Source organism: Brevibacillus ruminantium (genome assembly GCF_023746555.1).
Taxonomy (GTDB): domain Bacteria; phylum Bacillota; class Bacilli; order Brevibacillales; family Brevibacillaceae; genus Brevibacillus; species Brevibacillus ruminantium.
The window spans coordinates 1567124-1624794 of sequence record NZ_CP098755.1 but is presented as its reverse complement, the minus strand read 5'-3'; the positions used below and the strand labels follow the sequence as shown (position 1 = coordinate 1624794).

The 57671-nt window shown below is 52.5% G+C and carries 51 protein-coding genes, 3 pseudogenes and 1 riboswitch (1 of these 55 cut by a window edge); of the genes and pseudogenes, 15 read left to right on the top strand and 39 right to left on the bottom strand.

Going from position 1 to position 57671, the window contains the following annotated elements; all coding sequences use genetic code 11:
• Window positions 1-157: 157 nt before the first annotated feature.
• Window positions 158-394 carry a hypothetical protein gene (locus NDK47_RS07825; RefSeq protein WP_251874287.1) on the bottom strand — a complete coding sequence of 79 codons (237 nt, stop codon included), beginning with the start codon at window positions 392-394 and terminating at the stop codon, window positions 158-160.
• 172 nt (window positions 395-566) lie between these two features.
• Here NDK47_RS07825 and NDK47_RS07820 point away from each other — a divergent pair, with 172 nt between their 5' ends.
• On the top strand, window positions 567-662 hold the full coding sequence (locus tag NDK47_RS07820; RefSeq protein WP_251874286.1) for a YjcZ family sporulation protein: 96 nt from the start codon (window positions 567-569) through the stop codon (window positions 660-662).
• Between the two features lie 105 nt (window positions 663-767).
• On the opposite strand, the gene NDK47_RS07815 is transcribed toward NDK47_RS07820, so the two are convergent.
• The gene (locus tag NDK47_RS07815; protein ID WP_251874285.1) at window positions 768-1067 is read right to left on the bottom strand and encodes a hypothetical protein; all 300 of its coding nucleotides are present in this window, start codon (window positions 1065-1067) and stop codon (window positions 768-770) included.
• A gap of 212 nt (window positions 1068-1279) precedes the next feature.
• Between NDK47_RS07815 and NDK47_RS07810 the strand changes: the two genes are divergently transcribed.
• Entirely contained in the window at window positions 1280-2392 is a 1113-nt protein-coding gene (locus NDK47_RS07810; RefSeq protein WP_251874284.1) for an aminopeptidase, read from the top strand.
• Between the two features lie 74 nt (window positions 2393-2466).
• Here the strand turns inward: NDK47_RS07810 and ltrA are convergent, their stop codons facing one another.
• A complete protein-coding gene (gene ltrA, locus NDK47_RS07805; RefSeq protein WP_251871428.1) occupies window positions 2467-3732 on the bottom strand; it encodes a group II intron reverse transcriptase/maturase in 1266 nt (421 codons plus the stop codon).
• A 641-nt stretch (window positions 3733-4373) separates the two neighbouring features.
• On the bottom strand, window positions 4374-4910 hold the full coding sequence (locus NDK47_RS07800) for a PadR family transcriptional regulator (protein ID WP_251874283.1): 537 nt from the start codon (window positions 4908-4910) through the stop codon (window positions 4374-4376).
• 264 nt (window positions 4911-5174) lie between these two features.
• Between NDK47_RS07800 and NDK47_RS07795 the strand changes: the two genes are divergently transcribed.
• Window positions 5175-5690 (top strand): S1C family serine protease, encoded by a 516-nt coding sequence (locus NDK47_RS07795; protein ID WP_251874282.1) that lies wholly within the window; start codon window positions 5175-5177, stop codon window positions 5688-5690.
• Window positions 5691-5707: 17 nt separating this feature from the next.
• On the opposite strand, the gene NDK47_RS07790 is transcribed toward NDK47_RS07795, so the two are convergent.
• Window positions 5708-6823, bottom strand: a complete 1116-nt coding sequence (locus tag NDK47_RS07790) for a YheC/YheD family endospore coat-associated protein (RefSeq protein WP_251874281.1) — start codon at window positions 6821-6823, stop codon at window positions 5708-5710.
• Window positions 6824-7059: 236 nt separating this feature from the next.
• Between NDK47_RS07790 and NDK47_RS07785 the strand changes: the two genes are divergently transcribed.
• The 3 genes from NDK47_RS07785 to NDK47_RS07775 all read left to right on the top strand — a co-directional run bounded on the left by NDK47_RS07785 (window position 7060) and on the right by NDK47_RS07775 (window position 9340).
• Window positions 7060-7380: a winged helix-turn-helix transcriptional regulator gene (locus tag NDK47_RS07785; protein WP_251874280.1), complete on the top strand. Its 321-nt coding sequence runs from the start codon at window positions 7060-7062 to the stop codon at window positions 7378-7380.
• 148 nt (window positions 7381-7528) lie between these two features.
• Window positions 7529-9040, top strand: coding sequence for a recombinase family protein (locus tag NDK47_RS07780; protein WP_251874279.1), 1512 nt, complete (start codon window positions 7529-7531; stop codon window positions 9038-9040).
• 51 nt (window positions 9041-9091) lie between these two features.
• Window positions 9092-9340, top strand: a complete 249-nt coding sequence (locus tag NDK47_RS07775) for a S1C family serine protease (RefSeq protein WP_322112084.1) — start codon at window positions 9092-9094, stop codon at window positions 9338-9340.
• A 13-nt stretch (window positions 9341-9353) separates the two neighbouring features.
• Here the strand turns inward: NDK47_RS07775 and NDK47_RS07770 are convergent, their stop codons facing one another.
• The 4 genes from NDK47_RS07770 to NDK47_RS07755 all read right to left on the bottom strand — a co-directional run bounded on the left by NDK47_RS07770 (window position 9354) and on the right by NDK47_RS07755 (window position 12569).
• Window positions 9354-9500 (bottom strand): hypothetical protein, encoded by a 147-nt coding sequence (locus NDK47_RS07770; protein WP_251874278.1) that lies wholly within the window; start codon window positions 9498-9500, stop codon window positions 9354-9356.
• A gap of 62 nt (window positions 9501-9562) precedes the next feature.
• Window positions 9563-10159 carry a DUF2325 domain-containing protein gene (locus NDK47_RS27800; protein ID WP_407653393.1) on the bottom strand — a complete coding sequence of 199 codons (597 nt, stop codon included), beginning with the start codon at window positions 10157-10159 and terminating at the stop codon, window positions 9563-9565.
• 16 nt (window positions 10160-10175) lie between these two features.
• Window positions 10176-11378, bottom strand: a complete 1203-nt coding sequence (locus NDK47_RS07760; RefSeq protein WP_251874277.1) for an aminotransferase-like domain-containing protein — start codon at window positions 11376-11378, stop codon at window positions 10176-10178.
• Window positions 11379-11606: 228 nt separating this feature from the next.
• Window positions 11607-12569: a DUF4367 domain-containing protein gene (locus tag NDK47_RS07755; RefSeq protein WP_251874276.1), complete on the bottom strand. Its 963-nt coding sequence runs from the start codon at window positions 12567-12569 to the stop codon at window positions 11607-11609.
• Window positions 12570-12747: 178 nt separating this feature from the next.
• On the opposite strand from NDK47_RS07755, the gene NDK47_RS07750 reads away from it, so the two are divergent.
• Both NDK47_RS07750 and NDK47_RS07745 read left to right on the top strand, forming a co-directional pair.
• Window positions 12748-13314 (top strand): RNA polymerase sigma factor, encoded by a 567-nt coding sequence (locus NDK47_RS07750; protein ID WP_251874275.1) that lies wholly within the window; start codon window positions 12748-12750, stop codon window positions 13312-13314.
• On the top strand, window positions 13301-14956 hold the full coding sequence (locus tag NDK47_RS07745; RefSeq protein ID WP_251874274.1) for a DUF4179 domain-containing protein: 1656 nt from the start codon (window positions 13301-13303) through the stop codon (window positions 14954-14956). Before NDK47_RS07750 ends, NDK47_RS07745 begins: the two co-directional genes overlap by 14 nt.
• A 243-nt stretch (window positions 14957-15199) precedes the next feature.
• Here the strand turns inward: NDK47_RS07745 and NDK47_RS07740 are convergent, their stop codons facing one another.
• The 3 genes from NDK47_RS07740 to moaC form a co-directional block, all read right to left on the bottom strand.
• Window positions 15200-16375, bottom strand: coding sequence for a pyridoxal phosphate-dependent aminotransferase (locus tag NDK47_RS07740; protein WP_251874273.1), 1176 nt, complete (start codon window positions 16373-16375; stop codon window positions 15200-15202).
• 155 nt (window positions 16376-16530) lie between these two features.
• Window positions 16531-16646: riboswitch (SAM riboswitch) on the bottom strand.
• A gap of 124 nt (window positions 16647-16770) precedes the next feature.
• Window positions 16771-18048, bottom strand: a complete 1278-nt coding sequence (locus NDK47_RS07735) for an MFS transporter (RefSeq protein WP_251874272.1) — start codon at window positions 18046-18048, stop codon at window positions 16771-16773.
• Between the two features lie 6 nt (window positions 18049-18054).
• Window positions 18055-18537: a cyclic pyranopterin monophosphate synthase MoaC gene (gene moaC / locus NDK47_RS07730; RefSeq protein WP_251876049.1), complete on the bottom strand. Its 483-nt coding sequence runs from the start codon at window positions 18535-18537 to the stop codon at window positions 18055-18057.
• A 234-nt stretch (window positions 18538-18771) separates the two neighbouring features.
• Between moaC and moaD the strand changes: the two genes are divergently transcribed.
• On the top strand, window positions 18772-19479 hold the full coding sequence (gene moaD, locus NDK47_RS07725; RefSeq protein WP_251874271.1) for a molybdopterin converting factor subunit 1: 708 nt from the start codon (window positions 18772-18774) through the stop codon (window positions 19477-19479).
• 5 nt (window positions 19480-19484) lie between these two features.
• On the top strand, window positions 19485-20510 hold the full coding sequence (locus tag NDK47_RS07720; RefSeq protein ID WP_251874270.1) for a ThiF family adenylyltransferase: 1026 nt from the start codon (window positions 19485-19487) through the stop codon (window positions 20508-20510).
• Between the two features lie 154 nt (window positions 20511-20664).
• Here NDK47_RS07720 and NDK47_RS07715 read toward each other — a convergent pair whose 3' ends face one another.
• Genes NDK47_RS07715 through NDK47_RS07705 form a run of 3 tightly spaced genes read right to left on the bottom strand, consistent with a single transcriptional unit; the run spans window position 20665 to window position 24174 of the window.
• Window positions 20665-21741, bottom strand: a complete 1077-nt coding sequence (locus NDK47_RS07715; protein ID WP_251874269.1) for a sensor histidine kinase — start codon at window positions 21739-21741, stop codon at window positions 20665-20667.
• On the bottom strand, window positions 21738-22412 hold the full coding sequence (locus NDK47_RS07710; RefSeq protein WP_251874268.1) for a response regulator transcription factor: 675 nt from the start codon (window positions 22410-22412) through the stop codon (window positions 21738-21740). Before NDK47_RS07710 ends, NDK47_RS07715 begins: the two co-directional genes overlap by 4 nt.
• 4 nt (window positions 22413-22416) lie before the next feature.
• Complete coding sequence (locus NDK47_RS07705; RefSeq protein WP_251874267.1) at window positions 22417-24174, bottom strand: ABC transporter ATP-binding protein; 1758 nt, start codon at window positions 24172-24174, stop codon at window positions 22417-22419.
• 372 nt (window positions 24175-24546) lie between these two features.
• On the opposite strand from NDK47_RS07705, the gene acnA reads away from it, so the two are divergent.
• A complete protein-coding gene (gene acnA / locus NDK47_RS07700) occupies window positions 24547-27276 on the top strand; it encodes an aconitate hydratase AcnA (RefSeq protein ID WP_251874266.1) in 2730 nt (909 codons plus the stop codon).
• A 372-nt stretch (window positions 27277-27648) separates the two neighbouring features.
• Here the strand turns inward: acnA and NDK47_RS07695 are convergent, their stop codons facing one another.
• Complete coding sequence (locus NDK47_RS07695) at window positions 27649-28161, bottom strand: hypothetical protein (RefSeq protein WP_251874265.1); 513 nt, start codon at window positions 28159-28161, stop codon at window positions 27649-27651.
• A 462-nt stretch (window positions 28162-28623) separates the two neighbouring features.
• Between NDK47_RS07695 and NDK47_RS07690 the strand changes: the two are divergent.
• Together NDK47_RS07690 and NDK47_RS07685 are read left to right on the top strand one after the other, a co-directional pair.
• Window positions 28624-28857: pseudogene (locus NDK47_RS07690) on the top strand (DUF3892 domain-containing protein); the annotation flags it as partial.
• Window positions 28858-28928: 71 nt separating this feature from the next.
• Window positions 28929-32237, top strand: coding sequence for a DEAD/DEAH box helicase (locus tag NDK47_RS07685; protein ID WP_251874264.1), 3309 nt, complete (start codon window positions 28929-28931; stop codon window positions 32235-32237).
• 185 nt (window positions 32238-32422) lie between these two features.
• On the opposite strand, the gene NDK47_RS07680 is transcribed toward NDK47_RS07685, so the two are convergent.
• The 6 genes from NDK47_RS07680 to NDK47_RS07655 form a co-directional block, all read right to left on the bottom strand.
• Window positions 32423-32929 carry a DUF4188 domain-containing protein gene (locus NDK47_RS07680; RefSeq protein ID WP_251874263.1) on the bottom strand — a complete coding sequence of 169 codons (507 nt, stop codon included), beginning with the start codon at window positions 32927-32929 and terminating at the stop codon, window positions 32423-32425.
• A gap of 9 nt (window positions 32930-32938) precedes the next feature.
• Entirely contained in the window at window positions 32939-33571 is a 633-nt protein-coding gene (locus tag NDK47_RS07675; RefSeq protein ID WP_251874262.1) for a TetR/AcrR family transcriptional regulator, read from the bottom strand.
• A gap of 227 nt (window positions 33572-33798) precedes the next feature.
• The gene (locus tag NDK47_RS07670) at window positions 33799-34542 is read right to left on the bottom strand and encodes an IclR family transcriptional regulator (RefSeq protein ID WP_251874261.1); all 744 of its coding nucleotides are present in this window, start codon (window positions 34540-34542) and stop codon (window positions 33799-33801) included.
• Window positions 34543-34734: 192 nt separating this feature from the next.
• Window positions 34735-35562: an aldo/keto reductase gene (locus NDK47_RS07665; RefSeq protein ID WP_251874260.1), complete on the bottom strand. Its 828-nt coding sequence runs from the start codon at window positions 35560-35562 to the stop codon at window positions 34735-34737.
• A 176-nt stretch (window positions 35563-35738) separates the two neighbouring features.
• Entirely contained in the window at window positions 35739-36383 is a 645-nt protein-coding gene (locus tag NDK47_RS07660) for a pyridoxamine 5'-phosphate oxidase family protein (protein ID WP_251874259.1), read from the bottom strand.
• 117 nt (window positions 36384-36500) lie between these two features.
• Window positions 36501-37382: a LysR family transcriptional regulator gene (locus NDK47_RS07655; RefSeq protein ID WP_251874258.1), complete on the bottom strand. Its 882-nt coding sequence runs from the start codon at window positions 37380-37382 to the stop codon at window positions 36501-36503.
• 161 nt (window positions 37383-37543) lie between these two features.
• Here NDK47_RS07655 and NDK47_RS07650 point away from each other — a divergent pair, with 161 nt between their 5' ends.
• On the top strand, window positions 37544-38497 hold the full coding sequence (locus NDK47_RS07650) for a DMT family transporter (RefSeq protein ID WP_251874257.1): 954 nt from the start codon (window positions 37544-37546) through the stop codon (window positions 38495-38497).
• Between the two features lie 203 nt (window positions 38498-38700).
• Entirely contained in the window at window positions 38701-39939 is a 1239-nt protein-coding gene (locus NDK47_RS07645) for a stalk domain-containing protein (protein ID WP_251874256.1), read from the top strand.
• A gap of 55 nt (window positions 39940-39994) precedes the next feature.
• Here the strand turns inward: NDK47_RS07645 and NDK47_RS07640 are convergent, their stop codons facing one another.
• The 17 genes and pseudogenes from NDK47_RS07640 to NDK47_RS07560 all read right to left on the bottom strand — a co-directional run.
• A complete protein-coding gene (locus tag NDK47_RS07640) occupies window positions 39995-40978 on the bottom strand; it encodes a glycerophosphodiester phosphodiesterase family protein (RefSeq protein ID WP_251874255.1) in 984 nt (327 codons plus the stop codon).
• Between the two features lie 213 nt (window positions 40979-41191).
• Window positions 41192-41473: pseudogene (locus tag NDK47_RS07635) on the bottom strand (transposase); the annotation flags it as partial.
• A 45-nt stretch (window positions 41474-41518) separates the two neighbouring features.
• Window positions 41519-41587: pseudogene (locus tag NDK47_RS07630) on the bottom strand (hypothetical protein); the annotation flags it as partial.
• 134 nt (window positions 41588-41721) lie between these two features.
• Window positions 41722-43068: a YjiH family protein gene (locus NDK47_RS07625; protein WP_251874254.1), complete on the bottom strand. Its 1347-nt coding sequence runs from the start codon at window positions 43066-43068 to the stop codon at window positions 41722-41724.
• Window positions 43069-43209: 141 nt separating this feature from the next.
• Window positions 43210-44505 carry an imidazolonepropionase gene (hutI, locus tag NDK47_RS07620; protein WP_251874253.1) on the bottom strand — a complete coding sequence of 432 codons (1296 nt, stop codon included), beginning with the start codon at window positions 44503-44505 and terminating at the stop codon, window positions 43210-43212.
• 14 nt (window positions 44506-44519) lie between these two features.
• Window positions 44520-46184: a urocanate hydratase gene (hutU, locus tag NDK47_RS07615; protein ID WP_251874252.1), complete on the bottom strand. Its 1665-nt coding sequence runs from the start codon at window positions 46182-46184 to the stop codon at window positions 44520-44522.
• A 151-nt stretch (window positions 46185-46335) separates the two neighbouring features.
• Window positions 46336-47835, bottom strand: coding sequence for a helix-turn-helix domain-containing protein (locus NDK47_RS07610; protein WP_251874251.1), 1500 nt, complete (start codon window positions 47833-47835; stop codon window positions 46336-46338).
• A 63-nt stretch (window positions 47836-47898) separates the two neighbouring features.
• The gene (gene lepB, locus NDK47_RS07605) at window positions 47899-48462 is read right to left on the bottom strand and encodes a signal peptidase I (RefSeq protein WP_251874250.1); all 564 of its coding nucleotides are present in this window, start codon (window positions 48460-48462) and stop codon (window positions 47899-47901) included.
• Between the two features lie 99 nt (window positions 48463-48561).
• Window positions 48562-49557: an LCP family protein gene (locus NDK47_RS07600; RefSeq protein ID WP_251874249.1), complete on the bottom strand. Its 996-nt coding sequence runs from the start codon at window positions 49555-49557 to the stop codon at window positions 48562-48564.
• Between the two features lie 35 nt (window positions 49558-49592).
• Window positions 49593-51494, bottom strand: a complete 1902-nt coding sequence (locus NDK47_RS07595; protein WP_251874248.1) for a polysaccharide biosynthesis protein — start codon at window positions 51492-51494, stop codon at window positions 49593-49595.
• A gap of 37 nt (window positions 51495-51531) precedes the next feature.
• Window positions 51532-52644 (bottom strand): DegT/DnrJ/EryC1/StrS family aminotransferase, encoded by a 1113-nt coding sequence (locus NDK47_RS07590; RefSeq protein WP_251874247.1) that lies wholly within the window; start codon window positions 52642-52644, stop codon window positions 51532-51534.
• Between the two features lie 17 nt (window positions 52645-52661).
• A complete protein-coding gene (locus NDK47_RS07585) occupies window positions 52662-53678 on the bottom strand; it encodes a GNAT family N-acetyltransferase (RefSeq protein WP_251874246.1) in 1017 nt (338 codons plus the stop codon).
• Window positions 53679-53700: 22 nt separating this feature from the next.
• A complete protein-coding gene (locus NDK47_RS07580) occupies window positions 53701-54330 on the bottom strand; it encodes a sugar transferase (RefSeq protein ID WP_251874245.1) in 630 nt (209 codons plus the stop codon).
• A gap of 13 nt (window positions 54331-54343) precedes the next feature.
• Window positions 54344-55621 carry a glycosyltransferase family 4 protein gene (locus NDK47_RS07575; RefSeq protein ID WP_251876047.1) on the bottom strand — a complete coding sequence of 426 codons (1278 nt, stop codon included), beginning with the start codon at window positions 55619-55621 and terminating at the stop codon, window positions 54344-54346.
• Between the two features lie 5 nt (window positions 55622-55626).
• A complete protein-coding gene (locus tag NDK47_RS07570; RefSeq protein WP_251874244.1) occupies window positions 55627-56352 on the bottom strand; it encodes a WbqC family protein in 726 nt (241 codons plus the stop codon).
• Window positions 56349-56984, bottom strand: coding sequence for a PIG-L deacetylase family protein (locus NDK47_RS07565; protein ID WP_251874243.1), 636 nt, complete (start codon window positions 56982-56984; stop codon window positions 56349-56351). Before NDK47_RS07565 ends, NDK47_RS07570 begins: the two co-directional genes overlap by 4 nt.
• A protein-coding gene (locus NDK47_RS07560) for a glycosyltransferase family 4 protein (protein ID WP_251874242.1) crosses the window boundary here: on the bottom strand, window positions 56981-57671 show its 3' portion. 455 nt of this gene lie beyond the right edge of the window; 691 of the gene's 1146 nt are visible here — the last part of the coding sequence; its start codon lies off the right edge, out of view; its stop codon occupies window positions 56981-56983. Before NDK47_RS07560 ends, NDK47_RS07565 begins: the two co-directional genes overlap by 4 nt.

The window sequence follows — 57671 nt, the reverse complement described above, 5'->3', positions numbered from 1 at the left end:
TTCCGTCTGTTGAAAGCTCGGGAAAATTGGGCAAACAGGCACCAGCCCTGTAGAATCGACAGGTAGCGCTAAACGCTGGAAGCGACACTCTCTGTTATCACATTTGCGAACGCAACATTCGCAGCCTGATGCAAGGAAGAAATTACCTGAATGAGCCTCAAGCGTAAATCGCGTTTACTTTTTCACAATGCGGGCAGACAGCGACCTTTCCAGAGCGGCCTGCTTCGTCCTCCACGCGGTATCCCGTGATACTTTCCGAAAAGCAGAACAGACACTCCGTATTAAAATCCATATCGTACTGGGCCTTCCATACGATTGACTTGAAGTCTTCCCCAACGTTGATCATAACAGGTTCCAAAAAATAGTGGTCCATGCCGGACAAGGCTTTGCGCATGACAAATGCCATCCTTTCGTTTCGCGTAGTACTTTCGTATCCTCTAGCTTTTCCATGTTTTCAGAATAATATACTTCGCAAAAATAGGCGTTTGCCCGTTACGGCTCTGTGCGAAAACCCATATGTTATGGGTGTAAGCCACTAATGCTAAAAAAACAAAGGAGGATGTTTTATGAGCAGTATCTTTAATGGAACCTTCGAGGCATTTACTCTCGTTTTGATTTTATTCATCCTGTTGGTGATTGTAGGTTGCTCTTGCGATAATTAAACACTAATAAGCGCACATTTGCGCGGATGACTGCATATACATTAGGACCGGATCCTGATAAGCGCGTTTCATACGCATGCTACCCTGCCCGCGGGTAGCTTTTTTCTATTGGCGTGGACTGGTAATCCACTGGACAATGCCTCCCAAAAGCATGCGGCATCCCCAGATCGTGATGACCACCAGCAGAATACGCACAATCATGAGGAGCATGTCGCTTGAGAAAAAAGGGGCAATCCAGCGCCCGCCAAAATAAATGACGACAAACGCCAGCGCGATGGTGATCGCGTAGAAAAAGACACAGCCTGCCAGTTGCAAGGCTGTTAATTTCGCCATCGCTTTTCGATGCTGCAAGAGGAAAGAAACCAAGGCGCCGGCAAACATCATGATAGCCAACAGATCGCTCATTTCTTTGAACTCCTTTTTCCTGTTTTCTCCTACATACGTTTGCAACTAGGGAATCGTTTCGTCCTTTTAAGATACTTTTATCGATCCATTTTTATTCAGACTATTCCCATCATTCTTACTTAGAGCGTTTGCGCGAACCCTTCCTAGCGAAGCCGGTTTTTCTCATGTACAATACAGAATGAGACGCAATGGAAAGCGAGGTCAACATGCCCATGAAAGATCCACGTATTGAACAGCTCGCGGAAGTGCTGGTCAACTACTCTACACGCATTCAAGCTGGTGAAAACGTTCTCATCTATGCGGTAGGCTCCGTCTCCGAGCTGACGCGCGCTGTGATCAAAGAAGTGTATAAAGCAGGTGGCAATCCCTACGTGCAACTGATCGACCCGGCCATCCAGCGGGAGCTGCTTTTGGGAACCAATGAAAAGCAACTGGAGATTATGCGGGAAGCGGATGTATCGTTCATGAAACAGATGGATGCCTATGTCGGGATTCGCGGAGGCGACAACATTAATGAATACGCAGACGTCCCTGGTGACAAGATGCAGCAATACCAACGCCTGCTGACTCGCCCGGTTCTCGATGTACGCGTACCGGAAACCAAGTGGGTTATACTGCGCTATCCCAATGCTTCTATGGCCCAGCTTGCCAATATGAGCACCGCCGCTTTTGAAGATTTTTATTTCAAGGTGTGCACGCTTGACTACAGCAAGATGGACAAAGCGATGGTCAATCTGGTCACGCTGATGGAAAAAACAGACAAGGTGCGCATCACCGGTCCAGGAACAGATTTGACTTTCTCCATCAAAGGAATCCCGGCAATCAAATGTTCCGGCCAAAACAACATTCCGGACGGTGAAGTATTTACCGCTCCAGTACGCGATTCGGTGAACGGCGTCATCACCTACAACACACCATCACCTTATCAGGGCTTTACATATGACAACATCAAGCTGACGTTTAAAGATGGAAAAATCGTTGAGGCGACTGCAAACGATACGGAAAAGATCAACGAAGTATTTGACACGGACGAAGGGGCTCGCTACGTCGGCGAATTTGCCATCGGGGTAAATCCATATATCCAAAATCCGATGAAGGATATCCTGTTTGACGAAAAAATTGACGGAAGCTTCCACTTCACGCCGGGCCAAGCCTATGACGAAGCATTTAACGGCAACAAGTCCTCCATTCACTGGGATCTGGTCTGCATTCAACGCCCGGAATGGGGCGGCGGCGAGATCTGGTTTGATGATCGCCTGATCCGCAAAGACGGCCGCTTTGTCGTTCCTGAGCTGGAATGCCTCAATCCGGAAAATCTGAAGTAAGAGAATCGAGTAGGAGGGGGTGGCTAACCCCCGTCCTCTCACACCACCGTACGTACCGTTCGGTATACGGCGGTTCACCAAGCTTGACGAATGTCAAAATATCGCTGTGTTAAGCTTTTGAGCCCTTGTTGTTGCCAGTAGGCAATGCCGAGGGCTTTGTGTATATGCGGAGTCTTTGTAGTACGCCATGCCCCCTTGCGGGTGTTTGCAATTTCAATTGCTTTTGTGTGAGATATACCAAGAGAACGGAGTTCTCGATATCTGGTTCTCACTCGTTTCCACTGCGTCCACAAGCAAAGACGGAGCCTACGCCTTGTCCATTCCTCAATGGATTGTAAGATTCCCTTTGCGTCTGCAAGGGCAAAATATCCAATCCAACCCATGAGATACTGGTTTAACCTTTCAACCCGTTCCTCAAGCGAGATACTCCACACTGGATTCGTGATCGTGCGGATTTTCTCTTTTAACTTGAGAAGGGATTTTGGGTGGATACGAACCGTTGTCTGTTTTACGAAAGTAAAACTAAAGCCAAGGAATTTACGTTTCCACGGCCGGTCCACCGCACTTTTCTCCTCATTTACTTTTAGCCTAAGCACCTTTTCCAAGTAATCTTTCATGCTCTTCTTAACCCGTTCTCCTGCTCGTCTTGTTTTCACGTAGACGTTGCAATCGTCCGCATAGCGGCAAAAGCGATGTCCCCTCTTTTCTAATTCCTTATCCAGATCATCAAGCAAGATATTTGCTAATAGTGGGCTTAGCGGTCCACCTTGCGGTGTCCCCTCACTTGAGGTAGTACAGATTCCTTTTATCATGACACCTGCGTTTAGATAGGATCGAATCAGCTTTAGAAGGCGCTTGTCTTGGATTTTACGAGCCACGCGGCTCATCAGGATATCATGGTTGACACGATCAAAGAATTTCTCTAGATCGATGTCCACCACGAATCTGTATCCTTCCCTGATATACGCTTGCGCTTTCCTTACTGCCATGTGGGCGCTACGTTTCGGGCGAAATCCGTAACTGGACTCCGAGAAGGTGGGATCGAAGATCGGTGTTAATACTTGGAGGATGGCTTGCTGGATGAAGCGGTCCACCACGGTGGGAATGCCTAATAACCTTACGCCTCCGTCAGGTTTCGGGATTTCGACTCTGCGGACAGGTGAAGGTCGATAGGTTCCTCTTTCCAATTCCTCACGGATAGTTTGCCAGTGTTCGTGTAGATAGTCGCGTAGTTGTTCGGTTGAAACACCATCGACTCCACCAACACCTTTGTTTGCTTCTACTCGTTGAAGTGCCATCCGTAAGTTTTCCCGTGATAAAACTTTCTCCAGCAAGTCCATAACGATATTCCTTCCTTCGCACATGCGGGTTCCGTGTTTGCTGAACGATACTCAGCCCTCTTTTTGTACCCTCGGGGCTTCACCCCTGCTCTTCAAAAGTAGTTCCTTTCTGGAATTCTGCTTCGACGTATCGTAACAAAAGACATGGATCGCGTGCTGACTTGATGTTCAGCCCTTCCCCATTCAAGCGTCCTCTACTCGGGTACTATGGCCTCTGCTGACTTCTGCATGTTCAGCGCCTCCTTACGGAGGCGGTTACCAACAGTTGAAGGCGTTCCATGCAGACCTCCCCAGGTAAGAACGATAACTTTCATCCCATGTACCTGCCCAAGTTTACTGCTGTATCCCTTGGCTGTATGGGGCTTTGTCTTGTTTAGCAGACTCGCCCGAATACAACAGCCTCAAATTGGGTTCGTGTACCTCAGGTCGGGATTTTGCCGCTGGCTTCCTTCAGATTCGACCTCACGGTCGACACCCTTGCCTTGAGCTAACGGTTGGGACAGCCACCCCCCGTTCGGGACTTCCACCCTATAGCTATCGCCCATGCTGGGCGCACTAAAAAAAGCGAAAGGTCCGCATGGAAACCTTTCGCTTTTTCTTTTTTCCACCGTACCTGTCCGCTTTTCAAGCGCACCTGTCCACTACATGGAATAGGCGGGCTCTTTCTTCTGAAGGGCAGGCATTTTCTCTTCCAGGAACGAGATCGTCGACTCCAGATGATGAATCGTGTACTCCCAACAAAACTTTTGATAATCGTCAAAGGTATCGATCAATTTTGAATATGATTCGCGACTTTGTTTCAGCATGTTGCGCTGGAGCTCCATACAGTTTTCCAGGAGCTCTTGCTTTTCAGCTCCCGTACGGTTGTTGCTGAAGAAGATTTTCACCAGCATGTCAGAACGAAGTACAGGCGGCAGGATCGGCGTTTGCAGCTCCTGTTTGAATCCGGCTTTGCCCGCTTCCGTAATCCGGTACAAAATTTTGTTCGGCTTTCCAGACTGGATGATCTCCTGTTTGGTCACATATCCTTCTTCCTCCAGCTTGCGGAGGGCTGGATAAATCGCACCAAAACTGGCGTCATAGAAAAAGCCAATACTATTGGTAAAAGCCTGTTTAATATCGTACCCGCTCATTTCCCCGTAATTAAGAAAACCAAGAATAATTGTTTTTACATCCATTTCTCTACTCCTCCACCCTGGCATTACCTGTTTTTGCGCAGGATCATCAAAAGCGGTACGCTCCGTTTCTGTGAAACTGCTTATATGTTCGAAATATTCTTTATTAATGTCATTATAAACTTTTCATTATAAATATACCAATGCTAATTCTTTATTATATCAATTAAAAATATTGATATATCCAAGCCTCATATTTTGGGCGTTCCATCCCCCCCTTCTTGCCATAAGATGATACATACCTATCTGCTGTAGGGGGAGAGAAACGTGAAAAGTAAAAAATGGAACGGCTACGCCCGAGTCAAGTACCCTGTGAGCAGCAGTTTGCATCCCTTCAACTTCTTCGTACCCATTGTTGAGCGCGTCAGGGACGGCGTCGTGTCCATCGTTACGGAAGATACACATCAAACAGATAACGTAGAAGATCTCATACGCAGCCTCGTCTCCGATCAACAGCCCTTTGCTTCCGAGCGGAGTTACGGTTCCGGTTTTCTCTTTCATCCCAAAGGATATATCCTGACCAGTGAACACGTCATCGGAAAATCGCGCACCATTCTCGTCAAACTATTCAATGGGCGTGTATTTGAAGCGCAACGGGTACTGGCTGATCGCGTTCGTGATTACGCCGTGATCAAGATTGACGCAGATTGCAAACTGTTCCCCTTGCCTCTTGGCACCTCTTCAGACACCAAGGTAGGCGAGTGGGTCATCAGCATTGGTTCACCGCCTGTTGCTATAGCGGCAAACCGTCTGATGAGGAGCTGCCAAAAACACCCTAAATAAACCATGCGCCTTCGTGTTTACTCACGTCCTTGTTTTGGGTCACTGTTTTCCTCGCTCCCGCTTGCCGAAACGAGGTGCAGCGCAAAGGAAACGGGCCGAGCAATCGCTTCGGCATAGGTTTGGCTATCGCCCATCTGGCTAAAGATCTCCCGACCAGGCTTGGGATTAACCTCAATGAGCCAAACTGCCCCCAGAACATCCACTCCCACATCTAATCCAAACTCCATCATCCGGCCGAATTTCTGCTCAAGAACGACGGCTACCTCATGCGCCAGATGCTGGCATTCCTGATGTATCTCCAGCGCTCTCTCCTCTCCAAAGCATTTATTCATGAAGGCCGAAAACGAAATCGGTTTGCCGCCCCCGTGCAAATTGGAGATGGAGCTTCCGGCCGGACCGAGGCGAACGCCGCTTCCAGTCACATCCCACTCGCCGTCGCCCTTTTTCTGTATCAGAAGGCGCACATCTGCTACTCGATCAGGGACCAATTCCAGATCGAGCCCTTGCTGGACAAGGAAGTTGCCATCGCCGATCCGCTGCTCCCGGACCCAGCGGCGTATCCATTTTTCTACTGACTCCACGCTGCCAAGCTTTGTCTCTACTTGCGACAGCCGTCGATTACGGCCACGAATCAGAAAATGATCTCCCTGCGCCATAATTTTGACGATGCTTCGTCCCCCTGTCCCATTGCCCGGCTTCACGTAGACGATTTTATGGTGTTTGAGCATCGCTTTTACCTTGCCTGCTGCATAGACCACTGTTTTCGGAATCCAGTGTTTGACGCGTTCTTCTTTTGCCAACATCTCCGTCACCCGCCACTTTTTCCCAAAGGGACTGTTGGCAAATTGAAACAGCCCGCTATGGCGCAGCCGCAAGTACGTGTCCACTCGTTTTCGGTATCGGTCAATCACAACATCTGGCCAGGGAAAGAGACGGCTTTCCCAACCACCTCCCTTTACAGGAACAAATCCCCTGATTTTCTTTTCAGCGGAATTTACATCTTGATGGGAAAAGAGAAACGTTTCCGCTCCCAAACGCTGTCCGGCAAGCACCAGCCGTCGCAGGTATTTCGGCTCTGAAAACCGCTTGCCCTCTCGCCAAGTCAGGATCCCAAGTACGGGTTTTGTTCTCATCCAGTTACCCTCTTCCTTCTAATTTCAGTGATAGCTTATGCCATCAACGAAAAGAATGGAGATAGACAGGGAAAAATCGGGCCCTTGCCTGGCCTTCGCTCTCAGCCGAAACACGCATAATCAAGCACAATCTGGACAAAACAATAGGTACAAAGTCAATGCGTGTTACTTACCTTTTTCAAGTGGATATGCTACAATGAAACTAATAAGAGAAGTTCCTCAGAGGTGACAACAACATGGCTCATGAATTTGGGAATGAACAAACCTGCCCGAAATATGAAGGGGCCATCAATATTCTCGGGAAGAGATGGACAGGTCTGATTGTCAATGTGCTGCTGCGCGGCGCTGTGCGATTCAAGGATATCCGGGAAATGGTTCCGCAGATGAGCGATAAAATGCTTTCAGAGCGATTGAAGGAATTGGAAGAGCAGGGGATCCTGGAGCGGAAAGTGTATCCGGAAATCCCTGTTCGGATCGAGTACGAGCTGACGGTAAAGGGAAAAGAGCTGCGCCCTGTGATCGATTCCATTCATGAATGGGGCCAAAAATGGATGTAGCCTCTCTGCTGCATCCCGTAAAGCCTGCCGCGTCTTCTGTTTGAAGCGCTGCAGGCTTTTGTTTTGTCAAAAGTTTTGTGCGTGATGGCATAGGAAAAGCCCCTTCCGGTGTACACTCTAGCAATTCGCATTTCGGGAGGGGGACGCCTTGAGGACAGCGATTTACATTCGTGTGAGTACAGAGGAACAGGCTGCCGAAGGTTTTTCCATCGCCGCACAAAAAGAACGGCTGCTGGCGTATACACGATCACAGGATTGGTCACTTGCTGGCATCTACACCGACGAGGGCATCAGCGCTAAAAGCATCAGCCGGCCCGCTCTGCAGCGCTTGCTGACTGATGTAAAAAGCAGGAAGCTGGATGTCGTTCTGGTGTATCGGCTGGATCGACTGACACGATCTGTCCTTGATTTATATCAATTGCTGCAGGAGTTTGAAAAATACGACGTCCGCTTTAAAAGCTGCACGGAGGTTTATGATACGACTACCGCGATTGGCAGATTATTTATCACCCTGGTAGCGGCCTTGGCCCAATGGGAACGAGAAAATCTGGGAGAGAGGGTCAAACTGGGGATGGAACAGATGGCACGGGAGCGAAAACGTCCAGGGGGGCCTCCCCCTTATGGCTACCACCTGCTGCACGGGGAGCTTGCCCCACATCCCGTGGAAGCCAAGGTCGTCAAGCTGATGTTTCAGCATTACGTATCCGGCTTTACACCTGGTCAAATCGCCGAAAGCTTCAACCAGAAGGGATATCTGGGGAAGCACGGCGGCAAATGGAGCGGCAGTACCGTCACGCGTCTGCTGCGCAACCCGGTCTATTACGGCGCTCTCCGCTGGAATTACGCTGCGTCCGGTGGGAAGCAAAAGCGCGCTGATGATTGGATTCTGGCCGAAGATTCTCACCCCGCGATTATCGATCAGGATACGTTCGATCAGGTACAGGCAAGATTGAAGATGCGCCGGAAGGTACACCCCCGCGTCCTCTCCTCTCCTTTTGTGTTCTCCGGTATTCTGTACTGCGCCCGCTGTCAAAGCGAAATGCGGGGAAAGACGGCCTCCGTCCGAAAAAGCGGCAAGCATTATCGACATTACTACTACCTGTGTAAAAATCGGCGGCTGGGCTTGTGCCGCGCGCCGGCCATTCGCGAGGATCGATTGGAAGCTGCGCTGCTGGAGCAGCTCGCAGCCTTTCAGCCAGTGCTGCAGTCTGCTTTGGATCGAAAGCTGCAACGTCTCCATGCCTCTACGGCACAAGAGATGGATGATCACGCGCAATGGAAGAAGCGGCGGCAACGCTGGATGGAAGCGTACGAGGCAGGGATCATCACCCTGGAGGAGTTAGCCGCCAAACAACAGCAACTAAACGTCATGGCAGAACGGCAGACTGCCAAACAACATCAGCTGCGTATCATGGCAGAGCAAGACGCCGCCAAACAGCAAATGGACAGCATCTCTGTCTCTCCTTTCGAGCTTGGACCCATGCGGGATCGGTCATATCCGGTAACGATGGAGTGGAGCTGGCTTTGGGAGCAGGCATCTCGAGAGGAACGCAGGCAGTTGGCCGCCCTGCTCCTGGAGCGCCTGGAAGCAGAGACTTGTCCATCCATCGAGAATTGTAAAAACCAGACAGTTGCTTTGAGGATAATCGCGTACCGCTAGCAGGTTGCCCCATCTTTTGCCTCTACAGGAGCAGACGGTTCCCCTCTTGGTTTGGAAAACTCTGTGACGGCCGGAATCATCAGTGCCAAAAATCGTCGGTTGCAGGTAGCAAAACGTGTCTACGACGAGATTTTTCAAACCGATGCGGCCATCAATCCGGGCAATAGCGGCGGCCCATTAATCAATCTTAACGGAGAAGTAGTCGGGCTCAACGCCTTCATTATTCAGTCCAGTCAATGCCTGGGGTTTGCCATTGGAATCGATGCGCTGAAGCAGCATTTGGGGAAATTCATTTTTTAACAAATCAGCCCCGTCACTTGGACGGGGCCCGCTTTTCAAAGGCAATCAGATAGATATCTGTTCCATCTTTGGTCATTTCTTTTTCTGCTTCGCGCAGCTGCTGCAACTGTTGCTCCGTCAGATTGGCAATCGGCAGTTCATCCAAATGGTTCCATTTCACTGGTCATTCCTCCGTTTGGTGTGCTGACAGTTGGTAGTCTGTCCACAGCGGAGAGTATGTATTTACGCCCCCTGAACCAAAGCTTTGGCAATCGCCGAACAAGAACGCTTGCAAAACAGGATCGGCACTTCCTTATCCTTCGCCTGGCTTTTCACCGTCTTGGCCAGATTGTGATTGACGAAATCGGTCAAAACCAAAATCATATGGGTTCCTGTGGGAATTTTTACGCCGGCTTGGGAGTTTTTTCTCCCCGTTACATGATGGATATCCGTAAACCCCTGGCCTTGTAATAAGTCAACGATATTTCCCAGGCGGTCTCCGCCGATGACAAGTATAGAAGACATGCTCTTTCCTCCTTTGCTGGTATGAAAAAATGAGTGTGGAACTGTATAGGTACGGCTGATTTTTTCTAATTGATAATGAATATCACTCTTATTGATAAATATTATCATTCCCATTTGCCTTTGACAATACTCTGCCAGCAAGTTTTTTGGGCGGGGACAAGCAGGTTTGAATTTGTTTGAAAGGCGTTTAAAATCAGGAATGCGGATTTCAAATTTTTCATCGCTCATCAAAAAAAGTGCCCGCTCCGTCTGCATGAGACGTGCGGGCACTTTTTGCTCGTAAACATATTGTTCTTGTACGGTTTTCGATTGCAACTGTCTGTCGCCCGAACTACCGGGCAACAACCTGGCTGTACTCGGACAGTGCTTTGCCAAGTCGCTGGATAGCAAGCTCGGTATGTTCCCGATCCAGCAGTGTGTAGTTAAGCCGCATGGTATTGGTCTTCGGCTCCTCTGCATAAAACGGAATGCCGGGTACAAAGGCGACGCCTTCCTTTACGGCCTGGGCCAGCAGCTTTTCCGAGTGAACATGCTCGGGCAGCTCCACCCACAGGAACATGCCGCCTCTTGGTTTGTTCCACTTCATGCCGCTCCATTCCAGACGCGAAAGCAGCTCATGCATCCACTCCATCCGCTCCCGATAGGAACTGCGGATTTTCTCGATGTGCGCTTCCAAATCAAAGTTGGCCAGCAGCTGATGCAAGGCAATCTGGTCGATCGTACTGGACTGCAGGTCGATGGCCTGTTTTGCCTTGACCATCATCTGAATCACCTGACTGTCCCCGATTGCCCAGCCTGTGCGCAGTCCAGGAGCAACAATTTTGGAGAAGGTGCTGGTGTACACCACGGCAGACCCCTGCGGGTGTTGGTCAAGCGAGAAAATGCTGCGATACTGCGCTTCACCGTCAAACTGGATTTCGCCGTAGGGATCGTCTTCCAAAATCAAAATATTGTTTTCCCGGCATTGGCGCAAAAGGCCGAGACGTCTTTCCAGACTCCATACCTTGCCCGTCGGGTTGGCAAACGTTGGGATCACGTAAACCATCTTCGGACAGAATTGTGCGATTTTTCTGGCAAGATCGTCCATATCCATTCCCTCAGCGTCTCCATCCACCGGAATTGCACGGATGCCGCGGAACTGGAAGAGCTGTACAGCCGCGAGATAGGTCGGATTTTCTACCAGCACGACGTCGCCTTCGTCCAGGTAGACGCGACAGAGCAAGTCGACGGCCTGCTGGGAGCCGGTAGTGATCAGCATGTTTTCTACGCCAACGTTCATATGCTTTTGTTTCATGCGTGACGCGACCCATTCCCGGAGCGGAATATAGCCATCGGTCAAGCCGTATTGCAGGGATTTGGGTCCCAGATCAAGCGCCCGGTTAAATGCTTCCCGCATCTCTTGGATCGGAAAAGAATCCTCGGCAGGCAAGCCTCCGGCCAGTGACAGCACTTGATTTCCCTGCGTTAATTTCAAAATTTCACGCACAGCCGATGAGGTCAGTGCATTGGTCGATTGTGAGAATGAATACTCCATCCTATGTTCCCCCTTGATTGAGCTTATTCCTGTTTTATCACTGCGTCGAGGATAAGTCCAATCTCACAAAGCTATGGGTGGAATAGGTTTTGACTATGTCGAGCGAGGGTTCGGTCGAAATCGCCCGTAAGGGATCAGTTCCACAGGGATGTACAACAACTACAGAATGGCATATAACGAAGCCGCAAGCTTTTCATCGCTTGCGGCCCCTGCTTTACTCGGTTTTCTTTACCTAAACCATTCGGCTACGGTGATCATCTGTTCCACCGTCATGTCAGAAGTCATCATATAAGTGATTCCTTTGTCTTCCCAGAGAAGACCGTTAAAATGGGTTAAATCCGGATTGCGGTAGCTCGACCCGGGGGTGTGGAAGCTGATGCCCTCGCTGGTGCCTATTTTGACCGGTTTGATTGTTTTAGGCTGCATCACGGATTTCTTTCTCTCCTCCAGGCTTTCTTTGCTGATGACGATGCTCAAGAATGCGGCCGCGTTCCCTGGCGTTTCATTGAATATATCAACAGACGACGATTCTTTGCCCTTGGTATATCCGTAGCTCAGCGTGGCGCCCAGAGGCAAAAGCGTAGGGACTTTGAAGGAGGAGCCGAATTTTTGCTCAGCTTCTTCCCGAGTCAGCTCTTGGGTAGTCTCAGCCTGCCCCTTCACTTCCGGCCATTCGATCACAGCCGGGTCCCACACATCGACGGACTCGGCGATTTTTTTTAGTTCATCGGCAGAAAGTCCGCTGGCAAGCTCGTAAACAAGCCCTTTTTCTTCTTCCCATATGAATACGTTCATTTTGTCATATTTATCGGGCTGTTTTCCCATGTACGCTTTGCCTTTGGCAAAAGACACCTCCTTCAACTCTCCCCGTTCCTTTGCGGCTTCTCCCGGATGGATTCGCAGGAAGAACGGATTGCCCGCATTCCCGTGGTAAGAGATGACTACCTGGCTGGCTGAGCGCTTATAGGACAGTGTCGGATAATAGTTGCCCTCCGGCAGGTACTTTGGCACTTTGACAGAAAATCCTGCCTGTTTGGTTGCTTCGGCCGGGGTCAAGTCCATGATGAGATCGCCGGATTCCGGCGTAGATTGAGTGGCTGCAGCTTGGGCCAAAGCCAGGGCATCTCCTGTAAAAGTATTTCCCGCCAACAGAGTCGCTGTCGCCAGCAGAACCGTTTGAATTTGTTTCATCGCGATTCACTTCCCTTTCTCAATTTGTCGTTTCACCCCTTTACTACCGAAGCACTATCCATTCCCTTACACCTGCAAAAAAAAAAATTAAAAAAAGGAAATTATTATGTAACATAGATCGATAACCGACAGTAGTAGCAAATGAGTGACTACTTTCAGACTCATGGGAGGATCGGGAATGGAGGAAGACAAAGAGTGGGTCAGACAAGTCTTGTCCGGCGAGAAGCAGGCGTACGCCCACCTGATCAATAAATACAGGAACAAGGTCTTTTCCCTGCTGTATCGGATGACCGGCAATCCGCACGATGCCCAGGATCTGGCGCAGGAATGCTTCATCCGCGCTTACCGGTATTTGCACAGCTATGATGAGAACCGGAAATTTTCCTCCTGGCTGTACCGGATTGCCGTCAATGTCTATGTCGACACGCAGCGTTCGCTGCAAAAGAAGCAAGTCTCTCTCGTAGAAATCGAGGAGAATACGCTCTCGGACGGGAATAGTCCGGAAACGATGTATCTGCAGGAAGAACACGCCTCGGAATTGCATGAACTGATTGGCCAACTGCCGGAAAAGTACCGGGTTGTCCTACTGCTGCGCTACGTAGACGAGCTTAGCTATCAGGAGATCAGCGACATCCTGGAGATCCCCCTGCACCAAGTGCAAATCAGGCTGCACAGAGCCAAGCAGCGGTTGCGAAATTACTTCCAATCGGCAGAGAAAGGAGGCGGCTTGCATGAGGTGCTATGAGATCCGTCAAAAGCTGGAACGCTATGTGGAGAAAGAAACGAGCGTAAGTGAAAACATTGAGATTGAAACACACCTGCTGGACTGCGCCGCTTGCAGAGTCATGCGGGATAAGCTTGCGGCGGAAGCGATCGTCCTGAAACAGGCTGTGCCCTATTCTCCTTTAACAGATGATTTTACCGCCGGCATCATGAATCAATTGGAGCCTTACCCAGCCACAGAAAGCCCGGTCGAAATGGAAACCAATTCAGCGCCTTCGCGACACGCTTGCAGCAGGACTCCTGTACAAAGATCAAAGCGATGGGCTCGTATGACAGCAGCATCGATTGCCGCGCTGTTCGTGGCATTTTCGCTCGGCATGTTTGTCTCCCCTACCTTTGCCGCGTACATTTCAACGTTTGTCAGTAGAATCGGCGGAGAGCTGGGATTGAAAAAGGCAGCAGAGCAAGGCTTCAACACCCCGGTAAATATGGCAGCAACTGATCAGGGGGTGACTTTGCGCGTCAAGGAGATCATCGCAGATCCCACGCGGCTCGTCGCCACGTATGTCCTGGAGGATGAAACCGGACAGATTCTGCCTGACCTGTTTATCCCTCATTACAACGGTAACAATATTTACCTCACCGACAAGCAAGGGAACATCCTAAATAGCGGGCCACAAATCTTCAGACGCGGCGATCAATATGCGGATTTTCTGTTTTCATTGAACAACCCGCCAAATGAGCTAGTCCTGCATTTTGACATCAGTCATTTCGGAAGCAATGAACCGCGAAAAGCAGTATGGAAGCTGGATATACCCGTTAATATCCAAAAAAGCATGGCGGCGACGAAAAGTGTCCCGGTCAACGCGATCTATGAGTCTCCACAGGGTATTGTCTTTACCTTCGACAAGGTAGTCTACGCTCCCAGTGCCACCCGGATTGACCTGACGACCAGCTTTACGCCGGAGAAGAAGAAGCAACTGAGAGAAATGGCTGCGGCGCCGACTGGAAGAACGGACGCTGACAGCATACGGGAGTTCGGCACTCACCGCTTCTTTTACCATATCGTCGATCAAAGCGGAAACGTCGTCGCCAAGTCCGAATATGAGCCAAACGAAAAACAAGGCCGACGGATCTCCTTTACCCAGTCCCGCGATGTCCGGGGAATCGATCCTGACATAATAAATTGGCATGGCTCGTATGTGCCTGCTGATCAGCCGGAAGAACTGACATTCGTTCTGGATGGAGTGGAATTGCTCGAGCCAGCAGATTTTTCCATCTCCTACTCTCCTGATAGCCTCAAGCAGCAGCCTGTCTCAAAAACATACGGAGAGCTGGAAGAGACTTTCACGATCACCGACATGGCCAAAGGCATGGACCCAGAAACGCAGGAGCCCGTCTGGACGATCGAGCTGAAGGGCTTGGGTAAACTGGACAGCTTCCCCTACTGGAATCTGTATGACAAGAGCGGCAAGCGCTTCGACGTCCAGACCGATTTTGGCAAAACGCACATGAAGAATTCACCCGATGGGGTCGTGTTGGTCCAAACCCTCATTGTCAAAGGAATGCAGCAGCCTCCGCAAAAGCTTACGCTCGCTTTGCAAACCGTCAAAACGAGGTACATGGATTTGAACTGGCAAGTGCCGATCCCGCCTAATCCGTGAAGCTGGTCGTGGGCAGCACCTGCATTCCATCACGCCATCATAAAGGCCCGGAGCCATGAGCGCTCCGGGCCTTTTGCTGAGAAGCTATGCTGCGCGAGTTTTGCGATTTCCTCGGGATCATTGGGGAGCGGACAGTCTATGCTCCCGTGCAGGACGAAGACCGGAGCGGAGCCTGGAAACGGGCTTCTTGCCACCGCGGCCCCTCGGCAACGTGACCAAGTAACCTAGAGACCACTAGCACGCCTAGCGAACAAACAGCCCCAGCTTCTCAATCCGCCGCACTGCCTCTGCCAGCCGTTCTTCATTAGACAGAAGTGCTGCCCGCACATACCCCTCGCCCGTCGGTCCAAAGCCGACGCCGGGCGCGACGACCACGTGAGCTTTTTCCAGGAGCAAATCGGAGAACTCTACCGATGTAAACCCTTTTGGGACGGGCAGCCAGCTAAAAAACGACCCCTCTGAAGGCTTGGCCTGCCAGCCGATCCGGTGTAACTGGGAAAACAGGACGTCGCGGCGGCTTTGGTAAACGTTGACCAGATCGCGTACGCACTGCTGGGAGTCCGTCATCGCCTTGGCCGCTGCCATCTGGACCGCACCGAACATACTGACGAAGTAATGGTCCTGAATCAAATTAATCAGACGCACCAGCTCTTTGTTTCCGACCATCGCCCCGACGCGCCAGCCTGCCATGTTGTAAGTCTTGGACAAGGTGTAAAACTCAACCCCCACCTCTTTGGCACCCGGTACTTGCATGAAGCTGACCGGCTTTTTGCCGTCAAAGCTGATCGCACCGTACGCAAAGTCATGGCAGACGACGATCTCATGCTTGCGCGCGAAACGGATTGTCTCTTCGAAAAATTCCACAGGCGCATTCACCGCTGTGGGGTTGTTCGGGTAGTTCAGAAACATCAGCTTGGCTTTTTCCAGGTCTTCGGCTGGGAGCTTGCCGTAATCGGGGAGAAACGCGTTCTCTGCCCGAAGCGGCATCATCACCATGCGGCCGTCTGCTACGGCAACGCCAGACCAGTAATCCGGGTAGCCCGGATCGGGGACCAGGGCGACATCTCCCGGGTTGAGCAGCACCTGGCAAATCTCCACCAAACCGGTCTTGCTGCCGAACAGGATCGCTACCTCTTCCTCCGGGTCCAGCTCCACGCCGAATTCTTCGCGGTACCAGTGAGCGACAGCCTGCTTCAATTCAAGCCTGCCGCTAAATGGCGGGTATTTATGATGGACGGGACGAGCTGCCTGCACGCCCAGCTCTTCCACAATATGCGCAGGTGTCGGCAGATCGGGATTTCCTTGCCCGAGATTGATGATGTCATGTCCAGCCGCAATGGCCTTGTTTGTTTTGGCTACGAGCGTCGCAAAAAACTGCGTCGGCAGCCGGTCAATCATAGCAGAGGGTTGAATGCGCATTCGTTTTTTCTTTCCTTTCCTTTTTCGTATCGCAAACGCGAGTTAACGGAATGATTTTCTTGCTGTATCAGAAAGAAGCCCCGGAAGTTTATCCGTACCGATTCAGTGAAAAAGCCCCTTTTCCTGTACAGAAAAAGGGGCGGTAAAAGTCCGCGTTCTTATCTGTCAGGTAGGCTCCTGCTGGAATTGGCACAGCACCCGCGTTGGTATTCCATCGCGAATCCGCTGCCGGGCTTCATCGGGCCAGTCCCTCCGCCTCTCTGGATAAGGTTACAGAATTCGTATTCATTTGAATTGCTTTCATACTACTTGAGTGAATACTGAGGTGTCAAGAACCATACAAACCATCCTGCTCCCCATACTAAGGAGCGTGCAGGCTACCTTTCAATCATGTGTCAATGCTTTTGGACGGTAAGTGCCGCCGACAGCTCCGACCGCTTAATAAAGGAGGTGTACACCCCAAAACAGACCACTGCGAGCAAAGCAAAGGCCGCCATCGCATAAAACAATCCCTGTGCCTTCAGCACTTCAAAGGCCACGGCTCCCATAAGCGGTCCCACCATGCGTCCTGCCGAACCAACGCCGCCAACCAGCCCCTGAATCATGCCCTCTCTGCCGGGAGGCGACAACTCCGCAGCGATTGTCGGAACAGCCGGCCATACCAGCATTTCTCCCAGCGTTAGGACAAACATGGCTGCAAAAAAGCCAGCGTAAACAGTCGTCTGCGACAGGATCAGCATGGACAGCGAAAAGAGACAGCCGCCCAGCAGCATCTGCGCTTTCAAGGATTGGGCGACATGCTTGATCACCCAGGCGATTAACGGCTGTCCCAAAAGAATCAGGGCGCCGTTCAATGTCCACAGCAGGCTGTATTGTTTCAGCGAGATGCCCAGCGTCTGCATGTACGCAGACAGCACCGTTGTCCACTGCACGTAAATGATCCAGCAGACCAACAAGCCCATGGATAAAAAGCCGAGAGCCATCCAGGCTACAGACCGGGTGGCGTGGATGGCCGAATGGCTGTCCATGGTTGCCGGGCGATCCAGACTATCCAAGCCTTCCGCTGATTCTGGTGTTGGTCTCCGGTCTTTTACGGGACCATGCTCGATATCCGCGGCACGGCTCAACATGAGAAACAGACCAAGCACAGCCACCTGAAGCGCGGCATTGCCAAAAAACGTCCAGGCAAATGAGATGCTTGCCAAGATTCCGGCAGCTCCTGCACCAATCGCGCCTCCGATATTGAGGGCGACATAGACCATGTTTAAACCCTTGCGGCCGCCCTCCGGCCACAACAGGCCAATCAGGGCGTTCAGCACAGGAAACATGATGCCGGAGAAAAATCCGTTCAAAGGAAGCAAGACGGTATAAACCGAGAAGTCTGTGGTGAACCCAAGTCCGATCGCCACTGCTACGGCTCCCACCGTGGCAGCGCATAAGGTCAGGAGTTTTCCCCAGCGGTCAAAAAGAAAGCCGCCAACCACACTGCCCACAAGATATGCCCCCTGGTTCAGCATAAGCACGCCGCCCGCCACTGCAAGCGACTTTCCCAGGACATCGTGGATGTAGATGGTGACCAACGGCCAGATACAGGCCATGCCTGTAGAATGGATAACGGCAGCAATGGCCAACAGCCGAATGCTGCGCGGATAGGAATTCCATAATCGGTTCATCTCGGGTTAGGCCTCGCTCCGATAGAAATCTCCGCTTTTCCCGCCGGTCTTTCGCTCCAGATAAGTAGGCCCGATGACCATGCCTTTATCCATCGCTTTGCACATATCATAGACGGTGAGTGCGGCAGCAGAGGCTGCGGTCAATGCTTCCATCTCTACGCCGGTTTTCCCGGTCGTTTTGACGGTCGCCTCAATTCCCAGCGTCATCTCGTCTTCATAGGAAAAACGGATATCGATTCCGGTGAGCGGAAGCGGATGACACATCGGGATGATCTCCCAGGTTTTTTTGGCGGCCATCACTCCAGCCACCTGCGCGACTGCCAGTACATCTCCCTTGGCGATCTGTCCCTCGCGAATGCGCTCCAGGGTTTCCGGCTTCATCGTAATTTTGCTGACAGCCAGCGCCTCGCGTTTGGTATTATCCTTGTCGGACACATCCACCATTTGGGCGCGCTGCTGTTCGTTGAAATGGGTCAATTGGTCGCTCATCTCTTTTGATTTTCCTTTCTGTTTGCGGGGTATCCGCTCAAGCTGCGATGCCCTGCTGTCTTTTCTGCGGGCTGCTACTTTAACCTTACCTGCGACACTGGCAGAAATCAATCGCCAATCTGCTGAAAAGAACACACCGGCATTTGGCAGTTCCCTGCAATTATGATATCTTCACAGGTAGAGAGATTCACTTTTTTCTTCATTTATTATCGTTTGGGAAACGAGGAGTGTCAGATGCAAATTTCCGTACTGTTATTTGCGGGTTTGGCCGAGCGGGCAGGCACGCGGAGCATTTCGCTTACCCTGCCAGAGGGAGCCACCGTCCAGGACCTCCTGCTGGCTGTATCCACGCAGTATCCCGCCTTGTCTTCGCTTCTGGGAAGCTGTTTCATCTCTGTAAATCAGGAGTACGCAACACCCGATAAACCGATCCAGGCTGGTGACGAAATCGCGATTCTTCCCCCAGTCAGCGGCGGCCAAGATCCTCGCTTCGCCATCACGACTGAGCCCCTGCGGGTGGACGCATTGATGAAGCTGGTTTCCAATCCTCGGGCCGGTGCCATTCTCTCCTTTGTCGGAACCGTCCGGGAATTTACGCAAGGGCAGCGGACCGTCTCTCTCGCTTATGAAGCGTATGAGCCGATGGCCGTGGAAAAAATGAAACAGATTGCCGCTGAAATCGAGGAGCGTTGGCCCGAAGCGCAGGTGGCGATGCATCATCGCATCGGTCAGCTTGACATCGAAGAAATCGCGGTGATTGCCGTAGTGGCCACCCCTCATCGAAAAGCGGCTTTTGAAGCGGGCGAGTATGCTATCGAAAGACTGAAGCAGATCGTCCCTATCTGGAAAAAGGAAATCTGGGAAGACGGCAGCGAGTGGAAGGGCCACCAGCAAGGGCCGTGGAATCCAACTGCGTTCCCGGATGACGGAGAAAGGAGCTAACCTCTTTGCAAACCCGCTATTCCCGTCAAATCCTGTTTGCCCCGATCGGCCGCGCGGGACAGGAGAAGCTCGCGCAAAGCCGCGTCGCTATCGTCGGCATGGGAGCGCTGGGCACCGTTTCGGCCAACCATATGGTTCGTGCCGGTGTCGGTTTCGTGCGGATCATTGACCGTGACTTCGTCGAGCCGAGCAACCTGCAGCGTCAGATGCTCTACGATGAAGAAGACGCCCGCCAGCATTTGCCCAAGGCCATCGCGGCCCATGCCAAGCTGACGCGGATCAATTCCGAGGTCCAGATCGAGCCTGTCGTAGCCGATCTGACCGCCCGCAACGCCGAGTCCCTGCTCGCTGATGTCGATCTCGTGCTGGATGCGACTGACAACTTTCAAGTCCGCTATCTGGTCAATGATGTTTGCGTCAAGCACGGGATTCCCTGGGTCTACGGCGGCGCCGTCAGCGCGACCGGAACCTTTACGGCGATCCGGCCCGGCGTCACCCCTTGTCTGCGCTGCCTGTTCCCGGAAGCGCCCAATCCCGGTGAAATGGCCACGTGTGACACGGCTGGCGTGATCGGACCAATCATTCACATCATTGCTTCCTATCAGGCGACGGAGGCGTTTAAGCTGCTCGTCGGGGCCGAGGACGCGCTCAATCCTCATCTGGAGCATTTTGATCTCTGGAACAATCAGCATCAACAAATCAAGGTTGCAGGAGGCAAACGCCCGGATTGTCTGACCTGCGGACAGCGCCAGTTTTCCTTTTTGCAGCCGGATTCTCAGGACGGCCAAGCCGCCTCCCTGTGTGGCCGCGATACAGTGCAGATCTCACCTGTGGAGGGTGCGGCACTGGATCTGGACGTGCTCGCCGGCCGGCTCGCTCCGCTCGGCGTGGTGGAGAAAAACAAGTTCCTGCTTCGTTTCCACGCCGATTCGCATACGCTCGTCATCTTTCCCGATGGACGCGTGCTGGTGCAGGGAACGGATGATGTCAGCCTGGCACGGACGCTTCATGCCAGGTATATCGGCGCCTGAGTGTGGTGCCGTTGTGAATAAACTGCAGTCGAGATGCGGATGAGCTGCGGTCGAGCTTTGACCGAGTCACGATCAACTGTACGCAAATAAGTCCTCTTTCCTTTGAAAGAGGACTTCCTTTTGTGAATCGCAAATTTTTTTGTGAATCGCAAAATTATGGGTTACTCTCCACTTTTGGGGTAGTGTCAACCGGCAGAATGATGGTAAAGGTTGTCCCTTCGCCAATACGGCTTTGGACAGAAATCTTTCCGTGATGCATACTGACGATTTTCTTTACGATGGACAGCCCCAGTCCGCTGCCGCCCCCGGTTCGGTTACGCGATTTGTCCGCCTTGAAAAACCGTTCAAAAATCCGCTCCAGATCTTCCTCGGAAATCCCGATGCCGGTGTCGGAAATCTTTACGATCAATTCTTCTCCTTGCTGTTCTGCCCGCATGCTGATACTTCCGCCGTTCGGGGTGAATTTGATGCTGTTGGCAAAGAGATTGTTCCAAACCTGACTCATCAAGTCTTCATCCGCAATGATCTCCAGCTTCTCCAAGGCCACATCCAGTTCAATCTCCTTTTCCAGCCACTGCGGTTCATAGGCCAGGATGATGTTGCGAAGCTGTTTATCGAGGCGGTACCGTTTCCGCTCCATGGGATGATGTTTGGCCTCGAGCGATGTAAGCTTCAGCAGGTTGTCGCTTAACTTTGACAGCCGTTTGCTTTCCGTTTCGATGATATCCAGGTAATGCAGCCGCTCCTCCCGGGTAAGATGCTCGCTGCGCAAAGCACGGGCAAAACCGCTGATCGACGTCAAAGGGGACTGGATTTCATGGGACACATTGGAGATAAACTCCTGGCGCAGCTGCTCCATTTGGTTTAATTGCTCTGCCATATGGTTAATGTTGTCAACCAGCAGTCCCCACTGATGCTCCATTTTGATATCCAGCTTGACGCTGAAATCTCCTTTGGCAATCCGCCGCAGAGCATCAATCAGCAACTGGAACAGTTCCAAGTGCCGCGGTCTGATGAAGCGGGAAATGAGAAACATGGTGATAAAGAAAAGAAGAAAGCCGGACAGGGAGTTGACCAATCCCCTGACAAACTCGGATGGCTCGACACCCGCCTGGCGGTACAGGTAAGACGTCAACCAGTACGCTGCCGACCAGCAAAGATTGATGTAGAGAAGAAAGCCGATGACGCCAAGCACGCGGAGCCATATTTTCCGGTTCGGGTGTGCTCTCATGGACATATCTCCAATCGATACCCCAGCCCTCGGACAGTGCGAATCTGAAAACCGTATGCAGCTTCGGGAAATCGTTCGCGCAGGCGGTTGATATGCACATCGACCGTCCGCTCGTTCCCCTCGAAATCATATCCCCATATCTGCTCGATCAATTGTTCGCGGGAGATCGTCTGCCCCGGATAGCTGGCCAGTTTAAACAAGAGTTCAAATTCCTTCAGCGGAATCGTCAACATCTTGTCGCCGCTGGTAATTTCAAAGGTTTTTCTGTTCATCTGCAGACATCCGACCTGTACGGTATGGGAGGCGGCGATCCGATACCGTTTCAGGAGCGCTTTTACACGGACTACCAGCTCGGCTGGCTCAAACGGCTTGACGAGGTAATCATCGGTCCCCAGCTCAAAGCCTTTGATTTTCTGGGCAGTCTCCCCCTTTGCGGTCAGCATGAGCAACGGAATGTCGTAATGCTTCCTGAGCTCGCGGCACAGCTCCCAGCCGTCCATCTGGGGCATCATGATATCGAGGATGACCAGCTCCGCCGGGTCAGACTCCATGATAGACAATGCTTCCTTTCCATCAGCCGCCTCCAGGATGTCGAACCCCTCCCGCTGCAAAAAGACGCGGACCAGCTCGCGAATATGCGGATCATCATCGACAATCAGCAGTTTGGTCATCGGCTCACACCTCCTCGTACATCCGCAGTTGCTGGATGGCAAATTCGCGGTACATCGCATGGGTTGCAAACAGCTCTTCATGCGTTCCTCTGCCCGTGATTTTTCCTTTTTCCATAAAGATAATCTGATCCGCATCCACGACCGTCGACAAGCGATGGGCAATGACGAGCGTGGTGCGTCCCTTCATTAGATTGTTCAGGGCCTGCTGCACGATGATTTCCGATTTGCTGTCGAGACTGGAGGTCGCTTCATCGAGCATCAGGATTTGCGGGTTCCGCAAAAGGGCACGGGCGATGCCGATTCGCTGCCGTTGTCCGCCTGAGAGCTTGACGCCTCTTTCCCCCACCTGTGTCTCATAGCCATTCGGCAGTTCGTCGATGAATTGGTCGGCGTATGCCATCGCAGCAGCCTGCCTCAGTTCCTCGTCAGTGACGTCACGGGAAACACCGTAGCAGATATTTTCCCGAATGGTACCGCCGATCAACGGGCTTTCCTGGGATACGTACCCGATTTTATTCCGCCAGGATGACAACGTAAAGTTACTGATCGGATCGCTGCCGAGCCGGATGGTGCCGTTTATCGGCTGATAAAAGCGTTCGATCAGGGAGAACATCGTCGTTTTCCCGCTGCCGCTCGGCCCGACGATCGCGGTTACTTTGCCCGGCTCGATCTGGAAGCTCACATCCTCCAGAATCGTCTCCCCGTTTTCATAGGCAAACGTCACCTGCTCCACGCGGATCGGCAATCTCGCATCTTCCAGCTCACGGCCGGACAGTTGATCCTCTTCGTCCGCTTCCAGCGTGTAAATAATTCGTTCCGTGGCCCCCATGGCTTTTTGCAGTTGGGTGAAAAACTGGGTGAACTGTCCCAGCGGCATCACAATCTGGACGAGATAAAGAATGAAGGCGACCAGTTCTCCCGCCGTCAATGTGCCGGAGGAAACCCGCATCCCCCCGTACCCCATGATGACCACCAGCATCACCATCAGGACAAACGAGATGAGCGGTCCAATCAACGCCCGCACCCGGCCTTCTTTCAGCCCGAAGAGCAGCAGGTTATCGATCCCTTGCTTCCCGCTTGCGTACTCGTGGGGCTCGGCATTAGATGCCTTGACCAGGCGGATTTCCGACAAGACCTGGCTCATCACCGTGGTAAAGCTGGCCGTCTCATCTTGCAGGCCTTTGGAAATCTTGTACATCTGCCGCCCCAGCGGGATCAGAACTAATAGCGTCAACGGGACCGTGATCAGCATGGTGAGCGTCATCTGCCAGTCCAGATACAACAGGACCGCGACTGAACCGATGATGGAAATGATCCCGGTAAAGAAGCTGGTCAAATGATCGGTGATCAGCCCTTTTACCACTCCGGTATCATTCGTCATCCGGCTGATAGTTTCTCCTGTCCGCTGATTGTCGTAGTACGCGACCGGCAGCACCAGCAGCTTTTTCCACAGCCGGTCCCGGAGAGCGGCCACGATGCTTTGCCCCACATCATTTAACAGGTAGATCGACAATCCTCCGGCGACGGCTTGCGCGACGAAGGCCAAGACCAAAAGGATGATTTGTCCGCTGCTGATTGAATCGAGGGTGAAGCTGTCCACAAATTTTCCCGTGAACAGCGGGATAACCAGACTGACAAGCGTCGTCGCAATACTCATGAACAGCGCAATGCTGATTTTCAGCTTGGACGGCTTCGTCTGTTTGATCAACTGATAAAACGCACGCCAGTTGCCCGATTTAGATTCTGTATAAGTCTGTTTCATACCACTATATCTCCTATCCCGAAAATTTTCGCCGGATCTACATAACACTTTACACCTTTTTTGTGCGGGAACGTTGCATTTACACTCCATCCCAGATCCTGCTTGGTTTTTCTGCCCTTGTTTTTACCTTTCACCAGAAAAGATACGGCATGAATGTAAACAGAATATAAACGGGATAATACTTGGAGTCTGGTTATTCTTCCTTCCTCTGCCATGAATAAAGTGACTCGGATTAATCTAAGATTTTTTGCATACAGAATGACGAATTTAGGGTAGAAGACAAGAAACAAATCGTTTATAATAGGGTCGTAACGAAGAAACGAAACTAAGTTTCATCTGATGAAACTCCGAAGAATAGGGAGGTTGTGCACATTGGCTAAACACGATGCTTACAACGTGAAGTCTTCCCTCCAAGTCGGCGATAAAGCGTACGCTTACTACCGCCTGCAAGGCCTGGAAGAGCAAGGAATCGGCGAAATTTCCAAGCTGCCGTTCTCCATTAAAGTGCTGCTGGAAGCGGCTGTTCGTCAATTTGACGGCCGTGCCATCACCAAAGAACATGTACAACAACTGGCAAACTGGACAAAAGGCCGCGACAGCAACCAGGAAGTACCGCTGGCTCCAGCCCGTATCGTCCTGCAAGACTTTACCGGTGTACCAGCAGTCGTAGACCTGGCTGCCATGCGTATCGCGATGAAACGCGCCGGTGGCGATCCGAAGCGTATCAACCCGCTCGTACCTGTTGATCTAGTTATTGACCACTCCGTCATGGTTGACGATTTCGGTAACGATAAAGCGCTCGACAACAACATGAAGCTGGAATTCGAACGCAACCAAGAGCGCTACCGCTTCCTGCGCTGGGCGCAAACTGCTTTTGACAATTTCCGTGCGGTTCCTCCGGCTACCGGTATCGTTCACCAGGTAAACCTGGAGTACCTCGCATCTGTGATCGCTACTCGCGAAGTAGATGGCGAACTAGTTGCTTTCCCTGACTCTCTCGTAGGTACTGACTCCCACACCACCATGATCAACGGTCTGGGTGTTCTCGGCTGGGGTGTCGGCGGTATCGAGGCGGAAGCAGGAATGCTCGGCCAACCGCTTTATTTCGTAACACCAGAGGTTGTCGGTTTCAAACTGACTGGCACCCTGAAAGAAGGCTCCACGGCTACTGACCTGGCGCTGACTGTTACACAAATGCTGCGTAAAAAAGGCGTTGTCGGCAAATTCGTAGAGTTCTACGGCCCTGGCCTGTCCAACATCTCGCTGGCTGACCGTGCAACTGTAGCCAACATGGCTCCTGAGTACGGTGCAACTATGGGCTTCTTCCCAGTTGACGCGGAAACACTGAACTACATGCGTCAAACAGGCCGTGAAGAATCCCTGATCAACCTGGTTGAAAGCTACACCAAAGCACAAGGTCTCTTCCGTACCGACGATACTCCAGATCCTGTATTCTCCGAAACACTGGAACTGGATCTGTCCACAGTCGTACCGAGCCTGGCTGGTCCGAAACGCCCGCAAGACCGCGTAGAGCTGACTTCCATGAAGGAAGCGTTCAACGAAAGCCTGCGTGCTCCAATCGAAAAAGGCGGCTTTGGTCTATCCGAAGAGAAAATTGCTGCGGAAGCACAAGTAAACTATCCGACCGGTGAATCGGCAACCCTGAAAACAGGCTCTGTTGTCATCGCGGCGATCACTTCTTGTACCAATACCTCCAACCCAAGCGTTATGCTGGGCGCAGGTATTCTGGCCAAGAAAGCGGTTGAAAAAGGCCTGAAAAAGCCTCCGTTCGTGAAGAGCTCTCTGGCTCCTGGTTCCCGTGTCGTTACCCAATATCTGATCGACGCTGGTCTGATCGATTCCCTGAACACCCTCGGCTTCAACGTCGTCGGCTATGGTTGCACCACTTGTATCGGTAACTCCGGTCCACTGCCGGAAGAAACCAGCAAGGCGATTGCGGACAACGATCTGACTGTAGCGGCTGTACTCTCTGGTAACCGCAACTTTGAAGGCCGTATTCACGCCCTGGTGAAAGCGAACTACCTCGCTTCTCCTCCGCTGGTTATCGCTTATGCGCTGGCTGGTAACGTGAACGTCGACCTGACAACCGAACCACTCGGTATCGGCAACGATGGTCAACCGGTTTACCTGAAAGATATCTGGCCAACACCGCAAGAGCTGAACGAAGCAATGGGCAAAGCGATGAATCCAGAGCTGTTCCGTGCTCAATACGCAAAAGTATTCACCCAAAACGAAGAGTGGAACAAGATCGATGCTCCAACTGGCGATCTGTACGAGTGGGATGAAAAATCCACCTACATCCAAGAGCCTCCATTCTTCCAAAACCTGACTGGCGACGTAGGTCATATCGACGAAGTCCTGAAAGCACGCACCATCGCGCTGTTCGGTGATTCCGTCACAACAGACCACATCTCCCCGGCAGGAAACATCTCGCCGACCAGCCCTGCAGGAAAATACCTCCAGGAAAACGGCGTAGAACGCAAAGACTTCAACTCCTACGGCGCTCGTCGCGGTAGCCATGACGTCATGATGCGCGGTACGTTTGCCAACATCCGCATCCGCAACCAAGTGGCTCCTGGCACCGAGGGCGGCGTAACCAAATACCTGCCGACTGATGAAATCATGTCCATCTACGATGCGTGCATGAAGTATCAAGCTGACGGTACTCCGCTGGTCGTTCTGGCTGGTAAAGAGTACGGTACCGGTTCTTCCCGTGACTGGGCAGCCAAAGGTACCTTCCTGCTCGGCATCAAAGCGGTCATTGCAGAGAGCTTCGAGCGTATTCACCGTTCCAACCTGGTTGGTATGGGCGTACTGCCGCTGCAATTTGCAGATGATCAAGGCTGGAAGTCCCTGGGCATCGACGGCAGCGAAACCTTCGACATCCTCGGCCTGTCTGACGAAGTTCAGCCTGGTCAACGCGTCAAGGTAAAAGCGACTCGCCAAGACGGCAGCAGCTTTGAATTCGACGTGATCGTTCGTCTCGACAGCCTCGTAGACGTTGACTACTACCGCAACGGTGGTATTCTGCAAACCGTTCTGCGTCAACTGCTCGACGAAGGCAAACCAGTTACGGCGTAAGCCAGTAGCTGAGTCAAACCAAGATTTCCTTACAGCACCCACCCATACAGGCAGCCATCGTCTTTTTGACGGTGTGCTGCCTGTTTTTTTGGAGGCATAACCAGGAGTTCTGGAGTACCGCCCTCTTGCACTAGATTGCATATTGCCCTCTCCCGCCGCGACAGCTTTTCCGGATCGCGGGTAACGATTCCCGGCTGAATTCGTCCTTTGTATGAAGGAAAGTTCACTTTGGAGGTATGGGGCCACATGAAATCCAGGATCGGCATATGGATATTGCATATACGCTTATCTGGGTGATCTCAGCTGATTTGAAAAAGCTCAGTAAACCCTTTTGTCAAAGGAAAAAGGCACGCCTTTTTTTGGCTGTGCCCCCTACTCACTGGACCGCTGCTGCATTTCTCTCGCCAATCTTGAACGCCGAAAGCCTCGTTGACCGATAAACTCTTTTATCTCCTCCCAGCTTAGATACGAAATGCGAATATGGTAGTAGTTGACGTGTTCAATGATGGCAAAGAGGAACAGAAAGACAAACCAATACAAGTCAACTGCGGACGTTGTGATTTGATAAAAAAAGAAAAGGAATCCAATCCCGATCAGCAAGAAATTCACCCGTTTGCACCATACAAAAATGCAGAGTTGCCGATTGGGCAACCTATAGAAGTTTCCTTGTTTGGCTTGCTTCCATTTCAAGAACCAATACAAGCTGCCTTGCAGCAAAATGAATTCGAGCAAAACGAAAGCGTAGATGGACGGAATGGAAGTGAGGTAGGGTTCTGTCCACTCGATTATTTGCAGATACATGATCCACAGGACGGGGAACATCACCGCAGCAAAAAACTCACCTGCACATAATCGAAATAACTTCCCTTGAATTTTTTTATCCATGAGACTCCTCCTTTATCTTCCTAGATGATGTCCGCTTGAAAGATTGAAGATACCATTCTTTCCGAAAAAAGAAAAGACGCTCTGAGTTGCCCGCATGCTCAAGCTGTTCAAACATCTCAAACATCTCAACCATCTCAAACATCTCAAATGAAGACGATCCCTCGAGCCATGATCATCGAATGTATGTTCTGATTCGAATGAGGCACTCTATAAGTTGAGGAGGGATTTGACATGGATCAAAAGAACTTTGAAGAAATTTACGCAGCCTACAAGGCGGCTGGCGAGCAGCAGGCAATGCAAGACGCACAGAGCAGAGGATCAAGTGGAGCGGCCCCTCAGGCACAGATGACGGGTCTAGGTGGTGAATCTGCAACGGGACAGGGCATAGGCGCTGCAGCCGCTGAATTGAGTACCTCTCCTGTCACCAGGCTGATGGCAGCTCCGTCTACAAGCCTGGGCAGAGAGATGACGGCGGGCAAGGAACAGATTGTGGCCGTGCGGAAAAACGAGGACGGCGATCTGATTGCCTTTAAAACGAATACAGGCCGAGAGCTGGACTATGTAACGGCTCTGGAAGACGCAAAAGCCGGACGTCTCGCCCATGTCGATGTGTTTCACAAATATGGCCGCGATATTCTACGCAGCGAGCCCGACGGCATCAAGGAAAATAATTTGGACAATCTGCCCCCGTTTTGATTGCCCCCTTCCCCTTTCTGATATGATAGAGACAGACGATTTTCTTCGCTGTTCGCAGAAAGGATACGATGATGAGCGTTTCACTCACCCTCGAGAAGATCAGAGCGCTGTGCGGGCGCATCTCATATGAAAAAGGAAAAGCCTTTTACCAGGCGGGAAAAGTCATGCTGACGACTGTCGATCCCGCCTCTGCTTCTTACCATGGCACGGTTAAAGGCAGCGGCGACCGCTTCCAGGTAGCCGTGCATTTTCACTACAACGGCGATGTGGAGGCTTCATGCACCTGTCCCTCGCTTGATTCTTTCGCCGCATATTGCCAGCATACGGCAGCCGTGCTGTTCACTCTGTACGAGCTCCAGCAGGACGGCAGAATCCATGATTCGAAAGATTCTCTCCCGTCCCAAACCGGGAAGGGGTCAGCCTTATTTTCGGATTCATCCGACCAACCATCCGGGATGACACGGAAAGATGTTCAACTGACCGATCAACTGCTTACTCTGTTTCAGGGTGGCGAGCAGTCCCCTGAAAGCCGTATCCGCCCCTTGTTCGATACCAGAGAAGCGCTCGCTGTGCAGTTTGTCCTCAAGCCCTTTTCATACGGGTACCGCAAGCAGATGTTTGGCCTGGAAATGAAGGTTGGCCCCAAACGGCTTTATATCGTCCAAAGGGTCCGGGAGTTTCTGGAGCGGTACCAGCAGAGGGCCGCTTTTGTTTTCTCCAGGTATTTCACATACGATCCCGGACTGCATCGCTTTTGTCCGGAAGATCACGCAGTCCTCACACAACTCCTGCATATTTACCAGAATGAAAAGCTGTTTCGGGAGAGCCTCTACGCCGCTCCTGCCAAAAATATCGGGGGAGAGCGAATGCTGCTCATCCCTCCTGATTCCTGGGAGGTTCTGCTTCCTCTGCTCATGGCGGCCCCTTCGGTACAGCTCCTGCAGGATGACCACAGCCATGACGGTCTCCAGCTCTCCGAAGAACCGCTCCCCCTCCGCTTTTCTTTCGACGAAGCAGCGGGAGACGACTATCAGTTGGAAGTCGACGGATTGGAACAACTGATCGTCATGGAGGCGTACGGCCTCGTTCTCTACGATGGCAAGCTGCTGCGCCTCGGAGCGGAAGCCTGCCAGCGTCTCGCTGCCATAAAATCGATGCTGGACGCTTCCGGCAAACACTCGATCCAGATTGCGTCCAGACAAATGGAGCCTTTCCTGGTACAGGTCATCCCCGGACTGAAGAAGCTAGGGAGTGTCCAGATCGCAAAATCCGTGTCAGAACGTATTTTGCATACCCCTTTGCAGGCCCGCCTGTATCTGGATCGCGTCCGTGACCGATTACTGGCCGGACTTGAGTTTCAATATGGAGATATCGTCATCAATCCGCTTGAGGGGACCGGACAAAGCCGCGGCAGCGACCGTATCCTGATGAGGGACGGAGAGCAGGAGCGCAAAATCCTGGAACTGATGGAGCAAGGTCGATTCACCCGGACGGAGAGCGGGTATTTTCTGGATGACGAAGAGGCCGAATACGAATTTCTCTACCATCACGTTCCGCTGTTGGAGCGACTGGTGAAAGTATACGCGACCTCCGCTGTGAAAACGAGATTGTACCGTGGCCCTGTCATTCCCAAAATCAATGTAGATGTTGACGGGCGGACGGATTGGCTGGAGTTTCGTTTTGATGTTGACGGAATCCCGGAAAAAGAGATTCGGAGCCTGCTCCAATCGCTAGAGGAAAAGCGCAGATACCATCGCCTGGCAAACGGCGCTTTGCTCCCGCTGGAAAATCAGGCCTTTGATGAAATAACCGAGATTTTAAACGGAATCGCCATTCACAAAAGTGATGCGCGGGACGCAGTATTTCGCCTGCCGCTCATGCATGCCCTTCATGTAGTGGATACCGAGCGACGGAGCCATACCCTGACCTTGGGCAAAAGCCTGCGCCGGCTGCTGGAAAACCTGCGGAACCCTGACCATCTTGATTTTCCTGTTCCCGAGAGTCTGGCTCCTGTGCTGCGCGAATACCAGGTATATGGCTTTCAATGGATGAAGACGATGGCCCATTACCGCTTTGGCGGCATCCTGGCTGACGATATGGGGCTGGGGAAAACGTTGCAAAGCATTGCCTTTCTGGTTTCAATGTTGGCGGATATCCGGGAACAGGGACGGCCGGCACTCGTGGTCTCACCTGCTTCGCTGATGTACAACTGGCGAAATGAATTGAAAAAATTCGCTCCCGCGATCCGCGCTGTCATCGCTGACGGAGAGAAAGCGGAACGCCGAAAAGCCTTGCAGCAGGCAGGAGAAGCAGATGTCGTGATCACCTCCTATCCGCTTCTGCGCCGGGACCTGGACCTGTACACAGAACACCGCTTTCAGACACTGATTCTGGACGAGGCTCAAGCATTTAAAAACTATACGACACAGACCGCCCAAGCCGTAAAATCGCTGGAGGCGGATTACCGTTTCGCCCTCACCGGCACGCCTGTTGAAAACAATCTGGAAGAGCTTTGGTCGATCTTTGACGCCGTCTTTCCGGCTTTGTTTACAGACAGGAAGTCATTTCAGGAGTTGTCCCGGGAGCATGTAGCCAAACGGATTCGTCCATTCCTTCTCCGCCGCGTAAAATCGGATGTGCTGAAGGAGCTGCCCGATAAAATTGAGATGCTCCAAGCCTCCGAGCTGCTCCCTGAGCAGAAAAAGCTGTATCTGGCTTATCTGTCCAAACTGCAGCAGGAGACACTCAAGCATCTCGACGATGACACTTTTGAGCAAAACCGGATCAAAATTTTGGCCGGACTTACCCGCCTTCGCCAGCTTTGCTGTCATCCCGCCTTGTTCGTGGAGGACTACAGCGGCAGCTCAGCCAAGTTCGAGCAATTGCTGGAAATTGTGGCAGAGTGTCGGCGTGCGGGAAAGCGGCCGCTGATTTTCTCCCAATTTACCGAAATGCTCGGTCTGATTGCAAGAGAACTGGGCTACCAGGGCGTGCCTTTTTTCTACCTCGACGGCAACACGCCAGCAGCCGAACGCGTCGAGCTGTGCAGCCGATTCAACGACGGCGAGCGTGATTTATTTTTGCTCTCTCTGAAAGCGGGCGGCACGGGACTCAATCTGACCGGCGCCGATACCGTCATCTTGTATGATCTCTGGTGGAATCCAGCCGTGGAGGAGCAAGCGATGGATCGCGCCCACCGCATCGGCCAGAAAAATGTCGTACAAGTCATCCGTCTTGTGTCACAAGGTACGGTCGAAGAGAAAATGTTTGAGCTACAGCAAAAAAAGAAGAATTTGATCGAGGAAGTCATCCGTCCCGGTCAGGAGGCTTTTTCTTCTTTAACCGAGCAGGATATCCGAGAGATTTTGATGATTGGGTAACTGTATTTTTCTTGGGAACAAGTAAACCTTTGGGGAACAACCCTTCCAAGATAAGCCGAGGCCTTTTGCGGTTTGTCTAAAAGGGTTGTTCCTCGTTCCCAGCGTACGGTAATGAACCGCGTTTGGAGTCGACAGCCAACGAGTCTCTAGCTACAGTTCTGAAATCCCGACAGCCGTTGCATCGCTCACCCCACTTCTGGCGTCGGTACCGCCGGTTCGTTCTCCCCGCCCAGTCGGCGTCTGGCCGTTTCCTTTTTTCCCACAGCCGCTACATGCGCTCCTGCTTTTGCCAAGCCGTAGACCGGCATATTCACGTACATGCACTCGTATTTTCCGGCATCGACCAGATAGGTCTCATGGAAAAAGCCTACGTTTCCTGTTTTGGCGATGGTTTGGTTAAACTTTCTCCAGGCTGTCAGATGCGCATCGCTGCCCCTGGCGTACTGCTCCAGATGTTCAAAGGATCGCCAGTATTGGATGAGCACCGGACCGCGTGATCCCCAAAACTGGGTGGTATCGAGGAATCCCAGCTCCTTGTTTTGATAAAGCTCACGCAGCATTCCATTCATTGCTCGGGCAACAGGCAGCCATTGATGAACCGCCCACCAGCTGTTTACATGCAAACCAATCACAAATACGACAAACGGTCCTTCGATTTCTGCGGTATACCGCCCCTGCAAAAATTTCCCCATGAGAAACACCTACCTCAGCAGTAATTTAAGATGAAGCTCATAAAAGCTGATAAAATCCTGCGATTGATACAGATGTGTGGTCAAGTAAGCGCCGTAGAAAATCGTGAACAGTCCGATCACCAATTCATTCACATCCCGATCAGCGGCGATTTCCCTGTCCTCCATGGCTTCCTCCACGCATCGCTGAAACAGCTCATACAGACTGGGCGCAAGGGAAGCCGCCCGTTCCTCTTTTCCCGGGTAGTAGAGATGGTATTCTGCTTCTGTCAGCTCCGGCATGCAGGGATGCATTTTTTCCTCCGTCAAAAAGCCGATCAGGCTGAGCATGATTCCCGGATTTTCTTTTGCATCCTCGTCCAGTTTTTGAAACAGATGACGCAATGCCTGCAGTCCGCGCTTCGGCGATTCGGCCAACTCCAGCAACCGATCTGTCAGCCATAGACGCATGAAATACAGAAGCAGGTCTTCCTTTTTGGGAAAAAATCGAAAAAACGTGACCTTGGAGATTTCCACCTTGCGACAGAGCTCATCCACATAGACCTCGCGAAACGATTTTTCACCCACCAGCTCTAAACAAGCCTGCAACAGGGCCTGTTTGGTTTTGGCCTTTTTCCATTCACGCAATGGAACCTTTTGCACCATGGTGTCGGCTCCTTTCAATAACGTAACTTTAGTTATAAAGTTAACTTGAGTTAAGTTTTTTGTCAATAAGTATCTCCAGTTTTTGGGGCTACCTTTTGGAAGCGGATGCCCATTCGCTGCGTGGGGCATCCCCCGTTATCCGGGAAAAAGTGAATGTAGAGTGGAATTGGATGAAATAGAAAAAAGCAAAACTGCCAGTGCAGCTTTGCTTTGATTTCTTGCTGAATTTACTTCAGCATTTTGCCCATCCGATAGGCTGCTTCTTTAATCGGTTCGGATATCTCTATCATTCTCTCCAGCGTCAGCCGGTTGGACGGTCCTGAAACAGCCAGCGCAGCCACCAATTTGCCATTGCGGTTAAATATCGGGGCCGCCGCCGCCGCCGCTCCCAGCTCCCTCTCTTCGACACTGGTTGCATAGCCCAGCATCCGGATCTGCTCAAGCTGTTCGATGTACGCTGCCTGATCGATGGAAACAGGCCAGAGCGGGTCACTGAGCACCTCATTTTTGACATCCGGTTCCGCATACGCAACCAGCACCTTGCTGGATGCCCCTACAGACAGCGGCATCCGTGCTCCGATCGGGGCCACCCGGCGAATCGCTTGATTGCTCTGGATCGCCTGGATGCGGATACGCTCCAGTCCGTCACGCACATACAGGCTGATCGTTTCTCCGACGACATCCTGCAGACGCTCCATCTCGGGAAGCCAAATCGTGGCCGGATCGTCAGAGTGACTCATGTTGGCAGAGAGCTCCCACAAGCGAAAGCCCAGCCGATATTTTTCCGTTTGTGTGTTCCGAATCAAAAATCCCTTGTTTTCCAGCGTGGCAAGCAAACGATGCACTGTACTCTTATGAAGGGACAGACGCCCGGCAATTTCACTTAAGCTCAAATCTGTCGAATCGGTAAAGCAGAGCAAAATATCCAACGCTCGCTCAACGGCTCGGACGTTTGCTTTTTGTTCTTCCATTTACTCCACCTGCTCACTGTAAAGTCAGTTCACCAGAGTTTCACTAGACGAAATTAGGTTCTATTTTTAAGTATACGAAAAAAGACAGGTAAGAGTAAAGTAGGGATTAGTCAGATAGAAAGCCCCGCCTGATTTTCGCCAGTCGGGGCTTTCTGCACGTTTTCCGTGCTCTCTATCGTTTTTTCTTCGTTTCTAGAAATCAATGTGATCCGGGTCCGGGCCAAACCGCTTATCCTGGTTCAATGCGCTGATTCGCTCCATCTCTTCACTGGTCAGTGTAAAATCAAACACGTCGGCATTTTGGCGAATGCGCTCCGGAGTGACGGACTTAGGGATCGTGACAACGCCGTTTTGCAGGTCCCAGCGGAGGACGACTTGCGCAGCAGACTTTCCGTACTTCTGCCCGATTTCCGCCAGCACCGGCTGATCGAGATTGCCTTGCATCAGCGGGCTCCACGCTTCCATCTGAATCCCGTTTTCTTTGCAGTAAGCCAATAATTCATTTTGTGTCAACAGAGGATGGTATTCCACCTGATCGACAGCGGGCACGATCTCGCTGTGCTGTTTCAAGTCCTGCAGATGGTGGACCTTGAAATTACTGACCCCAATTGAGCGAACATAGCCGTCACGATACAGCTTTTCCAGCGCCTTCCACGTGTCTACATACTTGCCCTTCACTGGCCAGTGTACGAGATACAGGTCGAGGTAATCCAGTCGAAGCTTTTTCATGCTTTCGTCAAACGCCTTGAGTGTCGTCTCGTAGCCTTGATCGGAATTCCATACCTTTGTCGTGATGAACAGCTGGTCGCGGGCAATCCCACTGTCTCGAATCGCATCCCCTACACCTGCTTCATTTCCATAGACGGCAGCAGTGTCGATGGCACGGTATCCCGTCTCGAGCGCCGACAAGATGGCACGCTGTACCTCATCTCCCTCTTTTACCTTCCATACCCCCAGCCCCAGCCAGGGCATTTTGACTCCATTGTTTAAAACGGTGGTATCTGCCAGATGAGTTGCCATTCGATTTCCTCCCGTTCAGATGGTTTATGTATCACGATGGTTAGTGTAGCACAACTGCTCCCCCAAAAAAAGGGAACGCCCCTTGCAAACGGCTTCCCAATTGAAAAGCCCGGGGAAAGCCAGTAAAATCGTAGACTTTACTCGGGTAACGAACATGGTCCGATGTAGGAAAGGGATTAATAGAGACGCTTCGTGTAGGACTCTTCCAAAAAGCTGGCCATCTCTTTCTCCGTTGTGCCGGGAAGCTTCGCATGGTCGGCTAGCACTCTGGCCATCGAAGGCAGTTCTTCTTTCGCCAGCCATTTGTCCGGCATCCACAGACTGGAGCGTTTAAAGGCCTTCGCACAATGAACGTAGCACTCCTCTACCCGGACGCCGATGCCGATCACCGGTACCTTGCCGTTTACCTGCATTTTTTCGAGGTAGTCCGCATCGCGAATCACGTAGGCTCGTCCGTTGATCCGCAGGGTTTCCTCCAGTCCCGGAATAATGAAGATCAGCCCCACCTGCGGGTTTTCCAGGATATTGCGCATGGAGTCCATGCGACGGTTGCCAGGACGCTCGGGAATAACCAGATGATGCTCATCGATCACATGGACAAAACCCGGCGCATCACCTCTTGGCGAGGCATCACAATTGCCGTTCTTGTCAGCAGTCGCTACAACCAAAAAAGGCGTCTTGGCAATATAATTCAGACAGTGCTCGTCCAGATGCCCAATGACCTTCCTCTTGACAACTTCACTGGATTCCCCCATAAACTCGCGCAATTCGGCCTCGCTGGAAACGATATCCCGAAAAACCTCTTGTCTCTCCTGTGTCATCTGATCTCCCCGCTTTACATAATTTTCCCTCTTTTCTTTTATGGTAGCACAGTATGACCCGGTACTACATCGCCTTTTCCGAAGTCATCGACCTGCTTGCTCCCAGGACAAACCCTCTCAAGCAGTAGAGGCACCCCGTTCCTGCCGAAACAGATGAAGGGTCTCCAGGAACCTTTTCATCGCTCCTGTCGTATGCGAATCCCTGCGATAGATAAAAACCGTAGATACCGTTGCGTAGTCGGCTGGTATGGAAAATAAACGGATGCTCCCCTCATGCTCCAGGCGGGAAATCGTCGCTCTCGGGACCAGTGTAACGCCCAATCCGGATGCGACCATGGCAAGGATCGTCTCCAGCGTACCCAATTCCATTATCTTCGTGGGTTCCACCCCCCGACTCTTTAACCATTGCACCAGTCTGGCCCGATAGCCGCATCCGGAGCGAAACACCAGCAGCGGTCTGCTGCTGCATTCTTCCAGCGTCTGAGGCCCGCCCTCCGCTTTGGCGATCAGAACCAATTCTTCTTCAATCAGCAGCTCCTGCACAATCTCCGGATGTTGAACAGGCCCGCTGACGAAGGCCCCATCCAGTTCATATTGCAAAACATCCTGGATGAGATGCTCCGTCACACCGCTCATCAGGGAGAGATCCACCCGCGGGTATTTCTTGTGATAAAGAGAGAGAATCGAAGGCAGACAACTGACAGTCTCGACCGAACCGACCAGCAGCGGACCGGATGGATCTTCGTCATTCTGAAAGGCGCACTCCACCTCTTCCATCATGGCGAGAATTTTTTGTGAATACGCAAGCAGCTTTTTCCCGTCGGCAGTTAACGTCATGCCTTTTCGATGGCGATAAAACAGCTCTGTATCCAGCTTCAGCTCCAGCTGCTGGATGCGTGCCGTTACATTGGATTGCACATAACTTAGCGTTTTTGCCGCTTTGCTCACACTCCCGCATTCGGCAACTGCTTGAAAAATCCGCAAATCGCTGATCTCCATCTGATTTCTTCCTCTCTCCCTGCGCTTAATACCCTCATTGTATCAGTGAAAACGATATGTTTCATCATTTTCAATCATTTTACATGATGACAAATCCGCAATATGATTATCTTCGTGAATTTTGTTAGTATTTGTGAAATCGAAAGGTAGGCAGCATCGTTATGAACAAGCAACATCTTATCAAAGGAGCCTTTCTCTGCCTGTTTGCCAGCGTAGCCTGGGGAGCTATGTTTCCGGTTGCAGAAAACGCGTTTGTCCATCTTGACCCGTTTTATTTTTCCGTCATCCGTTACACCGTCGTCTCCTTGATCTTGCTCGCACTCCTCTGGATCAAAGAAGGCAAAGCGGCACTGCGGCTGGAAGGCCGGGGCGTGTCTCTCTGGTTTTTCGGTACGATGGCCTTTACGATATATAATCTGCTTGTATTCTGGGGGCAAAATCAGCTCGGCAGCTCCGGGGTAATTCTCGCCTCTGTCATGGAAGCGCTCATGCCGATGCTTTCCGTACTCGTCCTATGGCTTTATCGAGGACAGAAGCCTCAGCCCTTTACCATCGGCTGCATCGCGCTTGCTCTCGTGGGCTGCTTTATGGTGATCACCAAGGGTGATTTCCGCTCGTTTCTTCTCGGCGGAGACAGGCTTTTTCCTGTACTCCTGATCCTCCTGGGAGTGCTCGGCTGGGTCATCTATACGATCGGCGGCAATCAGTTTGGTTCCTGGTCGGTTCTGCGCTACTCAGCCTTGAGCTGTGTACTGGGGACAGCTACCTCCCTGACCATCGTCCTGCTGCTGACAGCCCTGGGGGTTTTGCGGGTCCCCACGCTGGAGACGATCAGCTCTGTCGGGTTGGAACTCAGCTTTATGATCATCTTCGCCGGCATCCTTGCTCTGCTTTGCTGGAATGCCGGGATCAAGCTGCTCTCGCCGATCAACGGTATCCTGTTTATCAATTTTGTACCGGTTACGACTTTTCTCATCTCCCTTGCCCAAGGACATTCGATCACCGTCTACGACGCAGGCGGCACGTTTTTCATCATTATGGCCCTGATCAGCAACAACCTTTTTCAGCGCCGCCGGATCAAGCTGCCTGTGTCAAACAGAGCTGCTTCGCATTGATGGTGACTGATCGAGAGAACGGTCATTGTTTGCACCATGCAGGTCCCCTCCAACCAGTTGGAAGGGACCTTTCATGTTGGGATCGTTTATTGGGATATTATGTAAATTAAATATTGTTGGAAGTTTTTCATTGCATCCCGGCAGGAGAACTGATATACCTATTCGTGTAAATACGAGCCAGAAGCGAAAGGATTTGTTTGATCGTGAAAAACTTTCGAAAGCTGCTACTCTCTCTCGCACTTTGCTGCGTATCGCTGATCGGCATTCATCAGCCCGCGTCAGCCGCAACACCTCAGACAACGATCCTTCTGGATGAATACCCGCTCGCCTTCCCGACTCCGCCGACGATTATCAATGGAACGACCATGGTTCCGTTTCGCGTGATTTCGGAAGCGATGGGCATCCAGGTACAATGGGAACCGAATTCCCGTTCGATTACGGCGATTCAGGCAACAGCTCAAGGGGACAAAACCGTATGGATGCAGCTTAACAATCCGCTGGTAACGGTAAATGGACAAACGATCACACTGCCGGTCGCCCCGTATGAAACCAACGGAAGCACCTTGATCCCGCTTCGTTTCTTCAGTGAACAGTTTGGCGCACAGGTCGGCTGGGATCCTGCCGCCCGGGCCGTCTCCATTACCTCACCGGTTCGGGATATGTATGGTCTCGCTTTTTATGCCATCTCGTCTTTCTCTCAAAGGGAGCTGATCTCGTCCTTTGACTCCGTGGCATTTGGCTGGAGCCGGATTGACCAGGACGGCAACCTCACTACGACGGGCAAGGATTTTTACTGGCCGAAGCCAGCCGGGGACACGACGCCGGAAGCGATTATTGATGAAGCCAAAATGAAAGCTTCCACGCCCTACCTGATGGTGTTTGCCGGGGATGGCAGCGGAGAGTTGACTGCGCTGCTCGAAAACGAAAGCTTGCGACAAAAGGCAATTGCCCAAATGATCGCCCTCGCACAGGAAAAAGGAATGTCCGGCATTGCCCTGGATTTCGAAGGTCTGGGCATGAACGGAGATACGACGGGAGTCAAAAATAAATACAATGATTTCGTACGCTTGCTCTCTGCCGAAACCAGACAGCGCGGCATGCAGCTTACCTTGATCCTCCACCCGCTGAACGGAGCATTCCAAGGCTATGATTACGCCACGCTGGGCCAACTGGCAGACGATATCGTGGTGATGGCCTATGCTTACGAAAATGAGAAAAGTCCGGAGCCAATGAACCGAGTGGACGAAGCAATCCGCTTGGCCCTGGCCCACGTCCCCAAAGAAAAGCTGATTCTCGGCATCTCGATGGGCAGTGAGAACGAACACTCCGTCAAACAGAAGCTCGGCCTCGCCAAGCGCTACAATCTCAAAGGCTACGCCTTGTGGAGACTCGGTCTGATCAGTCAGGCCGCGATGGAACAGATCAAGCAGAGTGTACGGTAAAAGCCGCTTGCTAAAAACAGCAGAACCCTTCCCCAGCCTGGGAAGGGTTCTTTATCTATCGAAAGAGCGGTGCAATCCGGTCAATCCGGTTGGTCCAGATTCCTCCCGAATACCCGGCAGGCAATCGCTTGATATCCTCAGGAGAATCAAAGCCGCTGGAAAAATCGCTCCCGTCTCCCCCTACGACAATTACTCGGGTATCTGCCGCCTCCATCCGTTCCTGGAAGCGATGCGGCCATCCCCAAAGCCAAGGGCCAATTTTTTCAGGGATTTGCAGCTGGGTGTGGCTGCACGCCGACGGAACATAACCTGTCCAGCCTACTGCTATGTACGGGATCAGACAGCTCTTTAACGTTGCTTTTGACATCACCCGCAGCTCCGGCATCCTCTCTTGAAGAGCGCGGATCGGTTCATCTCCGCCGTACACTGTCAATTGTGACAATCTGCTCGAAGGCAATTTCGCCAGGAACCCGGCCAACTGCTCCCCTTCATGCGGATCATTGCTTTTTACGTGGATGAGAAATTCCTTGTCCGGAAAGTGGGTTAGAACCTCATCCAGCGAGGGCATCATCCCGACCCCTTTCCCCCGAAAGGGATAGCTTTTCCCCTGATCCGCCGTATAGCCGTACCCGATATCCAGCTGCTTCAGCTCTTCCAGCGTATACTCTCTCGTGACGCCCTTCCCGTTGGTTCTGCAGTCCAGTGTCCAGTCATGAAATACAGCAAATGTACCGTCTTTGGTGGGCTGAATGTCCAACTCAACCACATCCGCTCCAGCTTGAAAGGCAGCGTCCATCGAAGGTATGGTATTTTCCAGAAACGGATGCTCTGGTTCATATATTCGCTCTGCGGTACACATCTCGCCGGTAATGCCTTCCATATGAAAGGTTTGTGCCAGCCCCCGATGCGCGAGCAACCACGGCGCTTTCTCTTGTCCTTTCGCAAAAAAGGAGGTGTTATTTAGATAGACGAAGCTGATCAGGAGCAGAAACAACAGCCCGAAGAGCTTTTTGCGTCCTATTTTCCTCTTCTTGTTCATCGTATCCTCCTGTTGTGTAGAAAATCGCACCTCGGTTTTTGCAGGATAGCACACTTCACTCTCTCTGGCGACCCCATGTCTGAAATGAGCTTTCCCTTCCTTCACGATCCTATCGTTGCAAGAATCGGATTCCAAAGGGAAAAATAAGACTGGCTCCCTCTTCGTGGGGTGAACTGCACCCCGTCAAGTAGACAGTACAATAATAAAAATTGGTTAAGCGGCCTTAGTCCTGAATTCCATGGGGCTAAGGCCGTCTAATTTTGCCTGTAATCGCTCGTTATTGTAAAAATGGATGTAGTCAGTAATGTCTTTTTCTAGCTCCTCAAAGGTACTGTATGTATGCAAATAATACCTCTCTCATTTCAATATTCCCCAGAACGCTTCCATTGGACCATTATCGATGCATCTTCCAACATAAGAGACAATCGTGTTATCGTGAAGGTCAAGGATAGCGCTTAAATAAGCCTTCTGCCCATTGCCGTATCTAAATTCCGTCTCATAACGACGTCGCCATTTCGCCAGGGTTGTTTTGGTAATACCGTATTTTTTAGCTGCAGCCATAACACCAATTTGGCCGCTTTCAATTTCCTGCAGGATGGCAAGTTTCATTGACGCACTATATTGTACTTTGGACATGAAAAAACTCCCCTTAAGTAGAAGGTTTTATGGTTTCACCTGTCTACTTAATGGGGAGCATATCAGGGCAGCCAGTCTGTAATAATTTTCTAATATTCACAACAATCCTAGGACAAAAACAGATAAGCAATCGGTGTTACAAAAATAAGCGTCAACACCGTGCGTTCAAACCAGATCACGATCAGTTTGGGAATACTGATCGGAATCTCTGTGGACAAAATGCACGGGATCGTTGCAGAGAAAAACAAAATGGACGAAACGGATACGACTGCGATGACAAACTTGGTCACCAGCGGCGCGCCTGTCACGATCAACGCGGGCAGGAACATTTCGGCAATCTCAATCGCAGAAGCCTTCGCCGCCAAAAACGGCTCCGGTATCTGCAGCAGCCAGGTAAAGGGATAAAACAAGACAGCGAGCCAATCGAAGACCGGCGTGAACTGAGCCAGCACCATACCGATCAATCCCACGGACATGATCGAAGGCAAAATACCCATCGTCATGATAAAGCCGTCACGCAGGTTTTCCCAGATGTTCCGGCCCAGCGACAGAGAATGATCGGCAGCGTTCATCGCATCGCTCCAGGCGTGCTGAAGGCGGCGGCCGGTGATCACCTTCTCCGGGTCACCCTTTCCGTTATAATACTCATCGCTCATCTTGCTCAGCGGCCAGATGCGGACCGTGACGGCCGTCACCAAGAACGTCACCACCAGCGTCACCCAGAAATAGAGATTCCAATAGGCCATCAGATCGAGCGTCTTGGCGACGACGATCATAAATGTAGCGGAAACGGTGGAAAAACCAGTGGCGATGATTGCCGCTTCCTTGATTGTATACTTTCCTTCCTTGAACACGCGGTTGGTAATCAGCAGACCAATCGAATAACTGCCTACAAAAGAGGCGACTGCGTCAACGGCGGAGCGGCCCGGCGTTTTCCAAACGGGACGCATGACCGGCTGCACCAGCACGCCAATAAACTCCAGCAGGCCATAGCCGACCAGCATCGCCAGAAAGATCGAACCAATCGGCACGACGAGTCCGACCGGGATCACCAATTTCTCAAACAGGTACGGCCCCATGTCCTTGTCCATCAGCCATGCCGGTCCTATTTGAAAGTAGATCAAAGCAGCTACAACGGCGCCAACTACTTTTAACAGCGAAAAGACGAGATTGACCCGATTCTTTCTCCAGGTCCTCGTGGCAAAGGGATAGATGGCTCCCAGCAAAATCACGATAAAAGCGTACAGCGGAACGGCTCCGGGGACAACAGCGCGCAGCCAGGTCACGATGTGATCAAGCGGGATGGAGGATTTATCATTGACGGTAATAGGAATAAAAAACATGAAAATGCCGATCAAACTGAAAATGATAAATTTCCACACATTGGCAGGTGTTGCCGGGACTGTCGGCGGCTGAGATTCGATCGCAAGCCCTTTTTGCGGATTGTATTCCATAAGGCTCCTCCTCTGTTGATTGTTTAGGACTGATTATTCTGACTTCTCCACTGCCTGATCCCAGATCCCTTGTCGAGGACCTTTCTCTATTCTGCTTGTCCGGTCTGTGTTCTTTCCGCGGGGCGCGGAGAGAGTGTGGTACTACACTCTCTCCACAAAGTCCGTCAACCGCCCATTCTGGACCAGGGTCACACTCTTTTTCAGGACCGTGTGCACATGGTTGACGCCATAGCGGTATTGCAGGGTCATATAGTCGGGCACGTCGAAAATCGTGACATCTGCCTGTTTCCCCGGCTCCAGACTGCCGATTTGATCACCGCGACCAATCGCGTGGGCCGCGTTGATCGTCGCGGCGGTCAGCACCTCTGCAGGGGTCATGCCCATTTTCAGGCAGCCGAGATTCATGATCAGCGGCATGGAGACCGTTGGTGATGAGCCGGGATTGCAGTCGGTGGAGATGGCCACCGCCATACCGGCGTCAATCATCTTGCGTCCGTTGGCCGACTCTGCCATCAGGAAAAAGGCGGTACCCGGCAGGAGAACGCCGATCACTCCTGCCTCAGCCATCATCTGAATGCCCTGATCGGATGCGCGCAGGAGATGGTCGGCGGAAACCGCTCCGATGGAGGCAGCCAGCTCGGCGCCTTCATAGGGCTCAATCTCGTCGGCGTGAATCTTGGCCTTCAGTCCGTACTCGACTCCTGCTTCCAGGATGCGGCGAGACTGCTGCGGCGTGAAGACACCCCGCTCACAGAAGACGTCATTAAACTCAGCCAGCCCGCGACGTGCCACCTCCGGGAGCATCTCGCGAATCACCAGCTCGACAAACGCATCCGGGTCGTGCTTGTATTCGCGCGGGATGGCATGTGCGCCCATAAAGGTGCTGACGATGTCTACCGGATGCTGTTCGTTCAGCTCCCGGGCGACCTCCAGCTGTTTGATCTCGTCTTCGAGAGTCAGACCGTAGCCGCTTTTTGCTTCGACTGTGGTCACCCCATGCAGCAGGAATGCATCCAGCCGCTTCTTGCTTTCCGCATACAGCGTCGCATGATCAGCCGCGCGGGTGGCAGTTGTTGTGGCGTGAATGCCTCCCCCGTTGTTCATGATCTCCATGTAGGTGGCGCCGTTCAGCCGCATGTTGAATTCATTCGGACGGCTTCCGGCATAGACCAGATGCGTATGCGGGTCGACCAGACCAGGCGTGACCAGCTTGCCGGAAGCGTCGACCATCTCCGCTTCCGCAGCCCGCTCGCCGTAGATGGCCTGCAGTTCCTCGTCTGTGCCCACCTTTTCAATTCGTCCATTTTCCAACCAGAGACTACCGTTTTCGATGAGTCCCAGCTCGTTCATGCGCTTGCCGGTGACAGGTGCCGAAGAACCGCCGGCCAGCGTTACTAGCTGGCTGGCGCGGCGAATCCATACGGGTTTGTTCGTCATGGCGAACTACCTCCTTATAGCATCGGGATGTTGACGCCTTTTTCCTTGGCGGTTTTCACAGCCAGCTCATAACCGGCGTCCACATGGCGCACGACCCCCATCCCCGGGTCCGTGGTCAGGACGCGCTCCAGACGCTTCTCAGCTTCCGGCGTCCCGTCCGCGACGATAACCATGCCGGCGTGGAGGGAATAACCCATACCGACACCGCCGCCGTGGTGAACGGATACCCAGCTTGCTCCGCCAACCGCGTTGACCAACGCGTTGAGAATCGGCCAGTCGGCAACCGCGTCGCTGCCGTCCTTCATCGCTTCTGTCTCCCGGTTCGGGGAAGCCACGGAGCCGGAGTCGAGGTGATCACGTCCAATCACGATCGGTGCGCTCAATTCACCGCGGGCTACCATGTCGTTGATGATTTTGCCGAAGCGTGCCCGCTCGCCGTAGCCCAACCAGCAGATACGCGCCGGAAGTCCCTGGAACGACACTCTTTCCCTCGCCATGCGAATCCAGTTGCACAGATGGGTGTTGTAGGCAAACTCCCGCAAAATCACTTCATCTGTCTTGTAGATGTCCTCCGGGTCGCCGGAGAGCGCCGCCCAGCGGAACGGCCCTTTGCCTTCGCAAAACTGCGGACGGATATAGGCGGGAACAAAACCCGGGAAGCGGAAAGCATCCTCTACCCCTTCATTTTTTGCCACCTGGCGGATGTTGTTTCCATAGTCAAAGGTGACCGCTCCCCGCTCTTGCAGCTTCAGCATGGCGCGGACATGTTCCGCGATGCTCGCCTTCGCTTTGGCTACATAGGCTTGCGGATCTGCCTTGCGGAGGGCTGCTGCCTCTTCCAGTGTCATCCCGACAGGAATATAGCCGTTCAGCGGGTCGTGGGAAGAGGTCTGGTCGGTCAACACGTCCGGGATGAAGCCGCGCTCCAGCATCTCATTCAGCACATCCACGGCATTGCCGAGCAGGCCGATGGATAGGTCTTTTTTCGCTTCCTTCGCCTCGGCAGCCAGCTTCAGGGCTTCATCCAGACTCTCTGTCATCACGTCGACATAGCGCGTATCCAAACGGCGCTGAATCCGCGTGCGATCGATCTCGATGTTGATGCTGACACCGCCATTGAGCGACACTGCCAGCGGCTGCGCGCCACCCATGCCGCCAAGACCTGCCGTCACGGTGATGGTGCCGGCCAGTGTACCGCCGAAGTGCTGGCGTGCGCACTCTGCAAACGTCTCGTAAGTCCCCTGCACAATGCCCTGACTGCCGATGTAAATCCAGCTGCCCGCCGTCATCTGCCCGTACATCATCAGGCCCTTTTGATCCAGCTCGTGAAAATGCTCCCATGTCGCCCAGTTTGGCACCAGATTGGAGTTGGCCAAAAGTACGCGCGGCGCGTCAGTATGCGTCTTGAAAACGGCTACCGGTTTGCCGGATTGCACGAGCAGGGTTTCGTCAGATTCCAGGGTTGCCAATGTTTTGACAATGGCATCGAAACACTCCCAGTTCCGCGCAGCCTTTCCGATGCCACCGTAGACGACCAGGTCTTCCGGGCGTTCCGCTACTTCCTCGCTTAGGTTGTTGAGCAGCATCCGCAGCGCCGCCTCCTGCACCCATCCTTTTGTATGCAGCGCTGTTCCGGAATATTGCTTGATCAGGTCCTGAATTTTTTGTGTATTTGTCATCCTGCCACCTGTCCTCTCCCAAATTGTCTTTGTAACTCTAGTATAGAAGAGGCAAATTGGGGCAAAACAGGCGTGCAAATTTCGATTTTCTTTCTGTTTTTTCGCACAATTCCACGAAAACGTAAGCGCTTCCAACAAAAAGGGTAAAAATTTACGATTTCTCTCTTTTCTTTTGATTTCGAAATGAACGTGGGGTTGTCCCACTCTTTTCCTTAAAAATTTTGCTAAAGTAATTGGCATTGACAAAGCCTGTCCGCTCTGCAATCTCCTGTACAGACAATCTGCTTTCAAGCAGCAGCCGTTCCGCTTCCCGCAAGCGGATGGTGGTGAGCAGCTGGCGAAAGGAAACGCCCTGCCGTTTGGTCAACAGCGAGCTGAAGTAAGCCGGACTGCGGTCGACATGACGAGCCACCTCTTCCAGCCGCAGGTCGGCGCGCGCGTAGTTTTCCTCCAGATAGCGGATCGCTTGCTCGATCAGATCGCGGCGCGATTCCTCCCGGTGGACTGTAGCCGAGTCCAGCAGTTCATAGATAAATAAAAGCAGCTCCTGGACGATGCGATAGAGGACGGGAGTGTACAAAATCGTTTCAAAAACTCGGTGATACTTCTCCTCCAGCACCCCCTCGTCCAGACCATGCGATTTCATGAATCTGCGCACCTGTGCGAGGATGCTGGTCAAGCGGATTCTCAGCAGACCAGGCTCGGGATATGGCTCCGTTTTATGCAGGAACTCCCGGTACATCCACTGCTTGAGCTGTTCACGGTCACCGTCATGGAGCATGTCAATCCACGCTCTTTGCTCTGCCGGCGTTAAAAATGGGTCGAATATGGCCCAGTTCACTTTATTTTCCACAATGGAAATTTGCCGGTAGCCTTTGAAGAAACGGATATCCAGCGCCTCGACCGCATATCTGTACTTCTGGTGCAGGCTAAGCGCTTGGTCGGCGGAATGAAACAAAACGAGCGAGAGAGATTCTGTATGCTGCTCCTCCCAGTCGGACAGCAGCCGTTTTCCCGTTTCCAGTACAGACGTCCAGGCCGCTTCCTTTTCCACGGCAAACAGACAGACGATGGTATCGCTGAGCGGCAGCAATACAGGCTTGTCCCGAAACGGATAGGTCTCCAAAAAGCCTAGCAGCTTGCTGTGCTTGTTCGTCTCCTCCAATTGCAGCAGCATGAGTTGGAATCCCTTTCCGGGCGTTTCCTGCGGTAAAAAAAGACTGCGATAGGTAAGGGTTGAACCGTAGGGGTCCGCCTGCTCCACACGATCTGTTCCCATCACCTGCCTGCTTTGACAGCAGCGGGTCAGGGTACGCCGGATATGCTCGGGTGATTGCGGCTTCAGCCACAGATCGGCCGCGTGCAGCTCGATCCCCTGCAAGGCTCGTTCAAAGGTAGCCTCCGCTGTGGTGACGATCACGGTTGGCCGATACAGCGAAGCGAGCAGCTTCACCCGTTCCCATGACTTTTTCGGGATCATGTCCAGCTCTAGGCAAATCACATCGGGCCGCTCTGCCTCGATGGCGCGAAGCAGCTCGTCGACGGTTCCCGCCGTGATCACCTGGTCGTAGGGAATGGCGCATGTAGAGACAAGCCAGCTGATGCCTGTACGCTCATTGGCATCGCGGTCAGCGATTAAGAGTGTGGTCATGATATTCCCTCCTGGCGTGAGTGAACATGGAAAAAGCAAGGGCTGCCATGACGGCAACCCCTTTTACTGATTTGAGCTCCATTCTATTTTGCTGCCCAGGACGTGATCGAGTGGGATAAAGCCAATATCACGGCTGTCCATGCTGTTGTTGCGGTTATCGCCCATCACGAAGATATGATTGGCCGGCACGAGCCACTTCCGGTCTCGTTGCTCATCCATCATTTCCTTGATGTAGGGTTCATCGAGCTTGGTGCCATTCCGGTAGAGCTGATGGTCTTTTATCTCCAGGAGGTCTCCTGGTCTGCCAACCACACGTTTTACAAACCGAAAATTTTCGTCTTCTGTTCCCAGGAGAAGCTGGACGAGAGGATGCCCGACCAAATCATCCTGAAAGCTTCGTTTGCGATCAACTCGGCTGTCAATTACGACAATATCACCGTAGTCTGGCAGAAGGGAAAGTGTATGGGAGAGCTTCCAAACATAGATTCGCTGCTGATCCTGCAAGGTCGGGTCCATCGAATGACCCTCTACTTTAAAGGGCTGGAACACAAAGATGCCCAGCACAAGCGCAAGACCCAGAGCAAATGCCAATGAACGGACCCAGTCCCAAAGTTCTTTCAGCTTCATCGGCCACTCCGCCTTTCATTGCAAAAATATCCTAGAAGGCTATCATAGCATAAATCTGCCCCTGAACCAAAATTCCCCCCTGCATTACTGATCCCGACTCTAAGGAATGCGTAGTGCCTGTATCAATTGCTCCGTTACTCGTTTCTGCTCCGCTTCCTCGATGATGACGTAGCTGAGTGACTGGGGGCCAAATCGCGCGGGACGGCCGGTATAGCGCAGCTGCTCCACGGTCATCTCCGGCCACTCATTCAGGCTTGTCGCCAGAGAAATCATCTCTGTCAGTGCGACATCTGTCCGTAGATCATCGCCGACGACACTCAAGATCTCCTTGATTTTTCCCGGCGATCGCAGACTGCGAGTTTGCTCCACGAGCGCTTTGATCACTTGTTGATGCCGTGCATTTCTCCCGAAGTCTCCCTCCCGGTCTCCGCGAAACCGGGCAAAAGTCAAAGCCTGCTCACCACTGAGATGTCTTTCCCCCGCTGGCAGTTCCAGTTCTAAAGCGGCATGCTCATCCACATCCAGCGTGATGCCGCCGAGCAGATCAATCACTTTCTGGAAACCGTCAAAGTTGGCCAAAACGTAATGATCCACTGGTACGCCCATAAAATTCTCTACGGTGGCGATAGTCGTTTCCACGCCGTAACCATAGGCATGGTTAACCTTGTCCTTTTTTCCTTTTCCGGCAATCTCCACATAGGTGTCGCGCGGCAGAGACAAAAGCGTAATTTTGCCGCTTCCCTGGTTGTAAATGACGAGCAGAATGACATCTGTCCGCCCCCGGTCAGGTGAGTTGCTCTCCCGATCGACCCCGAGGAGCAAAAAGGTTTCGATCTTCTTTTGTTTGCTCTCTTCCTTTTGCGCTTCTGGTTGGTTGGATACCGGCACCGAGAGTCCGGCCCCAGCTGTTTCGGCCCCAACCGCAAGCTGGCGAGGCACGGACGGGAGACGTTCGACAGGATGGTAGATGTCTGCTGCCGTCTGATACAGAGACCAGACAAATGAACCCGCAAAAGCAAGCAGTCCAAGCAAACAGAGAGCAACCAGCGCTGCAAGCCACTTTGTTTGACGTCTCCACTCTTTCACTGGCTTCATCTCTTTGACCTCCTCCTGGCAATCCGATGGATGGATTAGGCGGAGCTGGGCGCAGTAACCTGTCTGGCAGCGGGCTCCGTGTTTGCTGGTTGTCTTTGAAATTCCGGCACAAGCTGGCTGATCAACGCCAGCACTTCTTTCAGTTGTTGGTCAGTTCCCGGCGCGGAGATGAGCAGTTCCATTTGCTCCAACGCTTGGTGAAACTCTTCAGATGCAATCGGAAGCGGCTCACTGATAAAGATTTTGTCGTGTTTCGTTGCGAGAATGCCTTCCTTGGCCGTCAGCAACTCCTCAAACAGCTTTTCTCCCGGCCTGATCCCGGAATAGACAATCTTGATGTCCACCTCCGGTTCCAGGCCGGACAAAGAGATCAAATCTCTGGCCAAATCAGCGATCTTGACGGGCTCGCCCATGTCCAGGATAAAAATCTCCCCGCCTTTTGCCATCGAGCCTGCTTGAATAATCAACTGGACCGCTTCTGGTATGGTCATGAAATAGCGAACCATGTCCGGATGCGTAACCGTTACGGGACCGCCTTGCAGGATCTGTTTTTTGAAGACGGGGATGACACTCCCCCTGCTGCCCAGAACGTTGCCAAAGCGGACTGCGGCGAATTTGGTCCGGCTGTGCTGATTGAGGCTTTGAATCAGCAGCTCGGCCAACCGTTTCGTCACCCCCATGATGCTGCTCGGGTTCACCGCCTTGTCAGTCGAGATCAGCACAAAATGGGAGGCTCCGTACAGGTTGGCGCAGTCTGCTACGTTTCTCGTTCCAAACAGATTGTTTTTGATGGCCGCAAACGGATTTTGCTCCATCATGGGAACATGCTTGTGGGCAGCAGCATGGAAGACTACCTTCGGCCGATACTGCTCAAAAATCTCCTCCAGCACGGCCAGGTCCTGGATGTCGGCAATCACCGGCATCAGCGATGATTCGGGGAATGCCTGTCGCAATTCCATATCAATTTCGTAGATGCTGTTCTCGCCGTGTCCGAGGAGCAGCAATTGCCGGGGGTGATAACGGAGAATCTGGCGGCATAGCTCGGAGCCGATCGAGCCGCCCGCTCCCGTCACCAGCACCACCTGTCCGGAGACATAACTGGAGATTCCGGCGATATCCAGCGTAACCGGCTCTCTCCCCAACAAATCCTCTACCTGCACATCCCGAATCATCCCGATGGAGACCTTACCATTAATCACATCTGTGGCGCTCGGCAGTATTTTTACATTCACCTTCGTCGTTTTGCAGATGTCGATGATTCCGGCGATTTCTTCTTTGGAAGCAGTCGGCTTGGCGATGACGACATCCTGTACCTGATAGGTTTCGACTGCTTTCTGGATCTTGTCCTTCCCTCCCAAAATCGGCAGGCCAGCCAGCTCGAGATGGTGTTGAGTGCGGTCGTCATCAATAAAGGCAACCGGCCAGTATCGGGAGCCTTTGGCAAAGCGCAGCTCACTGGTGACAAGCACGCCTGCCTGCCCAGCTCCAACAATCAGGACATTTCTTCGCGGCTGTCCCCCCTTTTTGATCAGGTAGGAATCGCGAAAAATTCTCCAGGACAAGCGCGAACCGCCTATTCCCAAAACCATCAGCATCCAGGAGATGAGCAATATCGACGTCGGCATCGAAACCAATGGAAAAAGCGGCTGTAACAAAAACAAGCCGATAAACATGAAGCCTGACACCCACAAGCTCATTTTCACGATGGACAGCAATTCGCCGATACTGGCATAGGTCCAGACCCGGTGATACAGCTTGCCGCGATGAAAGGCCGCTAATGTAAGCAATATATAGGCGCTGATCATGAACGGAATCATCTGCCACTCTGCAGCAGTCAAGGTAAAGTCAAATCGCAGGAAACATGCGAGGATAACAGCTCCCGCGATCGTGCACGCATCTAAAAAACACAGCAGCAACAGACGCTTTCGATGCGTCATCGCCATCCCTCCTTGCTGGGTTGCATGAGACTCCTCTTTACAGACATACGGCCAGTTCCTGATGAATCGCCCTGCACACGTAATCGATCTGCGCTTCGGTCAAGCCGCTGAAAAAGGGAATCGCCAGGGTAGAGGCAGACACGGACTCCGTCACTTGAAAATCTCCCTGCTGATAGCCGAATTGTTGCTGGTAGAAGGGCTGCAGATGAATCGGGGGAAAATACGGTCTGCACCCGATCCCTTGCGCCAGCAGTCTTTCCATCAGGAAATCCCGGCGGAGGCTGTTCTGCAAGCGGATGACGAAGACAAACCAGCTCATCTCTGCTCGCGGATCGATCACTGGTAAAATCACACCGGGTACGTCGGCCAGCTTTTCCAGATAACGAGCTGCCACCTCAGCGCGGCGGCCCAGCAGTTGCTCGATTCGTTCCAACTGGGCGATGCCGAGAGCAGCGCTCAGTTCATCCAAACGGTAATTCCACCCCAAGCGAACATGTGAAAGCCAAAGCCCGTCTTCACCGCGTCCCTGGTTGCGCAGACTTCTGCACAGCGCCGCCAGCTCAGGATCATCTGTCACGATCATGCCGCCCTCGCCTGTGGTCATCTGCTTGTTGGGATAAAAGGCGAAGACGCCGGCATCACCAAAGCTCCCCGCCATTTTTCCATTCCAAAAGGCCCCAATCGCTTCGCAGGCATCCTCAATAACGCGAAGTCCGTAGGTTTGGGCTACATCCATAATCGCCTCCATGTTGGCCGGCTGTCCGAAGACGTGGACGGGCAGAATGGCCTTGGTCCGCTCCGTGATGTGTTTTGCGATCAGCTCCGGGTTTATATTGAAGGATTGCTCATCAATGTCGACGAAGACAGGCCTGGCACGTTCATACAAAATACAATTACTGGAGGAGACGAAGCTGAATGGCGTGGTGATGACCTCATCTTCTTCGCCGATGCCCATCGCCCGGATCAGCATGTGCAGCGCACTCGTTCCGCTGTTGCACGCAATCGCATACCGCCTCCCCACATAAGCCGCCATCTTGGCTTCAAATGCCTCCAGCTTTGATCCCAGCGACAACTGGCCGGAATCGAGCACTTCCAGCACCAACTGCTTCTCCCTCTCCGTGATATCCGGTCCTGATAATGGAACCTTCATCGCACTCTCTCCTTTCGTCAGCGATAAAACAGTACGCGGTTCGGCTCGGCACCGTTTTTCATCCGCCAGTCGCACCGCAGCTCCTCGTATCGCTCCGGCAAAAATATGGTCTTGCCCAGATAAAACTTTCCTCTCTGCCCGGAAAAACCGGATTTGAAGAAAAACAGCGGATTCTCAGGCGACGGGTCCGTTCCTCCGCCCAGATGCAGATATCTGCAGCCGTACTCTTTTCCCAGCCTGGCCGCTTCGTGAATCAACAGAGAAGTGGCTCCCCATTCCTTCCCTGCTGCACTCGCCGCAGACAAGTGGTACTCCAAAATCTCCGCATTTCGATAGAAAAAGGCGGCGGCAACCACCTGTCCCTCCCACCTGCACAAAGCGTAATGGGCATTGGCAAAGCGCTCCCAAGCCTGGTAATAGGAATCGGGAAAGAAATAGAATGACGCTGCCTCAAGATCCTCCATGAGCTGGTTGTACAAGCGCGGAAAGTAGCTGAAAAATTCGGCGTGATCCGTCCATTCCACGGTGAACCCCTGCCTCCATGCTTTTCTTACTTTCCTCCGGCCCCGCGTCAGGTATTGCGCAAACAAGTCGTCACCCGTCAGGTCGATGGCAACCGTTTCCCGATTCAACGTCACCTCGCCGGGATACAATCGCCAGTTCTCCAAGAGCGGATGAAAGCGGACCAATTCGGCGAGAATGCGGTTCTCCCTGCACCACTCATGATAGGCAGCCCAGGAGCGCGCTAAAAAAGAGGGGCTCGTCGTCGTGGCCAAAGCTCCGCCGTATCCATACGGGGTTTGCACGTCGTACAAATCCGTTCCCGGCACGGCGCCCATCAAAAAGGCGTGGTAAAACACGTCCTGCTGTTCTTCATAAATAAAAAAAGCAGGCGTCAGCCCGCCTTCTCTCGTAGCGTCAATCAATATATAATCAGGTTGATGAGAGGGACATGTCAATCGACTCTCCATACGCGTCAGGACACGCTTGGCCCGCTCCACATCCACTTCTGGTGCCGCAGAATTTTTCCCCATGGAAAGCTGTCCCCCCTTATCATTATTCCTTCGCGGAGTATTGCTGCTTCTCGCTTTTTAGCAAGAACTTTTCTTTTTCAGCGTAGATTCCGTCCTTTTTCAGCACGACGCGAAAAGTCCGCAGCAAAATGTACAGATCCAGGTTCAGTGAAAGTCTCTCTACATAGTTCAAATCCAGCTCGATGCGTTCCGGCCAGCTTAATTCATTGCGTCCGCTCACCTGGGCAAGACCGGTCAGACCTGGACGTACGGCCAGTCTTCCCCGCTGTCTCGGCGAATATTGTTCGACCTGATAGGCGAGGGTGGGGCGCGGTCCGATAAAACTCATCTCCCCTTTGAGAATATTAAGCAGCTGGGGCAGCTCGTCGAGGCTCCAGCGCCGGAGAAAGTGACCTGCTCTGGTGATGCGCGGATCGTGCTGCCCCGTATAAAATCCATCTCCCTGTCGCTCAGCATGGCGGATCATGGTCCGAAACTTATAGATGCGAAAAAGCTGGCCACTCCTTCCTACACGCTCCTGCGTAAACAGGATCGGGCCTTGGGAATCTGCCTTGATCCACAGCGCAATCACGACAGACAAGGGCAGCAGCAGGAGGATCAACAAAACGGAAAAAATCAGGTCAAGCCCTCGTTTCCATGACGGATAACCCATGGTTCGCTGCCTCCTATTCACCCCAGTGAAGCGGCTGGGCCGGCTGGGCTTTGTTCACGTGTTGCGGCTGTCCGCATACATCCGTTAAAAATCGGCTGGCAAGATGCTCCAGGTTATGCATTTCCATCACGTATGATCTTCCCCTCTGCCCCATCTCCTGCCGTTCTTTTTCCGTCATCTTCAACAGCCTCCGGATTGCATCCACTAATTGCCGGGAATCCTCCGGTCGAATCGAGATGCCGCAACCGGCCTCCTCGATGGGATCATTGCCTGCATCAATCGCATGGATCACAGGTTTGCCTGCCATCATGTAATCAAAGAGCTTGTTTGCGGAGACGCCAAAGCGCAGCAGAGGGAGCATTTTCCACCCCATAAACAAAGCGTCCATCCAGCGCAGACAAGCAGGAATCGCCGTTTTGGGAATCGGCGGCAGAAAAGAGACATGACGCAGCCCTTTTTCCTCGACAAGCTGCTCTAGGGCTGCTTTCATCGGCCCTTGCCCGACAAGGACAAAGGCGACGGGCTGATCGCGCAATTCATCGGCCGCTTCTATCAAATCCTCCAGCCGATTGGCAAGTCCATGCGATCCCGCATACCCAATAATAAATCGCCCTTCCTCTTTCCAGCGCTGCAGCGTCTCCCTATGGAGATCCGGCAGCCTCTCTGGCCCCGATTCCTCCCATTCCTCCACGACGATGCCGTTAGGCAGGTAGTAAAATTTCCCTTGCGCCAAACCGTGCAGGCGCATATGCTCTTCCGCCTTGGGGAGCAGGGAAACGATTTGATCCGATACAGAATAGGCGTAGTTTTCGGCAAATTGGGTCAGTATGATAAAGGGATGCCAGGCCGATCTGTTTCCATACTCGATCAATGACTGGGGCCACAGATCACGCACCTCAAACACCAATTTGGCTCGGGCGCTGCGGGCCACGCGTTTTGCCCCGAAAATACTGAAGGGATGAGGAGAAGAAACCATGACCAGATCCGGTCTATACCGCTCCGACAGGATCGGGGCATAGCGGTGGATGAGCCAGGCGAATCCCAGCATATTCAGGACGCGGCGCGAACCATTTCCTGTATAGCGGGGGGTCTTGATCCAGAGGTAGCGAATACCGTCAATCATTTCCTCTGTCAATCCATCTTTGTTGTCGGGGTTCACGAGCCGCAAATGGGAGAAGCCTGACGCCACGATGGTCACCTCATGCCCCAGCTTGACCCACTCTCTGGCCAGATAATAGGGGCGGAGAGCCATTCCGTGTCTATGTGAGCCGGCATAAGGAAAGATCAGCATGATGTTCACGGTTTACACATCCTTTTTTCCAAAGTCAGATTCTGTAGATTGGCCCTCCCGTTTTTCCAGTGAAAAAGGAGTGGATCATTAAACAAATAGTCGAGTGCGCTTGCACCGCCGACAAATGGACCAAATCGCTGCGGATACGGCTCCTCCTGAAAATATTGATACCTGACGGCAATTCCCCTTTGTGCAAACACTTCGCCCTCCAGATACTCTTTTCCGCTTGGCCCGGACAGATAGCAGGTCCCACCGACTGCACGCACCAGCTCGGACAGCAGCTCGGAGCTTGCTCCCTCCGCCTGAAAATCAGAAGCCAGATAAATGGGCGTGCGAATCTCCAGCTTTGTTTTGATCCACTCAATCCCGGGGATCGTCAGCTCGATCAATTTCTGGTGGGCGGGCCGGTACAGCTCTTGTACGGCAGGGAAAAGCTCTTCGAATGCCGGCGTATTTCGATACAGCCGTTCTATGGTCTTGAGATGCTTCTCCTTCCATTCATGTTCCCCGTTGATTTCGATCTGGCAGGTGAGCTGTTGATACTGTCCCTTGGACTTTACAGGCACGGTGAGCCATTGCATTCCCTGCGGCCCTTTGATTTGTACGCGGTTTTGATAGCCTCGCCGGGTAAACTGGACATTGTCCAGCAGGATGAATGCATCGGCGCTCGCCATTTTGTCAAAAAAACCGAGCCATGGAAACAGGTTGGGCTGATGGATGGCCACAATCATAGAACCATCCTCAGGACCTCATACGCCTCTGCCCAATCCCGCTTGATCTGCGTTCCGCGCATTTTGGCCAGTCCTTCGATAAACGCCTGGGTAAAATAAGGGCGCTGCATTTCAATTTGAGACTGGTAGGCTTGCAGTGCCTCCCATTTTCGCCTGACGAAACGCTGTTCCAATGGTATAAAGCCCTGGGCGGGAAATGAAATCTGGTTCCATGGCAGTTCATAGCCAAGCACCGTGGTTTCCTTGAAAGCGCGCAAGCCTTCCAGGTGAATCACTTGATGATCCTGATGCATATCCTGGCTGGAGGGCAATAGCACGATATCCGGATAGATCCGGCAGCGCAGCGCAACGATCTCTTCCAAAATCTCCTGACGAAGGCTGGAAAACCAGCGCACGGGGTAGCGAAAAACAAAAAGCCGATCCCGCGGCACACCGAGGATCGACATCGCTTCATAAAACTCCTGTTCCATCGTATCAGGCGGAGCCAGTTTCGGGACGGATTCCTCCGCAGTTGAAAAGGTCGCCACAAATACCTCTGCGCTTTGCTCGACAAGCCTGGCGATAAAACCGCCGCACCCCAGCTCCGCATCGTCTGTATGGGGTGCCAAAATCAAGACCCTTTTCGGATTCATTTCCCGTCATCCCTCCCTTCCTTGGACAGAAGTGGCAACAGCTTCTGATATAGTGCAGTCAGGGACCTCCCCTCTGCTTCCCAGTTATACCTTTCCTCAACCACGCTCCGGCCGCGCCGCCCCATCGCCTGTGCTTCATCCGGATCATCCAGCAGCTCCTGGATCGCTCTGGCAATGGCGTCCACATTCTGTGGATTAACCAGCACACCGCAGTTTTCTTTGGCGACAAATTCTCTCCAGAGAGGAAAGTCAGAGGCGATCACCGGTATTCCTGCCGCCATGTATTCAAACAGTTTGTTTGGCTGGGCATCGATATAATTGGGGACCGGATGATACGGCACGATTCCACCCCGTACCTCTGCCAGCAGCTTCCTGATGTGATCGCGGGAGAGCCAGCCCAGATACTCGACTCTCTCCCAGCCGGGCATGGAGCGAAACTCTTCTTCAAGCTCGGGCGGCGCAAACCGCCCAGCCAGCTTGAGTCGGACAGGCGAGCTTTCCGGCAGGCGGGACAACGCCTCTACGGTCTGCTTCACGCCCCTGATCATGCTGATATCGCCGATGAAGGCGAGCGCATTTTCTTTTTCCACGGAGCCATCCTCTGCCGGGAGCGCAAACTCCTCCAGCATCGGAAAGTTTTGTACGAGCCATGTTTTTTCAGCGGGAAACCGCTTGGCAATTTTGGTC

Coding starts and splice junctions, on each gene's coding strand:
- NDK47_RS07665 (WP_251874260.1), bottom strand. CDS start 35,562: ATGGCAACTCATCTGGCAGATACCACCGTTTTAAACAATGGAGTCAAA.
- NDK47_RS07820 (WP_251874286.1), top strand. CDS start 567: ATGAGCAGTATCTTTAATGGAACCTTCGAGGCATTTACTCTCGTTTTG.
- NDK47_RS07580 (WP_251874245.1), bottom strand. CDS start 54,330: ATGGGTTATCCGTCATGGAAACGAGGGCTTGACCTGATTTTTTCCGTT.
- NDK47_RS07565 (WP_251874243.1), bottom strand. CDS start 56,984: ATGAATCCGAAAAGGGTCTTGATTTTGGCACCCCATACAGACGATGCG.
- NDK47_RS07680 (WP_251874263.1), bottom strand. CDS start 32,929: ATGGGGAAATTTTTGCAGGGGCGGTATACCGCAGAAATCGAAGGACCG.
- NDK47_RS07750 (WP_251874275.1), top strand. CDS start 12,748: ATGGAGGAAGACAAAGAGTGGGTCAGACAAGTCTTGTCCGGCGAGAAG.
- NDK47_RS07660 (WP_251874259.1), bottom strand. CDS start 36,383: ATGACACAGGAGAGACAAGAGGTTTTTCGGGATATCGTTTCCAGCGAG.
- NDK47_RS07695 (WP_251874265.1), bottom strand. CDS start 28,161: ATGGATAAAAAAATTCAAGGGAAGTTATTTCGATTATGTGCAGGTGAG.
- NDK47_RS07590 (WP_251874247.1), bottom strand. CDS start 52,644: ATGAAGGTTCCATTATCAGGACCGGATATCACGGAGAGGGAGAAGCAG.
- NDK47_RS07710 (WP_251874268.1), bottom strand. CDS start 22,412: ATGACCAAACTGCTGATTGTCGATGATGATCCGCATATTCGCGAGCTG.
- NDK47_RS07800 (WP_251874283.1), bottom strand. CDS start 4,910: ATGGATGTAAAAACAATTATTCTTGGTTTTCTTAATTACGGGGAAATG.
- NDK47_RS07625 (WP_251874254.1), bottom strand. CDS start 43,068: ATGGAATACAATCCGCAAAAAGGGCTTGCGATCGAATCTCAGCCGCCG.
- moaD (WP_251874271.1), top strand. CDS start 18,772: ATGCAAATTTCCGTACTGTTATTTGCGGGTTTGGCCGAGCGGGCAGGC.
- NDK47_RS07755 (WP_251874276.1), bottom strand. CDS start 12,569: ATGAAACAAATTCAAACGGTTCTGCTGGCGACAGCGACTCTGTTGGCG.
- NDK47_RS07670 (WP_251874261.1), bottom strand. CDS start 34,542: ATGGAAGAACAAAAAGCAAACGTCCGAGCCGTTGAGCGAGCGTTGGAT.
- NDK47_RS07810 (WP_251874284.1), top strand. CDS start 1,280: ATGAAAGATCCACGTATTGAACAGCTCGCGGAAGTGCTGGTCAACTAC.
- NDK47_RS07575 (WP_251876047.1), bottom strand. CDS start 55,621: ATGCTGATCTTTCCTTATGCCGGCTCACATAGACACGGAATGGCTCTC.
- NDK47_RS07745 (WP_251874274.1), top strand. CDS start 13,301: ATGAGGTGCTATGAGATCCGTCAAAAGCTGGAACGCTATGTGGAGAAA.
- NDK47_RS07705 (WP_251874267.1), bottom strand. CDS start 24,174: ATGAAACAGACTTATACAGAATCTAAATCGGGCAACTGGCGTGCGTTT.
- NDK47_RS07585 (WP_251874246.1), bottom strand. CDS start 53,678: ATGGGGAAAAATTCTGCGGCACCAGAAGTGGATGTGGAGCGGGCCAAG.
- NDK47_RS07650 (WP_251874257.1), top strand. CDS start 37,544: ATGAACAAGCAACATCTTATCAAAGGAGCCTTTCTCTGCCTGTTTGCC.
- NDK47_RS07785 (WP_251874280.1), top strand. CDS start 7,060: ATGGCTCATGAATTTGGGAATGAACAAACCTGCCCGAAATATGAAGGG.
- NDK47_RS07735 (WP_251874272.1), bottom strand. CDS start 18,048: ATGAACCGATTATGGAATTCCTATCCGCGCAGCATTCGGCTGTTGGCC.
- ltrA (WP_251871428.1), bottom strand. CDS start 3,732: ATGGACTTGCTGGAGAAAGTTTTATCACGGGAAAACTTACGGATGGCA.
- NDK47_RS07675 (WP_251874262.1), bottom strand. CDS start 33,571: ATGGTGCAAAAGGTTCCATTGCGTGAATGGAAAAAGGCCAAAACCAAA.
- NDK47_RS07825 (WP_251874287.1), bottom strand. CDS start 394: ATGCGCAAAGCCTTGTCCGGCATGGACCACTATTTTTTGGAACCTGTT.
- hutU (WP_251874252.1), bottom strand. CDS start 46,184: ATGACAAATACACAAAAAATTCAGGACCTGATCAAGCAATATTCCGGA.
- NDK47_RS07790 (WP_251874281.1), bottom strand. CDS start 6,823: ATGAGAACAAAACCCGTACTTGGGATCCTGACTTGGCGAGAGGGCAAG.
- NDK47_RS07600 (WP_251874249.1), bottom strand. CDS start 49,557: ATGAAGCCAGTGAAAGAGTGGAGACGTCAAACAAAGTGGCTTGCAGCG.
- lepB (WP_251874250.1), bottom strand. CDS start 48,462: ATGAAGCTGAAAGAACTTTGGGACTGGGTCCGTTCATTGGCATTTGCT.
- NDK47_RS07815 (WP_251874285.1), bottom strand. CDS start 1,067: ATGAGCGATCTGTTGGCTATCATGATGTTTGCCGGCGCCTTGGTTTCT.
- hutI (WP_251874253.1), bottom strand. CDS start 44,505: ATGACGAACAAACCCGTATGGATTCGCCGCGCCAGCCAGCTAGTAACG.
- NDK47_RS07595 (WP_251874248.1), bottom strand. CDS start 51,494: ATGACGCATCGAAAGCGTCTGTTGCTGCTGTGTTTTTTAGATGCGTGC.
- NDK47_RS07655 (WP_251874258.1), bottom strand. CDS start 37,382: ATGGAGATCAGCGATTTGCGGATTTTTCAAGCAGTTGCCGAATGCGGG.
- NDK47_RS07610 (WP_251874251.1), bottom strand. CDS start 47,835: ATGACCACACTCTTAATCGCTGACCGCGATGCCAATGAGCGTACAGGC.
- NDK47_RS07740 (WP_251874273.1), bottom strand. CDS start 16,375: ATGCGCATTCAACCCTCTGCTATGATTGACCGGCTGCCGACGCAGTTT.
- NDK47_RS07570 (WP_251874244.1), bottom strand. CDS start 56,352: ATGATTGTGGCCATCCATCAGCCCAACCTGTTTCCATGGCTCGGTTTT.
- NDK47_RS07715 (WP_251874269.1), bottom strand. CDS start 21,741: ATGAGAGCACACCCGAACCGGAAAATATGGCTCCGCGTGCTTGGCGTC.
- moaC (WP_251876049.1), bottom strand. CDS start 18,537: ATGAGCGACCAATTGACCCATTTCAACGAACAGCAGCGCGCCCAAATG.
- NDK47_RS07685 (WP_251874264.1), top strand. CDS start 28,929: ATGAGCGTTTCACTCACCCTCGAGAAGATCAGAGCGCTGTGCGGGCGC.
- NDK47_RS07760 (WP_251874277.1), bottom strand. CDS start 11,378: ATGGAGTATTCATTCTCACAATCGACCAATGCACTGACCTCATCGGCT.
- NDK47_RS07640 (WP_251874255.1), bottom strand. CDS start 40,978: ATGAACAAGAAGAGGAAAATAGGACGCAAAAAGCTCTTCGGGCTGTTG.